At 63.6% G+C, this 57,671-nt stretch carries 54 protein-coding genes, 1 pseudogene and 1 other annotated feature (2 of these 56 running past the window's edge); of the genes and pseudogenes, 24 read left to right on the forward strand and 31 right to left on the reverse strand.

Annotated features, from left to right (window positions below; genetic code table 11):
- On the forward strand, positions 1-267 hold the 3' portion of the coding sequence (locus tag ASC61_RS01710) for a hypothetical protein (protein WP_056208452.1). It extends 249 nt beyond the left edge of the window; 267 of the gene's 516 nt are visible here — the last part of the coding sequence; its start codon lies beyond the left edge, outside the window; it ends in the stop codon at positions 265-267.
- Positions 268-434: 167 nt separating this feature from the next.
- On the opposite strand, the gene ASC61_RS01715 is transcribed toward ASC61_RS01710, so the two are convergent.
- The 4 genes from ASC61_RS01715 to ASC61_RS01730 form a co-directional block, all read right to left on the reverse strand.
- Positions 435-815, reverse strand: a complete 381-nt coding sequence (locus tag ASC61_RS01715) for a transcriptional regulator (RefSeq protein ID WP_200935371.1) — start codon at positions 813-815, stop codon at positions 435-437.
- Positions 816-1,426: 611 nt separating this feature from the next.
- Complete coding sequence (locus tag ASC61_RS01720; protein WP_082530387.1) at positions 1,427-2,635, reverse strand: MBL fold metallo-hydrolase; 1,209 nt, start codon at positions 2,633-2,635, stop codon at positions 1,427-1,429.
- A gap of 100 nt (positions 2,636-2,735) precedes the next feature.
- On the reverse strand, positions 2,736-4,112 hold the full coding sequence (locus tag ASC61_RS01725; RefSeq protein WP_162243627.1) for an NAD(P)-binding protein: 1,377 nt from the start codon (positions 4,110-4,112) through the stop codon (positions 2,736-2,738).
- A gap of 72 nt (positions 4,113-4,184) precedes the next feature.
- Positions 4,185-5,330 (reverse strand): acyl-CoA dehydrogenase family protein, encoded by a 1,146-nt coding sequence (locus ASC61_RS01730; protein WP_056208458.1) that lies wholly within the window; start codon positions 5,328-5,330, stop codon positions 4,185-4,187.
- A 271-nt stretch (positions 5,331-5,601) separates the two neighbouring features.
- Between ASC61_RS01730 and ASC61_RS01735 the strand changes: the two genes are divergently transcribed.
- Both ASC61_RS01735 and ASC61_RS01740 read left to right on the forward strand, forming a co-directional pair.
- Positions 5,602-6,216, forward strand: a complete 615-nt coding sequence (locus ASC61_RS01735) for a TetR/AcrR family transcriptional regulator (protein ID WP_056215164.1) — start codon at positions 5,602-5,604, stop codon at positions 6,214-6,216.
- Positions 6,217-6,323: 107 nt separating this feature from the next.
- Positions 6,324-7,673, forward strand: a complete 1,350-nt coding sequence (locus tag ASC61_RS01740) for a flavin monoamine oxidase family protein (protein ID WP_056208461.1) — start codon at positions 6,324-6,326, stop codon at positions 7,671-7,673.
- A 65-nt stretch (positions 7,674-7,738) separates the two neighbouring features.
- Here the strand turns inward: ASC61_RS01740 and ASC61_RS01745 are convergent, their stop codons facing one another.
- On the reverse strand, positions 7,739-9,202 hold the full coding sequence (locus ASC61_RS01745) for an APC family permease (RefSeq protein WP_056208465.1): 1,464 nt from the start codon (positions 9,200-9,202) through the stop codon (positions 7,739-7,741).
- Positions 9,203-9,444: 242 nt separating this feature from the next.
- Between ASC61_RS01745 and ASC61_RS01750 the strand changes: the two genes are divergently transcribed.
- The 3 genes from ASC61_RS01750 (at position 9,445) to ASC61_RS01760 (ending at position 12,095) form a co-directional block, all read left to right on the forward strand.
- On the forward strand, positions 9,445-10,086 hold the full coding sequence (locus tag ASC61_RS01750; RefSeq protein ID WP_162243628.1) for a TetR/AcrR family transcriptional regulator: 642 nt from the start codon (positions 9,445-9,447) through the stop codon (positions 10,084-10,086).
- 169 nt (positions 10,087-10,255) lie between these two features.
- On the forward strand, positions 10,256-10,672 hold the full coding sequence (locus ASC61_RS01755; protein WP_056208470.1) for an ester cyclase: 417 nt from the start codon (positions 10,256-10,258) through the stop codon (positions 10,670-10,672).
- Positions 10,673-10,721: 49 nt separating this feature from the next.
- Entirely contained in the window at positions 10,722-12,095 is a 1,374-nt protein-coding gene (locus tag ASC61_RS01760; RefSeq protein WP_056208473.1) for an LLM class flavin-dependent oxidoreductase, read from the forward strand.
- An 85-nt stretch (positions 12,096-12,180) separates the two neighbouring features.
- On the opposite strand, the gene ASC61_RS01765 is transcribed toward ASC61_RS01760, so the two are convergent.
- From ASC61_RS01765 to ASC61_RS01780, 4 genes are read right to left on the reverse strand one after another with little or no spacing between them, the layout of a single operon-like run.
- The gene (locus ASC61_RS01765; protein ID WP_200935372.1) at positions 12,181-12,531 is read right to left on the reverse strand and encodes a nitrile hydratase accessory protein; all 351 of its coding nucleotides are present in this window, start codon (positions 12,529-12,531) and stop codon (positions 12,181-12,183) included.
- A 56-nt stretch (positions 12,532-12,587) separates the two neighbouring features.
- Positions 12,588-13,187, reverse strand: a complete 600-nt coding sequence (gene nthA, locus ASC61_RS01770) for a nitrile hydratase subunit alpha (protein WP_056208480.1) — start codon at positions 13,185-13,187, stop codon at positions 12,588-12,590.
- Positions 13,184-13,891, reverse strand: a complete 708-nt coding sequence (nthB, locus tag ASC61_RS01775) for a nitrile hydratase subunit beta (protein ID WP_056208483.1) — start codon at positions 13,889-13,891, stop codon at positions 13,184-13,186. Before nthB ends, nthA begins: the two co-directional genes overlap by 4 nt.
- Positions 13,888-15,429, reverse strand: coding sequence for an amidase (locus ASC61_RS01780; RefSeq protein WP_056208486.1), 1,542 nt, complete (start codon positions 15,427-15,429; stop codon positions 13,888-13,890). The genes nthB and ASC61_RS01780 overlap by 4 nt, the downstream gene beginning before the upstream one ends.
- A 360-nt stretch (positions 15,430-15,789) precedes the next feature.
- Between ASC61_RS01780 and ASC61_RS01785 the strand changes: the two genes are divergently transcribed.
- The 3 genes from ASC61_RS01785 to ASC61_RS01795 are packed head-to-tail and all read left to right on the forward strand — an operon-like array spanning position 15,790 to position 19,600.
- A complete protein-coding gene (locus ASC61_RS01785) occupies positions 15,790-17,034 on the forward strand; it encodes a sugar ABC transporter substrate-binding protein (RefSeq protein ID WP_082530389.1) in 1,245 nt (414 codons plus the stop codon).
- Positions 17,031-18,578, forward strand: coding sequence for a sugar ABC transporter ATP-binding protein (locus tag ASC61_RS01790; protein ID WP_200935373.1), 1,548 nt, complete (start codon positions 17,031-17,033; stop codon positions 18,576-18,578). Before ASC61_RS01785 ends, ASC61_RS01790 begins: the two co-directional genes overlap by 4 nt.
- A 41-nt stretch (positions 18,579-18,619) precedes the next feature.
- Positions 18,620-19,600, forward strand: coding sequence for an ABC transporter permease (locus ASC61_RS01795; protein WP_162243629.1), 981 nt, complete (start codon positions 18,620-18,622; stop codon positions 19,598-19,600).
- 197 nt (positions 19,601-19,797) lie between these two features.
- Here the strand turns inward: ASC61_RS01795 and ASC61_RS01800 are convergent, their stop codons facing one another.
- From ASC61_RS01800 to ASC61_RS01830, 7 genes are all read right to left on the reverse strand, one after another.
- Positions 19,798-21,597, reverse strand: coding sequence for a flavin-containing monooxygenase (locus ASC61_RS01800; RefSeq protein ID WP_056208494.1), 1,800 nt, complete (start codon positions 21,595-21,597; stop codon positions 19,798-19,800).
- A 48-nt stretch (positions 21,598-21,645) separates the two neighbouring features.
- Complete coding sequence (locus ASC61_RS01805; protein WP_056208497.1) at positions 21,646-23,181, reverse strand: class I adenylate-forming enzyme family protein; 1,536 nt, start codon at positions 23,179-23,181, stop codon at positions 21,646-21,648.
- Positions 23,182-23,242: 61 nt separating this feature from the next.
- Positions 23,243-24,592 carry an NAD-dependent succinate-semialdehyde dehydrogenase gene (locus tag ASC61_RS01810; RefSeq protein WP_056208500.1) on the reverse strand — a complete coding sequence of 450 codons (1,350 nt, stop codon included), beginning with the start codon at positions 24,590-24,592 and terminating at the stop codon, positions 23,243-23,245.
- A gap of 116 nt (positions 24,593-24,708) precedes the next feature.
- Positions 24,709-25,863, reverse strand: a complete 1,155-nt coding sequence (locus tag ASC61_RS01815; RefSeq protein WP_056208503.1) for a flavin reductase — start codon at positions 25,861-25,863, stop codon at positions 24,709-24,711.
- 156 nt (positions 25,864-26,019) lie between these two features.
- Complete coding sequence (ccrA, locus tag ASC61_RS01820) at positions 26,020-27,297, reverse strand: crotonyl-CoA carboxylase/reductase (protein ID WP_056208506.1); 1,278 nt, start codon at positions 27,295-27,297, stop codon at positions 26,020-26,022.
- Between the two features lie 162 nt (positions 27,298-27,459).
- Positions 27,460-28,686, reverse strand: coding sequence for an MFS transporter (locus ASC61_RS01825; protein WP_056208508.1), 1,227 nt, complete (start codon positions 28,684-28,686; stop codon positions 27,460-27,462).
- 3 nt (positions 28,687-28,689) lie between these two features.
- Positions 28,690-29,547 carry an enoyl-CoA hydratase/isomerase family protein gene (locus tag ASC61_RS01830; protein WP_056208512.1) on the reverse strand — a complete coding sequence of 286 codons (858 nt, stop codon included), beginning with the start codon at positions 29,545-29,547 and terminating at the stop codon, positions 28,690-28,692.
- A gap of 116 nt (positions 29,548-29,663) precedes the next feature.
- On the opposite strand from ASC61_RS01830, the gene ASC61_RS01835 reads away from it, so the two are divergent.
- Positions 29,664-31,031, forward strand: coding sequence for a PucR family transcriptional regulator (locus ASC61_RS01835; protein WP_082530391.1), 1,368 nt, complete (start codon positions 29,664-29,666; stop codon positions 31,029-31,031).
- Between the two features lie 99 nt (positions 31,032-31,130).
- Here the strand turns inward: ASC61_RS01835 and ASC61_RS01840 are convergent, their stop codons facing one another.
- Both ASC61_RS01840 and ASC61_RS01845 read right to left on the reverse strand, forming a co-directional pair.
- Complete coding sequence (locus tag ASC61_RS01840) at positions 31,131-32,348, reverse strand: acetyl-CoA C-acetyltransferase (protein ID WP_056208518.1); 1,218 nt, start codon at positions 32,346-32,348, stop codon at positions 31,131-31,133.
- 114 nt (positions 32,349-32,462) lie between these two features.
- On the reverse strand, positions 32,463-32,837 hold the full coding sequence (locus tag ASC61_RS01845) for a MaoC family dehydratase (protein ID WP_200935375.1): 375 nt from the start codon (positions 32,835-32,837) through the stop codon (positions 32,463-32,465).
- A gap of 189 nt (positions 32,838-33,026) precedes the next feature.
- Here ASC61_RS01845 and ASC61_RS01850 point away from each other — a divergent pair, with 189 nt between their 5' ends.
- On the forward strand, positions 33,027-33,533 hold the full coding sequence (locus ASC61_RS01850) for a thioesterase family protein (protein ID WP_082530392.1): 507 nt from the start codon (positions 33,027-33,029) through the stop codon (positions 33,531-33,533).
- Positions 33,534-33,598: 65 nt separating this feature from the next.
- Positions 33,599-34,201, forward strand: a complete 603-nt coding sequence (locus ASC61_RS01855) for a TetR/AcrR family transcriptional regulator (protein ID WP_056208526.1) — start codon at positions 33,599-33,601, stop codon at positions 34,199-34,201.
- Positions 34,202-34,223: 22 nt separating this feature from the next.
- Here the strand turns inward: ASC61_RS01855 and ASC61_RS01860 are convergent, their stop codons facing one another.
- The 4 genes from ASC61_RS01860 to ASC61_RS20190 form a co-directional block, all read right to left on the reverse strand.
- Complete coding sequence (locus ASC61_RS01860; protein ID WP_056208529.1) at positions 34,224-34,673, reverse strand: MaoC family dehydratase; 450 nt, start codon at positions 34,671-34,673, stop codon at positions 34,224-34,226.
- Positions 34,670-35,425 (reverse strand): 3-oxoacyl-ACP reductase FabG, encoded by a 756-nt coding sequence (fabG, locus tag ASC61_RS01865; protein ID WP_056208530.1) that lies wholly within the window; start codon positions 35,423-35,425, stop codon positions 34,670-34,672. The genes ASC61_RS01860 and fabG overlap by 4 nt, the downstream gene beginning before the upstream one ends.
- A 146-nt stretch (positions 35,426-35,571) precedes the next feature.
- Positions 35,572-36,558 (reverse strand): NAD(P)H-dependent flavin oxidoreductase, encoded by a 987-nt coding sequence (locus ASC61_RS01870; protein WP_056208533.1) that lies wholly within the window; start codon positions 36,556-36,558, stop codon positions 35,572-35,574.
- Positions 36,555-36,686, reverse strand: coding sequence for a phenylacetaldoxime dehydratase family protein (locus ASC61_RS20190; RefSeq protein WP_162243630.1), 132 nt, complete (start codon positions 36,684-36,686; stop codon positions 36,555-36,557). The genes ASC61_RS01870 and ASC61_RS20190 overlap by 4 nt, the downstream gene beginning before the upstream one ends.
- A 258-nt stretch (positions 36,687-36,944) precedes the next feature.
- On the opposite strand from ASC61_RS20190, the gene ASC61_RS01875 reads away from it, so the two are divergent.
- Positions 36,945-38,063 (forward strand): class II histone deacetylase, encoded by a 1,119-nt coding sequence (locus tag ASC61_RS01875; RefSeq protein ID WP_056208537.1) that lies wholly within the window; start codon positions 36,945-36,947, stop codon positions 38,061-38,063.
- 130 nt (positions 38,064-38,193) lie between these two features.
- On the opposite strand, the gene ASC61_RS01880 is transcribed toward ASC61_RS01875, so the two are convergent.
- On the reverse strand, positions 38,194-38,547 hold the full coding sequence (locus ASC61_RS01880) for a winged helix-turn-helix transcriptional regulator (protein ID WP_056208540.1): 354 nt from the start codon (positions 38,545-38,547) through the stop codon (positions 38,194-38,196).
- 63 nt (positions 38,548-38,610) lie between these two features.
- Here ASC61_RS01880 and ASC61_RS01885 point away from each other — a divergent pair, with 63 nt between their 5' ends.
- Complete coding sequence (locus ASC61_RS01885) at positions 38,611-39,441, forward strand: NmrA family NAD(P)-binding protein (RefSeq protein ID WP_056208541.1); 831 nt, start codon at positions 38,611-38,613, stop codon at positions 39,439-39,441.
- A 267-nt stretch (positions 39,442-39,708) separates the two neighbouring features.
- Positions 39,709-40,998 carry a tyrosine-type recombinase/integrase gene (locus ASC61_RS01890; RefSeq protein ID WP_056208544.1) on the forward strand — a complete coding sequence of 430 codons (1,290 nt, stop codon included), beginning with the start codon at positions 39,709-39,711 and terminating at the stop codon, positions 40,996-40,998.
- A 295-nt stretch (positions 40,999-41,293) separates the two neighbouring features.
- On the opposite strand, the gene ASC61_RS19540 is transcribed toward ASC61_RS01890, so the two are convergent.
- The 3 genes from ASC61_RS19540 to ASC61_RS01900 form a co-directional block, all read right to left on the reverse strand.
- A complete protein-coding gene (locus ASC61_RS19540; protein WP_162243631.1) occupies positions 41,294-43,444 on the reverse strand; it encodes an FtsX-like permease family protein in 2,151 nt (716 codons plus the stop codon).
- Positions 43,445-43,512: 68 nt separating this feature from the next.
- Positions 43,513-44,172 carry an ABC transporter ATP-binding protein gene (locus ASC61_RS01895; protein WP_056208547.1) on the reverse strand — a complete coding sequence of 220 codons (660 nt, stop codon included), beginning with the start codon at positions 44,170-44,172 and terminating at the stop codon, positions 43,513-43,515.
- Positions 44,173-44,261: 89 nt separating this feature from the next.
- Complete coding sequence (locus ASC61_RS01900) at positions 44,262-44,642, reverse strand: hypothetical protein (protein WP_056208552.1); 381 nt, start codon at positions 44,640-44,642, stop codon at positions 44,262-44,264.
- Positions 44,643-44,967: 325 nt separating this feature from the next.
- Here ASC61_RS01900 and ASC61_RS19240 point away from each other — a divergent pair, with 325 nt between their 5' ends.
- From ASC61_RS19240 to ASC61_RS01920, 7 genes are all read left to right on the forward strand, one after another.
- Positions 44,968-45,333 carry a peptidase inhibitor family I36 protein gene (locus ASC61_RS19240; RefSeq protein ID WP_082530394.1) on the forward strand — a complete coding sequence of 122 codons (366 nt, stop codon included), beginning with the start codon at positions 44,968-44,970 and terminating at the stop codon, positions 45,331-45,333.
- A 31-nt stretch (positions 45,334-45,364) separates the two neighbouring features.
- Complete coding sequence (locus tag ASC61_RS01905) at positions 45,365-45,895, forward strand: RNA polymerase sigma factor (protein WP_056208555.1); 531 nt, start codon at positions 45,365-45,367, stop codon at positions 45,893-45,895.
- On the forward strand, positions 45,892-47,010 hold the full coding sequence (locus ASC61_RS19545) for a CU044_5270 family protein (protein ID WP_157439340.1): 1,119 nt from the start codon (positions 45,892-45,894) through the stop codon (positions 47,008-47,010). Before ASC61_RS01905 ends, ASC61_RS19545 begins: the two co-directional genes overlap by 4 nt.
- Before the next feature lie 154 nt (positions 47,011-47,164).
- On the forward strand, positions 47,165-47,482 hold the full coding sequence (locus ASC61_RS01910; RefSeq protein ID WP_056208559.1) for a hypothetical protein: 318 nt from the start codon (positions 47,165-47,167) through the stop codon (positions 47,480-47,482).
- Between the two features lie 80 nt (positions 47,483-47,562).
- Positions 47,563-47,718, forward strand: a complete 156-nt coding sequence (locus tag ASC61_RS19550) for a hypothetical protein (RefSeq protein ID WP_157439341.1) — start codon at positions 47,563-47,565, stop codon at positions 47,716-47,718.
- Positions 47,711-48,670 (forward strand): hypothetical protein, encoded by a 960-nt coding sequence (locus tag ASC61_RS01915; RefSeq protein ID WP_157439342.1) that lies wholly within the window; start codon positions 47,711-47,713, stop codon positions 48,668-48,670. Before ASC61_RS19550 ends, ASC61_RS01915 begins: the two co-directional genes overlap by 8 nt.
- 6 nt (positions 48,671-48,676) lie before the next feature.
- Positions 48,677-50,461 (forward strand): class I SAM-dependent methyltransferase, encoded by a 1,785-nt coding sequence (locus tag ASC61_RS01920; protein ID WP_082530395.1) that lies wholly within the window; start codon positions 48,677-48,679, stop codon positions 50,459-50,461.
- Positions 50,462-50,643: 182 nt separating this feature from the next.
- Here ASC61_RS01920 and ASC61_RS01925 read toward each other — a convergent pair.
- Positions 50,644-51,880 (reverse strand): annotated as a pseudogene (locus ASC61_RS01925) (IS3 family transposase).
- Positions 51,472-51,600, reverse strand: a sequence feature (AL1L pseudoknot). (Overlaps the previous pseudogene by 129 nt.)
- Positions 51,881-52,151: 271 nt before the next feature.
- Here ASC61_RS01925 and ASC61_RS20435 point away from each other — a divergent pair.
- Together ASC61_RS20435 and ASC61_RS01935 are read left to right on the forward strand one after the other, a co-directional pair.
- Positions 52,152-52,406, forward strand: a complete 255-nt coding sequence (locus tag ASC61_RS20435) for a helix-turn-helix domain-containing protein (protein WP_442854215.1) — start codon at positions 52,152-52,154, stop codon at positions 52,404-52,406.
- 40 nt (positions 52,407-52,446) lie between these two features.
- Positions 52,447-53,307, forward strand: coding sequence for a GIY-YIG nuclease family protein (locus tag ASC61_RS01935; protein ID WP_200935376.1), 861 nt, complete (start codon positions 52,447-52,449; stop codon positions 53,305-53,307).
- Between the two features lie 290 nt (positions 53,308-53,597).
- Here the strand turns inward: ASC61_RS01935 and ASC61_RS01940 are convergent, their stop codons facing one another.
- From ASC61_RS01940 to ASC61_RS01955, 4 genes are all read right to left on the reverse strand, one after another.
- Complete coding sequence (locus ASC61_RS01940) at positions 53,598-54,371, reverse strand: hypothetical protein (RefSeq protein WP_056208568.1); 774 nt, start codon at positions 54,369-54,371, stop codon at positions 53,598-53,600.
- Between the two features lie 23 nt (positions 54,372-54,394).
- Positions 54,395-55,873 carry a DUF5677 domain-containing protein gene (locus ASC61_RS01945; protein ID WP_056208571.1) on the reverse strand — a complete coding sequence of 493 codons (1,479 nt, stop codon included), beginning with the start codon at positions 55,871-55,873 and terminating at the stop codon, positions 54,395-54,397.
- Between the two features lie 104 nt (positions 55,874-55,977).
- Positions 55,978-57,432, reverse strand: coding sequence for a hypothetical protein (locus tag ASC61_RS01950; RefSeq protein WP_056208582.1), 1,455 nt, complete (start codon positions 57,430-57,432; stop codon positions 55,978-55,980).
- A 2-nt stretch (positions 57,433-57,434) separates the two neighbouring features.
- A protein-coding gene (locus ASC61_RS01955) for a M48 family metallopeptidase (protein ID WP_235503453.1) crosses the window boundary here: on the reverse strand, positions 57,435-57,671 show its 3' portion. It continues 480 nt past the right edge of the window; only the last 237 of its 717 coding nucleotides appear in the window; its start codon lies beyond the right edge, outside the window — the gene reads right to left on this strand; it ends in the stop codon at positions 57,435-57,437.

A 57,671-nucleotide genomic window follows, 5' to 3' on the forward strand; every position in this document is an offset into this window, starting at 1 on the left:
AGCGCGTCGGCCGACACGTTCTACAGCACGAACTGGAAGTCGGACAAAGGTCCGAATGCGTTGCGCTGTGACGGCGCACGCCACACCCAGACCCTCGTGCTCAAGCCGCAGCCGGGCTTCCATGCCGCTGTGCCCCGGCTCCACAAGGGCATGGCGCTGGTGCAGGTCTGCGTGTTCGACAACGCCACCGAGTTCGGCGAGGAAGGACCTGCCGACGGCGGGTTCGCGTTCTCGTACACCATGGAACGGGTCCGCAGCGGCCGGTGACTCACGGTCATATGCGAAACGGCTGGAACCAGATCTCCTCTGGTTCCAGCCGTTTCCTTGGTAGCGGGGACAGGATTTGAGCCTGCGACCTCTGGGCAATGGGCCCAGCGAGCTACAGCGCAGTCATTCGCGGCGGTATGACGTGCACCCGACCTCAGCAGTGGCGCCTATTTGATCTCGATGGAAACAGCGGACTCTGCGCTCTCGATCCGCGCCATGATCTCGCGCAGAGCGTTGATCTCCTTACGGAGAGCCTTCTTGCCCTGGGCGGTGATTGCGACCCAAGTACGAGGACGGCCCCCACGGGCTTCGCGGGTGAGCTTGACAAGTCCGGCTTCTTGAAGCACCGCTAGATGCCGCCCGAGGTTCCCGTCCGTGAGCGCCAGCTCGCGCTTCAGGAGTGCGAAGTCGGCTCGGCTGAGGCCGAGGAGTGAGGCCAGGATTCCGAGCCGTACGCGCTGGTGGACGTCGTCGTCGAGCTCGTGGATCGGGTGGTCGGTCATCGGCCTGCTCTCATAGTTCAGCGCTTTCCGTTCGAAGCGTGCCACAGGAGGATCCCGATTGCCGCGAGTTGCAGGGAGACGGCGTGCCGACACACACCGCCTAAGGCGCGTCCCACGCCCACCTCAAGGGTCACGGCGTACCAGGATTGAGGTCGAGACCAGGACGCACGAAGGTGACCTCCCATGCCACAAATGACGAAGACCCGGACCTGTTGGTCCGGGCCTTCCTTGGTAGCGGGGACAGATCAGTTCATCCGAACCGTCCTCGACGCTGGAAGCCTTCTGAGCGTGACGTTGATGGTTGCGGTGGCAGGTGCCACCCCGGTCACAGCGTATTGGGCACGACCGACAATGCTTTCCCACGCGTATCAACAGGAGTCTCCACGGACATCTGGCGACGGAAGATGGCGCTGTCCGATTCCACTTCAGCGCGCTGCCAGATCTGAGCACACTGCGCACACACGATCGTCACCCGCGGTCAGCTTCGCATCCCATGCGACGAGCCAGTCAGAGGACCATCGTCCGCACAGGGTCCGCACTTTGGCGTGATGACGCAGATGTATGTCTCTCGAGGACATCGGCCGAAGATCCTGCGATCGCGGGGTGACAATCTGAAACTGACTCACCGGTTCCTCCAGACTGTGACGGCGCTCGGGTCAGGCGGTCGTCGATTCCCCCGGCGCCAAAGCAATGACCCGCTGCGCGACACCGCGCGTCTCGGCGACGGCTTTCATGCTCGCCGTCGTCTGGGTGAAGTGCCCCCATGAGTCCGCGTGCACCGGGATGATGGTGGCGCCGGCAAGAACCTCGGTCGCGTCAGCCGCCGTCTCGTCGCTGAAGGTGATGTAGTGATCGCCGAGCATCTCGACGAACTTCGGTCCCCCCACGTTGAGCAGGGCGATCTCGATGTTCGGGAACCGATCCGAGACTTCACGAACGATGTCGACATCTGAGTTGTCGCCCGAGAAGTAGATGGTCTTCTCTCCGGGAGACTCAATGACGAACCCGATCACCGGGCCGATCGCCTGCCAGATGCCCTCCGGTCCGTGGTGCGCCGGCACCGCGGTGAAGGTCACGACCTGCCCGGTCGCGGACGTCACCTGACGCACGTCCCAGTCGACGAGCGCCTCGGCACCCGGCACGATGTCCGCCACCACGTCGGTGGTGAACACGTGCTGGATGCCCGCGCAGAACTCTCGACCGGAGAGGTCGAGGTTGTCGAAGTGCTCGTGGGACGCCAGCACGACGTCGATCGTCCCTAGCTCCTCGGGCTGCATCGCTGGCGACTCGGTTTTGACGATGGTGAAGCCCTCGTATCCCGTCAGGTCCGAGCCGTAGGCCTGAGGTTCGTCGAAGGTGGGGTCAGTGAGAATCCTGAGGCCGGCGTACTCGATCAGTGCCGTCGGCCCACCGATCAAGGTGATCGGGACCTCAGGTGCGGTGGTGGTTGTAGTCATGGATCCGCCGCCGGGAACGTGTGACTCGGTGACGTCCACGACACCGTGGATCACGTGGGTGACATTGCCGTCGCTGTCGAAGACCGGCTGGTTGACTGGCTTGAAGTACCGCGCCTGGAAAACGCCGCTCCCATCGGCGATGTCATAGCGCGTCACCGGCATCTCATGGCCGGCGCGCTCGTCGATGACCCGCTGCAACGCAGCCTCCATCGCCTGGCGACCTGCCCCCTCGGGGGCATCCGGATTGTCGGGAAAGACGTCGAACTGGTTGCGGCCGATGACCTCTTGTCGCGTCAACGTGTCGCCCAGTGTCGCGTCGGTGACGGCCACGATGTTCCAGTCCAAGTCGTAGACCAGGTAGTTCGCAGGGACCGCATTGAAGATCTGCTCAAAATCCACGTCACTCATGTCTACCTCCGGTATTCAGTGCTTGATGGTGCCGACTTGACCACGGTGCCCAGCACAGAACAGTGCGAAGGTCGCACCGAATCCGGGCAGGGTCCGAAGGTCATACGAGGTCCTTGGCCGGGCCTACGCGCTCCTCGATGTTCTTCATCGCCGGTGCAAGCCATTCGCGCGCCGTGTCCAGTGGACCGGCCACCTGGGGGTCACTCAGCCGCTCGCGCAGACCTCTCGCGGGGTTGAGTCGCGTCCGGCCGGACCAGGACCGGACGTCGGCGACCTCGCTGCGGCGCTGCGCACTCACGAGGTAGTCGCGGGTGAAGGACAGCAGGTCGTCGACGTCACCTGTGTAGACGACGGGAAGAGCCAGGTGCTCCTTGGTGGCGTCGTCCTCGACATTGGCCTCGACCACGGCCAGGATCGCGGCGCTCCAGCAGGCGAATCCCGGAGTGACGTATTGCAATGTGATCCGGTCAGGCTCGAACACGCGTCGCACGTCGAGCGTACGAAGGCCCGATGCCGTGCAGTCGACAAACACCTGGTCCGTCGGCAGGTCGATGCTGCCATCGACCAGGTCGACCCTGCCGTCGCGCACGCGGCGCACACGGCCGGCTCGCACGACGTTCGCGATGGTCCGCAAGCCCTCGACCTCGGTCTCGCTGATGGTGGCGCCGCGGAAGGCAGTCGGCACGACATCGCGATCCAGACGGAGAAAGATCCCCATCTCTTCCAGCTTGAGCGCCATCTCGGTGCCCGTCCGGGAGACTGCGGCAGCCTCGAGCCATGCGGCGTTGAATCGCGCGCGAGACTCCGCCAGGTCGAGGGGCTGGGTCCAGGCTCGATTGATTGACCAGACGTCCCTGGACCTGATCCAGGTGATGGAGTCCTGGTCGACGCCGTTCTCCAGCAGCCACGTGCAGGTGTCCATCGCTGTCTTGCCCGCACCGAGGACAGTGAATCCCGCCGGCGAGGTCCGCAGCTTGACCAAATCGTTGGGCGGAATGACCACTGCCCCGGGGTCGATGTCGAACGCCGGCTCGTGGGTGGAGGGGATCGTAGGCTCGATATAGGTCGCGTCGACGACCTTGCGACGAACGATGATCTCCACCTCTTCCCCGTCCAGCGACGAGGTCACCACGTGCTCGCCGGCCTCCGTCAACCGGTACTCGCTCATGGGCAGGAACCTGACCTGACCGGACGGCAAGAGCACCCGATCCATGACTTCGGCGAAGTAGCTGCAGATCTGGGCCGCCGACGACAGCTCGTACATCCCGGCGTTGTTGCCCAGCGCGTCAATCCGGTCCGCACCCAGATCCGTCGAGGACACGCCGTAACACGCGGCCGGCTGGTGCAACCGAACGAAAGGGTAGGCGTCGTGCCAGTGTCCACCCGGGCGGTGACGGCGGTCGACCATGATGACGTCCGCGGATGACTGCTCGATGAGCGCATCCACGAATGCCATCCCAGACGCGCCGGCGCCCACCACGAGATAGTCGGTTTCCAGCTTCATACTTTTCTGTCCCTACAGGAGATGTCGTTGTGAAAGGTGATCGGGCTAGAGGCCCAGGTCGCGGCCGATCAGTTCCTTCATGATCTCGTTCGAGCCCGCCCAGATTCGGGTCACTCGGGCGTCACGCCAGGCGCGGGCGACGCGGTACTCGTTCATGAAGCCATAGCCGCCGTGCAGCTGGACGCAGTGGTCCAGAACCTCCGACTGCGTCTGCGAGGTCCACCACTTCGCCTTGGCGGCGTCGATGGCGTTGAGCTCTCCCTCGGAATGCGCTCGCACGCACTGGTCGACAAACGCCTGAGCAACGTCGACCTGCGTGAACAACTGGGCAAGCAGGAACTTGTTGTGCTGGAAGGACCCCACGGATTGACCGAACGCCTTGCGCTCCTTGGTGTACTCGAGTGTCTCGAGCAGGATCTGCTTGGCGTGTGCCAGGTTGCCGACGGCCGAGCCCAGCCGCTCCTGCGGCAGGTGCTGCATCATGTGGATGAACCCACCGTCCACCTCGCCGATGACCTCATCGTCGGTGAGCCGCACATTCTCGAAGAACAGCTCAGCCGTGTCGGACTCGACCTGTCCGACCTTGTCGAGCTTGCGCCCACGGGAGAAGCCCTCCGCGCCGGCCTCGACAGCGAACAAGGTGATCCCACGCGCCTTCTTCTCCGGCGACGTTCGAGCCGCGACCACGATCAGATCGGCGGAGTAGCCGTTCGTGATGAACGTCTTCGAACCGTTCAGGACCCACGAGTCGCCGTCGCGGACAGCGGTCGTCTTCAAGGCTGCAAGGTCCGAGCCTCCACTCGGCTCTGTCATGCCGATGGCGCACCAGATCTCGCCGGACACCACCCCAGGCAGCCACCGCTTCCGCTGGGTGTCGGTCAACAGCGCAACAAGATAGGGCGCAACAGTGTCGGCGTGGATTCCCCAGCAGCTGTGCAGGGCTGCGTTGACCGCTGAGAACTCCTCGCCGACGACCGCGGTGAACCGGTAGTCGTCGACCCCGGCCCCGCCGAACTCCTCAGGGAGCTGCAGACCCAACAGGCCCTGGGCACCTGCTTCGAGCCACAGCTCACGCGGAAAGGCGTGGTCCTCGATGTACTGGTCGATGTTCGGGATGACCGATCGCTCCAGGAAGCCTCGCACGGACTTCCGGAAGTCCTCGTGGTCCTCGTTGTAGATGTCGCGCTTCATCTCTCGGCGGCCTCTCGTGCGTTCATGACTGGTGGCCGAGCGACTTCGTGGTTCGGGCGCACCGATGATTGACTGATGATCCACTTGGATCGGACGCACGCTCTACGGGGATTGCGCGAACTTTGCGGTTGCCGGTTCTCGTTATCGCCAAGCCGCGCCGGAACATGCGCCCGGGCCGCGCCGAAATCCGACTCAGCCCGATAGCGTCCGGATCCGGAATCGCGGCGTATGTAAGCATGGCCTGCATCCAACTCCTCTCCAGATGGTCGACATGGTCTACGTTTCAGCACCCGTCAGGCGCCAACAGATCGTCGCCGCAGCTCGGCGCGTCATGGCCCGAGACGGCGTGGCCGACGCGTCGTTGCGGTCCCTGGCAGCCGAGGCCGAGGTGCCGCTCGGCACGATGCAGCACGCCTTCAAGTCCAAGCGTGAGCTGCTGCAGGCCGTCGTCGACGACGTCAACGATGAGATCGCCGACGTCCTCGGCACCTCGACCACGAGCGACGGCGGCCTCGAGGAGGTCATCCGGCGCAATCTGACAACGTTCTGGTCGAGGCTGGTGACGGGTCACTCGGAGCTGCAGCTCATGCAGTACGAGCTCACGACGCATGCCTTGCGCTCAGCTGGACACGAGCGCCTGGCCAACTGGCAGTACCGGCGCTACAGCGAGAGCGTGGCTGACTGGTGCGAGGATGCGGCCGCACGGGCCGGCGAACAGTGCGCGGTCCCCTTCGAGCAGCTCGCGCGCCTCATCGTCGCGGGGCTGGATGGGCTGATCCTGCAACACCTGTGCGATCCCGACGACCGCAGATCCGCACAAGACCTCGAGGCGCTCATCACCATGGTCGTCTCCCTGGCGGACATCCAGCCGCCGCCCTCTGCCTGACAACCGCGCGGCGGCTTCGGCGCGTCCGTCCCCTTGCCACCGGGTGGACCGTCACGTACATTTCAAACTCAGTCATACGACTGACTTGAACGAGAATCGAGCGTGATATGAGCGAAGTTGACGTGGTCGTCGTCGGAGCGGGCCTGTCTGGTCTCGCGGCCGCCCGCAAGCTGGTGGCGGCAGGCAAGAGAGTTGTGGTGCTGGAAGCGCGCGATCGCGTCGGGGGCCGGACCATGGGCGGGACGCTGTCCAACGGCGTCGACGTCGAGCTTGGCGGGCAGTGGATCGGCGAGAGCCAAGACGTCGCCAAGGCTCTCATTGACGACCTCGGCCTCGAACTGCACGACACCTATGACACCGGCGACTCGTTGCTGTACGCGGACGGTCAAGCGCAGCGGTTCGACGACGCGTCGTGGGGGCTGCCGCCGGAGTCAGCAGCGGAGGTCAACCGCCTCTTTGGGCAGCTCGAGGCTCTCGCGACCACGGTGTCCGTCGACTCGCCCTGGAACACCCCGGGGGCCGAGGAGCTGGACCAGCAGACCCTAGATGCCTGGCTGGTGGCGAACACCGACGACGAGACTGCGCGGCGCTACTTTCGCGTGCTGGTCCCTGCGGTGTTCTCGGCCGAATCAGCGGAGCTGTCACTGCTGCACTTCCTGTTCTACGTCAGGTCCGGGACGAGCTTGGGCGTGCTGATCACCACCACGGGTGGCGCGCAGGAACAGCGCGTCGTCGGCGGAACCCACCGGATCTCCGAGCGGATGGCAGACGATCTGGGCGATCGGGTACGCCTGAACACCGTGGTCCGCACCATCAGCCAGGACGATGCCGGCGTCACCGTCGATTACGAAGGTGGATCGCTGACCGCCCAGCAGGTTGTCGTGGCAATCCCGCCGACACTGGCCGGACGCATCCGCTACCTCCCCGCCCTGCCGGTCTCCCGAGACGCCGTCACCCAGCAGATGCCGGCGGGCTCCGTCATCAAGTTCCAGGTCGGTTACGAGACCCCGTTCTGGCGCAAGGACGGCCTGAATGGTCTCGTGCAGAGCTTCGACCACGCGTTCAGCGTCGTGTTGGACAACAGCCCCGCCGACGCGTCATGCGGCGTCCTGGTCGGGTTCATCGAGGGCACCTTCGCCCGGAAAGCCGAGCAGATGAACGAGGACGAACGACGTTCACTCGTCGTCGACGCCTTGGTCGACTTCTTCGGACAGAAGGCTGCCGATCCCTTCGACGTCCTGCAGCAGGACTGGAACGCGGAGGAGTTCACGCGCGGTTGCTACGGCGGCCGACTCGGAGCCGGCGCCTGGACCGCCTACGGTCATGCCCTCGCCGCCCCTGTCGGCAGGATCCACTGGGCCGGTGCCGAGACCTCCACCGTCTGGAACGGCTACATGGACGGCGCGATCCGGTCCGGCTACCGCGTGGCCGACGAGATCTTGAGCCGTCAGTCGTAGTCCCACACGCCAGCGGGTGCCCGGTTCAGATAATCGGGCACCCGCTGTCACGTGTCGTCAGGCAATCACCCGAGATTGGCGGGCTCGACGTTGGCCGAACCCCGCTCACGGATTCGATGTAGCACTGCGCCGAGCACGAAGACCGCAGGCATGGCCCCGATCATCAGCGCGTTGGGCATGAAGTCCGTGTAGCCGCTGAGGTAGCTGAAGTTGCTCGCCATCAGATAGAGCGCACTCGCGAGCCCGATGAACCCCAACAGCGGGGCCACGATGACGCGCCCCACATGGTGGCCCCGACGGTCACGTCGGAAGAACATCACCACAGCGATGGCGCACAGCGCCTGCGCCGCCACGACGCCGATGATGCCCGATGCGTAAAGCCAGGTGCCGAGCTCAAGGTAGGGGTCAAGCCCCGCGACCATTGCGGTGATGACGACGACGAACGTGATCACGCTCAAAGTCATGCTCGCGTAGTGAGGAGACGCCATCCGAGGGTGCGTCCTCGACAGGACGCGCGGAAGCATGCCGCTACGGCCCAGCGAGAACAAGTACCGCGTGCAGGCGTTGTGGAAGGCGATGATCGTCGCCAGGAAGCTCGTCACGATGAGGAGCTGCAACGCGGTGACCAAAGCCTCTCCCACGTAGGTGTCGGCTTGCGCGAACACCATGTTCAGGAACCCATCGCCCTGCGCCTCCTTGAGCGCACCGTCAGTGCCGTATCCGTAGATGACGACCCAGAAGCTGAGAGCGTAAAAGATCGCGAGGAACCCGACTGCGATGTAGGTGGCCCGGGGAATCGTGCGCTCGGGATTCGCCGCTTCCTCTGAGTAGATGGCTGTTCCCTCGACGCCGATGTAGGCGCCGAAGGCAAGCAGGAACAGCGTGCCCGAACCAGCAGCGAAGAAGACGTTGTCCGGCGAGATCGGGGCGGCGCTGGCCGACTCGGGGCCACCCTGCACCATCACGGCAACGATGAGGATGACGATCACCGCGACCTCAAGGGTCACCAGCAGCATCAGCACCTTGGCGCCGACATCGACCTGGCAGTACCCGACAACGGCCACGATCGCCGCCGCGACCAACGAGCACACCTGCCACGACACGTCGATGCTGAAAACAGCGGCGATGGACGCGTGCGCAAACACACCGAAATAGCCGACGAACCCGATGACGCACACGCCATAGGCGGCCATCGTCATCATCGCGGCCCCGGCCCCGGCCGTCCCGCCCAGCCCCCGAGTCACATAGGCATAGAACGCGCCGGCCTCACGCACGTACTTGGACATCGCCGTGAATCCGGAGGCGAACAGCATCAGCACGATGCCGGTTGCCAGCATGACTCCCGGCGCGCCGATTCCGCCGACTCGCAGCGAGAAGGGCCCCGTGCTCAGAACCACGGTCAGCGGCGACGCTGCGGCGATCACGAAGAAGGCGATCTGGGCCGTGCCCAGCTTCCCGCCAGCCAGCCGGCCGGTCTCGCCGGATGCGTTACCTCCGGGTGCGGTTCCGATGTGAGGTTCGGTTGCCATGGTGCTCCTTGTGCTGTGCTCGCTACGACAACTGTGGCCTGGGCCACATCGATGATTGGACCGATGCTGCATCCGACCTCCCGCCAAGCACTACGGGATTTGCGCGAAGAATCCTGCGCGTGTTGTCGAAATCATCAACCACCGGAATGGCCGCGGACGCGGCTGCGCGTGAATCCCACGCGCTCCAAACCGTTCCCTACACTGCAGGTGTCACGCCGACCCAGCAGGGAGAGATCCAGCAGATGCCTTCACAGCATTCGGACGAGCTCGGCATGCGGGAGCGCAAGAAGAAGGAGTCCATGGCACGCCTGAGGACCGCCGCCAAAGAGCTGATGTGGGCACAGGGCTACGAGACGGTGACGACCAAGGCCATCGCGGCACGCGCCGACATGGGCGAGGCGACGCTGTTCCGGTACGTGCCGTCCAAGCTCGACCTGTTCCTGTCCGTCTACGGAGACGAGTTCGAGCAGGTGGTTGACCAGCGCATCCAAGCCCACGCCGACCTTCCGGACGACCAGCTCCGCGGAGCTGCGGCCCACCTCGACCAGGTCCTCGAGAGCTACGACCTCTTGGCATCGCTGTACACGCGCTATCCCGAGCTCGCGTTCACCTTCGTCAAGGAATCGTTCGGCACCTCGACCGGCATCGGTCGCAGCGGCTTGGAGTATGCCGACCGCTGGTTCGAGCTGTTGGAGTCGATCCTCGAGCACGGTCGAGCGACCGGCGCGCTCGACGTCGACGACGTCCCGCTCGTCGTGCAGAACTGCCACGCCATCTACGTGCACGAAGTGCTCCGGTCGCACGCCCGCGACCTTCCCGCCGCCGAGCTGCCGACCAGACTTCGCCAGCGGCTGACGCTTTCCCTGAGTCACCTCGCCCGCTGACCAGCGCGCCAGCAAGGTCGGCGTCGCTCCTCCGGCGCGTCGAGGACTTACGTTTTCGTCGAAAGAACCGAGATCGCTTCTCGAATCTTCCGTATCGGCAACCTCTCGAGACTGCGCACGATGGTGAACGCAGCCATTCGGGTGTGGACACGATCAGAAGGAGCGAACGATGACGGAGATGGCGAAGACGGCGGAACTGTTCTTCGATGCCTGTGAGACCGGCCAGGGTTGGGAGAAGTGCCAGTCGTACTGCCACTCCGACGCCACGTTCGCGAGTCAGGCGGCGTCTCTCGCGGCGATCGACACCGTCGAGGCCTACGCCGGATGGATGAGTGGCCTGTTCGGCCCGATCCCCGCCGGTCAGGCCGAGGTCATGACTTTCGCCGTGGACGAGGCCCGGAACAAGGTGGTTGTTTTCGGCGTCTTCCATGGCACCCACACGGCGGACGGAGGGCCCGTCCCTCCCACCGGAAAGACGATGGCGTCGGACTACGCCTACGACCTCATTTTCGAGGACGGAAAGATCCGCCACGTGACCAAGATCTGGAACGACGTCGCTGCGATGCAGCAGCTCGGCTGGACCTGACCCGCGGGGCCCCCGACAAAAACCACACTCACAGCTATCAGGAGCAGACATGGCCAAGCGGATCGGGCTGAACGCCTTCAACATGACAGCGGCGGGGCATCAGAGCTCCGGCATGTGGAGACATCCCGCCAGCCAGGCGCATCGCTACAAGGACCTCGACCACTGGCTCGACCTCGCCAAGACACTCGAGCGCGGACGCTTCGACGCGCTCTTCCTGGCAGACGTCCTGGGACCGTATGACGTCTACGGAGGCTCCGTGGACACGGCACTGCTCAACGGTATGCAGATCCCCGCGAACGATCCGTTCTCGTACATCTCCGGCATGGCTTCGGTCACCTCCAACCTGGGCTTTGCCGTCACGGGCTCGGCCACCTTCGAGCACCCGTACCCGTTCGCCCGGCGCATGAGCACGCTGGACCACCTCACCAAGGGACGCATGGGCTGGAACGTCGTCACGTCCTACCTCGCCAGCGCCTCGCGCAACTTTGGAACCGAGCCACTCGACCACGACGACCGGTACGAGCTCGCAGAGGAGTTCATGACGGTCGTGTACAAGCTCTGGGAGCAGTCGTGGGAGGACGACGCCGTCGAGCTGGACAAGGAGCGCGGGGTGTTCGTCAACCCCAGCAAGGTGCACCCCATCCACCACAAAGGACGCTTCTTCGACGTGCACGGCTTCAACATGGCCGAGCCCTCGCCGCAGCGGACTCCGACCATCTTCCAGGCCGGCGCCTCGTCGCGTGGACGCCAGTTCGCCGCCGAGCACGGTGAAGGGCTGTTCGTGAACGTGCTCAACTCCAACCTGAGCAAGGTGATCACCGACGACATCAGGACCCAGGCCGAGGCCGCCGGCCGGCAGCGTGACGACGTGAAGATCTTCACGATCCTGACGGCGGTCGTCGCAGACTCCGACGCAGAGGCCGAGCGCACGTACAAGGAGTACCAGCAGTACGCGTCGCCCGAAGGGGCGATGGCGCTGTTCGGCGGGTTCTCGGGCGTCGACCTTTCCCAGTTCGATCCGAACACTCCTCTTGAGGCGATGGACACCAACGCGATCCAGACGGTGCTCAACCTCTTCACCAAGCTCGACCCGTCACGCAAGTGGACGCCGGCAGACATCGCCAACCACATGAGCATCGGCGGCGTCGAGCCGGTGCTCGTCGGCAGCCCGGAGACGGTCGCCGACGAGATCGAGCGATGGATCGATGAGGGTGATCTCGACGGCATCAACCTGTCCTACGCCGTGACCCCGCATGACATCGAGGCTTTCGTCGACACTGTGGTGCCAGAGCTGCAGAAGCGGGGCCGGGTGTGGAAGGAGTACGAGGGCGAGACGCTGCGCGAGTACATCGCCGGACCGGGCAACACCCGGCTGTCCTCGACACACCCTGGCTCTCGGGTGGCCAGTGAGATGCCTGCCTGAGGCTGCGCACCGTACAACGAAAATGGCCGCTGGTGCTCGAGTTGCTCGAGCACCAGCGGCCCTTTCGTTCGCCCTCTTCCCGAGGTCAGACACCCGGGTCCACGGCGACGGGTTCGTAGTGGGGCTCGTGGTGGTTGCGGTTCGGCGGCGCGTCGAGCGCGTCGCGGACCCGCGCGTCGAGCGTCCCCCGGTCGACGAGGTCGTTGTTGCTCAGGACGGTCTCGACGGCGTTGACCCAGTGCTCGAAGTACGACCACGACTCGGCTGCGGCATCGTTCGCACTCTCCCAGTCCTTGATCGACGCGATGAGCGCGGCTTGGAAGTCCGACCACTCGTACTGTCCCGACGTGTGCGCGGCGACCGCCAGCGCGAAGGCACGGAGCTGCCACGGCTCGTCGAAGGCCATGTCGTCGGACGCCAGGGGAAGACTCCTCACGAGACCATCGACCTTGTCCCGCCGACCATCTGCCCCAGACTGCGAGACCGCGCCGGTCATGACGGCACCTGGACGGACCCGACACCGATCATGGCATCGCGACTCACCAGCGTGGCGAGCCGCTCCTCGTCCCAGCCCTCGGTGCCCTCGGGACGCTGGGGCAGCACCCAGTAGCGGATCTCCGAGCTCGAGTCCCAGATGCGGATCTCCCTGGACTCCTCGACGACATAGCCGAACTCGTCGGCCAGCAGCTTGCGCGGCTCGCGGATCATGCGGGACCGGTACTGAGGATCCTTGTACCAATTGGGCGGGGGGCCGAGCACGGGCCACGGATAGCAGGAGCACAGGGTGCAGACGATCGCGTGATGGACCTCCGGGGTGTCTTCGAGGACCACCATGTGCTCGCCCTGGCCGCCACCGATGCCGAGCTCCCGACATGCTGACGGCGCGTCCTCGAGCAGACGGGCCTTGAACTCGGAGTCGACCCAAGCCCTGGCCACGACACGAGCCCCGAGCTGCGGACCCACCTGGTTCTCGTAGATGTCGGCATAGTGGTCGATCATCTCGGCGGTCACCAGGCCCTGCTCGATCATCATCGACTCGAGCGCCTTGACTCGCGCGGCAAGCTCCTCTGGCGTACGTCCGGCATTGCTCATGCTCGTGCTCCTTCGTGGTGATCCATGAGTTCCAGATACGGCTCCCAGGCGTCGAACGTCGAGGACACGTTCCTCTCGGCATGGTCCTCACCCCAGAGCTCGGCACCGTCGAACTGCACGGTGTACAAGTGCTGAGGGTCCTCCCCCAGCTCGTTGCCCGACGTGTCGGGATAGACGAACGAGCCCCTGTAGGCGACGATCGATCCCGCCTTCCCGCGTACGTATCTGGCGAGGCGAGTGTGCCCGCGGGGAGCGAAGCTGCGCATACGGACCAGGTCCCCGACCTCGAAGCGCCTGGGCTCATCCGTCGGTCGTGTCGCCGGCGAGCCTCCAGCCACCACGGCGTCGACGAACTCGATCAGGGCCGGGTTCGGATCATGCTTCGGCATGCCCTTGTCCGGGTCGTCCAGGTATTCCTGCGTGCGGCGGTCGAGCTCGGCCGCGTCGATGTGACCCTTGAGAACTCCGTGACGTTCAAAGGTGGAGAGCCAGTGCTCGTAATACGTTGACGTCAGGTAGTGCACCGGATCCATCAGCTCGATGCCGTGCCTGAAGGAGTCGATGTTGAACCATCCACCGGCGAAGCAGCCCAGCTGCAGACCGAAGACGACCCGCTCCCAGTCCTCATGGAAGGCCGGCTCCGATGGCGTCGGGTTCACGGCACCGAACCCGTCAGTGCCGCCCAGGTCGAACACCCCGTTCATGTTGTCTCCTCATGTCCTGGGAGTCGCGGAAAGCCCCCGGCCTCGTCCTCCACTGCTCGCGCCACTCGGAGCACGGTGGCGTCATCGAATTGCTTGCCCACCACCATCATGCCCACCGGCAGGCCATCGACCATGCCAGCGGGAACCGAGCAGGCGGGGTGACCGGTGACGTCGAATGCCGACGTGTTGACCAGCTGTTCGCTCCCGACCGCCAGGACCTCGAGGACTGATGCGTCGCTGCCCGGCAGCGGACTCGCCGCGATCGGCGACGTGGGCATGACCAAGACGTCATAGCGACTGAGCGCCTCGTCGTAGGCAGCCGACAGCGTCCGCTCGAGGTTGCGAGCCATCGCGTAGTGACGCCCGAACGCGACATCGCGTGTGTGCCGCCCATTCAGCATCGCCATCTTGACCGAGGCGGGGAGCTGATCAGGCGACTCGCGCCACTGAGCACCGTAGAAGGCCAACATGTCCTCGTCGTAGCGACCCTTCCAGCCCGTTCCGAATGCGTTTCCCTCGACGAGCTGTGTCAGTCCCCCTTCGAACGCGATCACCGCGAAGAGCGCAGGGGCCATCCGGTGCCACGGAATCGACACCTCCTCGACGCTCACACCAGCCGAACGAAGGCTTTCGGCGCGGGCGCGCACGGCCTCGTCGACGCGAGGGTCCGAGTTGGCATGCCCGAAGCCTTCGGTCACGACTCCGACCCGCAGACCGCGCGCGCCTCGAGCCGATTCCGCGACGTAGTCCACTGGTTCCCACGTGCGTGGCTGCCGCGGATCGAGTCCGTCGGGTCCGGCGATGACGCCCAGCAGCTTTGCTGCGTCGGCGACCGTACGGGCCGTGGGCCCGAGATGGTCCAGGGAGTTCTCCACCGGCATGGCGCCTGTGTACGGGACCAGGCCCCATGTTGGCTTGTGCCCCACCAGCCCGAGCCACGCCGCGGGGATGCGAATCGAGCCGCCCTGGTCACCGGAGATCGCCAGATCGGCCTCTCCTGTCGCGACGAGGACGCCGCTCCCGCTGGACGACCCACCGGACGACCTGCTGGGATCCCAAGGGTTGCGCACGGGACCCGGGTTGCTCGTGTGCGAACCAGCCGACATGCAGAGGTCCTCGCACACCGTCTTGCCCGTGATGACAGCGCCGGCCGCGAGAAGCCTGGAGACGACTGTCGCGTCGTACGAGGGGGTGAAACCCTCAAGCGTCCGGGAGCCGTTCATCATGGGTACGCCCGCGACGCTCGTGTTGTCCTTGACCACGACGCGCTGCCCGGCGAGCGGCCCGTCTTCTCGTTCCTGGATCTCGGTCTTGACGTACCAGGCGCCCCACGGGTTCTCCGCCTCCGACGGGCGACTCCACGCCCGGTCTGGTGATTGCGGGGCGATCTCGTTGTGGGCGGCTTCCACGACGTCCCAAGCCTCGAGCGCTCCGTGAATGGCATCCCGGTACTGCGTCAGCTCGGACGGCGGGACCTTGAGTCCATAGCCCGCGGCGATGACCTCGAGCGACTGAAGATCGGGGCGATTGATCGGCATGGAATCTCACTTCGTCGACGAGAAGGGTGTCGCCAGCCCAGGACCCCTCAAAGATGTCACCTGGAAGTGACCTGAGTCACCCGACTGACTCATCGTTTCCCGGACCGCCGTCTGGTCGGTACGGGGATCCTCCAGACATTGATTCCACGACTTCGCGTTAACCCCAAAGCACTTCCGGACCGAGACAGTTCCTCACACATCTCGCCATAGGTACGCCCTGCCGCGGCCGGTTACGGACTTCCCAAGTCCGAGGTCACAAAGTCCTCGCCTTTCCCAACGACGGCGGACTGACGGTGTGGCCAAACTCACCACAACCACCAACGTGGCGAGTCGTCCGGCTCGCCAGAAGGAGTAACCACCATGGCAGCAATTCCCGGCAACATCGCCGGCCGTATCCGTCGGGGCACGGCAGGACGGCGTCGCGGTCATCGAGCAGGGCTCGTGCTCGTGAGCGCCAGCATGCTCGCCCTCGCTGCCTGCGGAGGATCCGCGGACGGCAAAGGCGGTACCTCCGATACTTCCTCGGCCGTCGTCGCGGAGGCCAAGGCCGCGGTGGCCAAGTACCGCGAAGGCACCGACAGGGCACTGCCGACCAGCGCCCCGAAGCCGGAGGCCGGCAAGAACGTGTGGTTGATCTCGTGCACGCAGGCGGGTGAGGGGTGTGCCACGCCCGCGGCAGGTGCCAAGGAGGCCGCCGCCGTCATCGGCTGGGACCTCACGATCGTCGACGGCAAGGGCCGCCCCGACGTGTTCGCCAATGGCGTCCGCTCCGCGATCGCCGACAAGGCCGATGGCCTCATCCTCGACGTCATCGACTGCGTGGCTGCGAAGAGCGCCCTGCAGGATGCGAAGAAGGCCGGCATCAAGATCTTCGCCTTCTACGCCTTCGACTGCAACGATCCGATCCTCAAGTCGAAGGACAAGCCGCTGTTCGACGCCCAGCTCAGCTTCGGCGACGACATGTCCTACATCGACTACTTCGAGAAGAAGCAGGCGCGCAGTGTCGCCGACTACGTCATCGCCAAGACCAATGGCAAGGCGAAGATCATCGAGTTCACCGAGGATGACATCCTGGTCGCCCAGCACCTCAACAAGGGCTTCGAGGATCGCATCAAGGAATGCGCCGGGTGCGAGATCGTGAAGAAGGTCCCGTTCAACCTCGATGACTTCGTCACCGGCAAGCTGGGTGGCAAGGCAGACGCCGCACTCACCCAGAACCCTGATGCCAATGTCCTCTACTCCCCGTACGACTCCGCGCTGACCGTCGGCATTGCTCAGGCAGTTGCGGCGTCGGGTCGCAACGACGACATCCTGGTGACGGGCAACGAGGGGCTCAGCCCCAACATCGGTTTCGTGCGAGGCAACAAGGGCCAGGACTTCATCGCAGGTGTCCCGTCACGGTGGGCTGGTTGGGCCGCCATCGACAGCATGAACCGGCTCCTGCAGGGCAAGCCCCAAGTCGATCAGGGCATGGGTTTCCAGACGATCGACGCCGAGGGGCCGTTCCCGAAGCAGACGACCTTCTACGACGGGAACATCGACAAGAACGGCATGCCCAAACAGGACTACGTCGCCAACTTCAAGAAGATCTGGGACGCATCTTGACCGAGAACACCGGTGGTGCGCAGGACGTCGTCCTGCGCACCACCGGGCTCAGCAAGACCTTCGCTGGGATCACCGTCCTCCGGGATGCCCACCTGGAGGTCACGCGGGGCGAGATCCACGCCCTGCTCGGGGGTAACGGTTCAGGCAAGTCGACGCTGATCAAGGTGCTCGCAGGCGTCTATGGTGCCGACGCCGGGGGCCGCATCGACGTCCAGGACATCTCGGCTCCAGCAGACGAATGGTCACCCACAGTTGCTCGCAGCGCGGGTTTGCACTTCGTGCACCAGGACCCGGCTGTGTTCGGCCCCCTGACGGTGGCAGAGAACCTTGCCATCGGCAGAGGGTTTGTCCAGTCCGTCGGCGGCCGTATCGACTGGCCGGCCAGCCGACGCCGGGCGGCGGAGGTCCTCGAACGGTTCTCCATCGATGTCTCGCCGAAGACGCTGGTGTCGAACCTGCGCCCTGCCGACCGCACCATGCTGTCGATCGCGAGGGCTCTGCAGGACCAGGAGGGGGCCCACGACGGCGTGCTCGTGCTGGACGAGCCGACTGCGTCACTGCCCGCGTGGGAGGTCGACATCTTGCTCGCCGCACTGCGCAAGTACGCCGCGGCTGGGCAGACCATCCTCTACGTCAGTCATCGCCTCCCCGAGATCCTCGAGCTGGCCGACCGGGTGACGGTCCTTCGGGACGGGGTTCAGGTTGCTACGCGGGACGTCGCCGGACTGGATGAGCGGACGCTGGTCGAGCTCATCGCCGGTCGCGACCTCGAGAGGGTCTTCCCAGAGCGCCCTGACACGGTGTCCGACGACGTCGTCCTTTCGGTGCGCGGATTGTCCGCCGGACCCTTGAAGGATGTCGACTTCGATCTTCATCGCGGCGAGGTGCTCGGCGTGGCTGGACTGCTCGGCTCAGGCCGCACGACCTTGCTGCGATCCCTCTTCGGAGATCGGCCCGCCGATTCCGGCGAGATGACCCTCCAAGGCACCAGATTCGCTCCCCGCCGCCCCTCCGCGGCGATGAAGGCCGGCATCGCCATGGTCCCCGAAGACCGCGGCAGCGAAGGCCTGTTCGGGTCGCTCTCGGTGCGGGAGAACCTGTCGGCCGCCACCGTTTCGCGCTATTGGTCGCGAGCCCGCCTCCAGCACGGCCGCGAACGCGGCGACGCTCGCGACTTGGTCACTGCCTACGGAGTGCGTCCCGCCAGCGACGTCCCGGTCGCAGGCACGCTCTCGGGCGGCAACCAGCAGAAGATCGTCATGGCGCGATGGCTGCGTCGCGAGCCCGTCGTGCTGCTGCTCGACGAGCCGACCCAAGGAGTCGACGTCCAGGCTCGCTCGGAGATCTACGAGCACATTCGTCGTGCAGTGGCGCGCGGGTCATCGGTGCTGCTCGTCACCTCTGACTTCGAGGAGCTGGCGCACCTGTCCGATCGGGTGGTGGTGCTGCGGGAGGGTCGTGTGGCCGCGGAGGCGCGTGGCGACGATCTCGACCCGCAACGACTGACCGAACTGTCCTACCTATCCAAGGAGATCTCCGCATGAGCACCGTGACCAACACAGAGCCTGAACAGAAGACAATCCCCATGTCCCCGCGGCGCGGCCGACCAGGGCTCTCGGTGATGCTCGAGAAGTACGCCTTGGCCGCGATGTTCATCGTCCTCTGCCTGGCCTTCTCGACGATGAGCTCGACAGCGGAGACCTTCCCAACACTGGCCAACATCAAGAACGTGCTGGGCAGCGAGTCCGTCATCGCGATCGCAGCGCTGGCCTCGATCCTCCCGCTCACCTGTGGTCAGTTCGACCTTTCGGTGGGCGCGATCATCGGCCTGTCCTCGATCGTGACGGCAAGCGCGGCTGCGACGCACGACCTGCCTGTGGTGGTCGCGGTCCTGGCCGGTGTCCTGGCCGGAGCGGTGGTGGGGGCGTTCAACGGCTGGCTCGTTGCCTACCGAGGGGTCAATGCCCTCATTGCCACGTTGGGCACGTCGACGCTCGTCGCCGGTCTCATCAGCCTGTACACCGACAACCAAATCATCAGTGTGGGCATCCCGGAAGGTCTGACAAACCTGGGATCGGGAGACCTTCTGGGCATTCCCCGTCCGGTGTACGCCATCGTCATCGTGGCGCTGTTCGTCTACTACCTGCTGCGTCACACCCCCTACGGACGCTACCTCTCGTCAGTGGGTGCCAGCCCAGCGTCAGCACGCCTGGTCGGACTGAACGTGCCTCGGATGATCCTGTCGAGCTTCGTGCTGTCCGGAGCGCTTTCTGGGATCGCGGGTGTCCTCCTGCTTGCACGCGCCGGCACCGCGAACCCTCAGGTCGGCCCCGGCTTCACCCTCGCCGCGTTGTCGGCGGCGTTCCTGGGGGCCACCGCGATCCGTCCCGGCACCTTCAACGTGCCCGGCACGCTGCTCGGCGTCCTGTTCGTCGCCATCAGTGTCAACGGGCTCGTGCTGGCCGGTGCCGCGGACTGGGTCGAGCCGACGTTCAACGGCGCCGCGCTGCTCGTCGCGGTCACGCTGTCGACGGCCATCGCCCGGCGGCGGACCGGGCAGAGCTGACCGCTCACCGAGGACCGCAGCGACGCTCTGGAGCGCTTACTCCAGGGCGTCGCTGTTTTCTGTGTGTGTACGAACAGGCACCGCAACAGGCCATGTGGGATGCGGGTGTCGCGAGCCGAGCCCGCGAAATGGTGCCGGCGACCCGCGTGAGGGAACGCGGGTCGCCGGAGCTTCCCTGAGTCGCTGAGGACAGCGAATTAGGCGTTGGCCTTCTCAGAGTTCCTTGGGGGGCGGCGGAACGACTCCGGGATGCACCCGTCGATGTCCGCCTTGATGAGCAGCGCCAGCAGTCTGGTCGCTGGACGGATCTGCAGGATGGCTCCACCGTTGATCCACAACCCACGCTGGCCGGTCTGACCCCACATCGTCGACCATTCGCCTTCCTCGTCCCAACGCGCGATCTCTCCCACGCGCTCGGCGACATCGGCACCGAACTGGTCGGCAACCTCGACCTTCCGGTTCTGGTATCCAGTGGCCAGGATGACGATGTCGGCGTCCAGGGTCGTGCCGTCGTCGAGATCGGCACCGACCTCCCCGAACTCGACGACGCGGTCGAAGGGCAGGATCTTGATCCCTCCGTCGATGATGACGTCGGAGGCGCCCTTGTTCAGGTAGAAGCCGCCTCCGGTGCGCTGGAACAGGTCCGGCCAACCCTGGCCCTCGAACCCGTCCCCAATCCGCATCCCGGCCGCTTCGAGGCCCTTCAGCAGCTCGCCGTCGAGGCTTTTCGCGAAGGCGTGATACTGCCGCAGTCCGGCTTCTCGGATCGGCTTGACCTGGGTCATCCCGTCTCGGAGGTCGACCAGCTCGGTCGGAATCGACGGGTCGAGGTGCTCGGCGTACACGAGGTTGGCGGTCTCCACCTGGTTCACCACCACGGGACCTCGCTGCACCATCGTGACCTCGACACCGTTCTCATACAGGTCGAGCGCGATGTCGTGGGCGCTGGTTGCCGTCCCGACGACTACCGCCTTCCGCACGTCGAGGTCCGCCGCCTTCGTATAGGCGGACGAGTGGATGACCTTCCCGCGGAATGTCGACAGTCCCGGAAGGGTGGGGACGGACGGGCGTCCGCCGATCCCTCCGGTCGCGAGGATGATGTGCTGTGGGTGAAGAACACGCTCGGTGCCATCCGCACGCCGAAGCGTCGCAGCCCAGGCGCCATCCTGGTCGTCGTACTCGGCGCCGAGGAACTCGGTCGAGCTCCACACGTTCAGGTCGAGGTAGCGCGCGTAGGTCTCCAGCCAGTCGCCCATGACGTCCTTGGGGAGGAACTCGGGATAGTGACTCGGGTAGGCCAGGAACGGAAAGGCGTTCATCTCCACGGTGTTGTGCAGGCAGAGGGAGTCATAGCGGAGGCGCCAGTTGTCGCCGACACGCTCGTTCTTGTCGATGATGAGAGCCGTGACCCCGACCTTCGCTAGATGAGCGGCTGCCACCAGTCCTGCTTGTCCGCCGCCGACGATCAGCACCTCCGGGTTGCCCTCGGCCCATTCGCGGCGTCGTCGATCGTGCTCCCCGAACGTCTGCCCGCGATAGGCGGGCACGAAGCCGTTGCCACGGGGGTGTCGCTCAGGACCGGGGACATCTCTGAGCTCCTCGAGACGCGTGTAGATGGCTCGCACCACAAAGCCATACGGCGACGTCGGGTCCGGTGTCGCATTGATGAGCGCCACCGCCCTGCCGGACTTCGTGTCGAAGTCGAAGATCGCCTCCACCACGGCGTCGTCGCCGTCGCCGATGACCTGCGGATCCGGCCACACCGTTGAGACCTCGAACCCGGACGGCTGGATCTCGTCTACGACGTTCAACAGCATCGACACGATGGCGTCCCTGCCGTGGAACTGGCGGAAGTCCCACGTCAACGCCCCGTTGTCGCGCAGGGCGGACTGCTCGGCGAGCAGTCCACGGAGCGCGTTCCCGTCCCGAGCCGTCAGTGCCTGCTGGAGATCGCGCGCCCATGTTGCAGCACCCTCAGTGATGGCGACCGTACTCATGTGGTTCCCCTCGATTGGTCATGCAGTGTGTCGTCCGAACGATGCTGCTCAGGTCCTGGCGGGCCTCGGCGGCCGCACGCCACCGTTGATCAAGTCCTGCTGGTTGATCTCGCGCTTGAGGATCTTGCCGGTCGACCCCTTGGGGAGAGCGTCACTCAGCTGGAAGACTCGCGGAACCTTGTACGCCGAAAGGCGTTCGCCGAGCCACTCACGCAGCTCGACCAGGTCCACAGACTGTTGCTGCCCAACTACGAGGACCGCGGCGACCTCTTCACCGAGGCGGTCGTCAGGGATGCCGATGACAGCACATTCCACGATGGCGGGGTGACTGTAGAGGACTTCCTCCACCTCGGTCGGGTACACGTTGTACCCGCCCCGGATGATCAGCTCCTTGAGCCGGCCGACGATCCACAGATCACCGTCGGCGTCCATGGTGCCCAGATCGCCCGTGAGGAACCACGGACCGCTGCGGACGCTGGCAGTCGCCTCCGGGCGGTTCCAGTATTCCCGCATCACACCCGGACCGTCCACTGCCACCTCTCCCACCTCGCCGAGGGGCACAGGCTGGTGGTCGCTGTCCAGGATGGCGATGCGGGTGCCGTGCACAGCGCGTCCCACGCTGCCTTCCTTGGCCGGATGCCGGACAGATCCACACGTCGCCGAGGCCGCTGTCTCCGTCAACCCGTATCCGTCGACCATGTGAGCGCCGAACTTCTCACGGAACGCGTCCTTCACCGCTGTGGGCAGCGGCGCACCTCCGCAGAGGCACAGCCGCAGCCCGGCGAGGTCGGCTGCGGTGTACGTCGTCTCGGTGTGCAGCATCTCGTTCCACATCGTCGGGACACCGGCGATCGCGGTCAGCCCGTGCGCGACGGCCAGATCGAGCATTGCGGCGGCCTCGAACCGCCGAAGCAGCGAGAGGCCGCCACCGACCCCGTGAATCGAACCCATGACCGAGACCTGGCCGAACACGTGGAACAGCGGCAGTGCCGTGCCCATACGATCGTCCGGCCCGACCTCCTGCACCAGCGCGCCGGCCTCCGCGGTGGCAAGCATGTTGCGATGAGTGAGAACTGCCCCCTTCGGCTGTCCCGTGGTGCCGGACGTGTAGAGGATCGCGGCTGCCTCGTTCTCGTCCAGGTCGGTGAATCCAAGACTGTGGTCGACATCGCCCGGCACGTCCTTGGCCACTGAGCCCGGCGCGAGGATCCACGTCGGTATCGAAAGTGTCGCCGCAGCGACGGTGAGCGCGTCGGATGTGTCGTGGTAGCCGATCGCGAGCACGCAGTCAGCATCAGCCAGGTAGTACTCGATCTCTGGGGCCGTACAGAGCGTGTTGACGGTCACCGCCGTGGCGCCGATCGACAGGATTCCGTAGTAGACGAAGACGAACTCCGCGGTCGACGGAACGACCATGAGGACTCTGTCACCGCGGTCGACGCCGCGGTGCCGGAGCCCGAGAGCTGCCCGCTCGACGTTTGCGCGGAGCTCGGCGTACGTCCACGCCTGGTCGCCCACGCGCAGCGCGATGTGCTCAGGAGTCGCTTCGGCGTACTTCCAGATGTTCTGCACCACATTTGTCATCGTGCTGGCCATTCCTTTGAGAGATGAGGATCCGACACCGCGGCGAGCGTTGCGCCCTACGTCAACGAACGGTCCGGATGAGCTTCTTGTTGACGAACTCATCGATGCCCAGCGATCCGAGCTCACGCCCGTAACCGGAACGCTTCACTCCCCCGAACGGCAGTTCCGCGCCAGTCGCGTAGACGCCGTTGATGATCACCATTCCGGCATCGATCTGCTCCGCCACCCGCCGAGCCTGCTCGGGATCGGTCGTGAACACGTACGAGCCCAGACCGTACGGGGTGTCATTCGCGACGGTGATGGCTTCTTCCTCGCTGCCGACCTTGAAGACCATGGCGACGGGGCCGAACAGCTCCTCCTGCGAGGCTTTCTCGCCCGCCGCGATACCCGTCAGGACGCTCGTCGGGTACCACGCGCCAACACGTTCGCCGGAAGCGGCGAGCTGAGCGCCGTCAGCGATCGCGTCCTGCACCTGCTGCTCGAGCCGGACAGCAGCACCCTCAGAGGACAGCGGGACCGCCGGAGCGCCGACCATGCGCTCGGTGAACTTCTGGACGAACTCGTCGTAGATGCTCTCGTGCACGATGACACGCTTTCCGGCGTTGCACGCCTGACCAGCGTTGGCAGCGATGCGAGCCTGCGCCGCGTCCTCGACCGTCGCATCCATGTCGTCCGTGCTGAGCACGATCACCGGGTCGGATCCGCCGAGCTCGAGCACGACCTTCTTCACGTGGCGGCCGGCGATCTCGGCGACGGCTGACCCTGCCCGCTCCGATCCGGTGAGCGAGACTCCCTGCACGCGCCGGTCGGCGATGATGGTCTCGACCTGCTCGTTGGTCGCGTAGACGTTGACGTACGCACCCTCCGGGAATCCCGCGTCCCGGAAGATGCCCTCCAGCAGGGCTGCGGACTCCGGACACTGTGGAGCGTGCTTCAGCAGCACGGTGTTGCCGGCCGCGAGGTGAGGTGCTGCGAATCGGGCGACCTGGTACGCCGGAAAGTTCCACGGCATGATGCCGAGGAGCACTCCGAGAGGCTCGCGCCGCAGGACGGCTGAGCCCTCGCCGTACAGCAGAGGCAGCTCCTGCTCGGCGAGGAACGTCGCGGCATGGTCCGCGTAGTAGGCATAGATCGAGGCGCTGAAGTCGATCTCGAACAGCGCCATCTCGACGGGCTTTCCCATCTCGCGGTTGATGATCGCTGCGAACTCGTCGCGGCGCTCGACGTGCAACGCTGCGACCTTGCGCAGCAGCTCTGCACGATCTTCGACCGCACCGTGGCGGCCCCACGAGCGGAAAGCCTGGTCCGCCGAGGTGATGGCCTGCGAGATCTCCTCGTCCGTGTGCGTCGTGTACTCCGAGACCAGCTCGCCGCTGCTCGGGTCGACTACTGCGTAGTGAACATCGCTCATGATGCCTGTGCTCCAAACTCATAGGACTCGATCCGTCTCCATGATCGAGAAGTCGTGAGACCGGCGACACAGCGCTGGCCCAAAGTTCGCGGCCGATGTTCTCGGATTTCGCAAGGTCAACGGTTGGCGATCGCCTGGGTCGCCGCCGCGGCGGTGGCGCAGAGTGCATCGACCCGGTCGTGCACCTCGGTAGACGTCACTCGCTCCCACCGCCCCCACATCGTCAGCATGTAGGCCACACGCCCGCTCGCATCGAACACCGGCGCACTCAGCGACCTCAGCTCCACGTCGTCGGGCTCCTCGAGCTGGTTGTAGCCGTCGAGAGCCTTGAAGAAGGCCTCTCGCATGGATGAGCTCGGCACCTCCGGATCGCCGGCATTGATCCGAGTGGCCACGAGCTCCAGCTGAGCTCCGGCCTGATGGCCGATGGCCACGGCGTACCCGCGGTCGCGCACGAGGTCTGGGACCTGGCGCAGGACGTCCATCTGTTCGTCGTTCAGCATGTCGGCCACCGACTCGACCCATTTCGCGCGCAGTGCGATGTCCCCCCACGCCGCGAAGCAGCTTCCGATCGGCGGTATGAACGGAAGTCGTTGGCCCACTCTCGTCGGCGCGACCGCGATGTCGGTCCGGCCTGCCGCCGCTGCGAGGACCAGCTCGTCCTTCACCAGCGCGATGGCGGTCACCTCGGTATCGAACTTGTCTGCCAACGCCTCCATGTGGGGACGGGCCAGATCGATCTCGGCCAGGTGTCCCAGCAGGTCGGTATCCCCCGAGGCAAGCGAAAGCGGGGTGAACGAGCCGTAGCCACCCCTGAAGAAGAGCAGAGGTTGGTCAGGGCTGCCGTGGTCGAGCCCCAGCACTCGTCCGACCACGATGTCATGGTCACCGCCCGGGTGGACCTGCTCGGTGACGCAGTCGATCCACACCACGGCACCGTCCATCACCGGGTTTCCGGCCGGGGACTCACGTAGTGCGAAGCCTGCGAACTTGTCGGTCTTCCTCATCGCGACTGCCCGGCAGAGATCCTCCTGACCGGCACCGAGCACGTTGATGCAGAACGAGTCTCCGCTCTCGCGAAGGGCTCGCCACGACGATGACGTCTTGCTCGGCAGGAACGCAACCAGCGGCGGGTCCATCGACACGGAGGTGAAGGACCCCACGGTCATCCCGATCGGCTCTCCTGCCGCGTCATTCGCCGTCACGACGACGACGCCGGTCGGGTACTGCCCCAGCACCTCTCGGAAGCGGGTCGGGTCAATGTGGTTCATGACGCTCCTCGGTACCTCGCACTCGCGTTTGTGGAGTGCACTTTGTTTGAGAGTAGACTCTCATAAATGGAGGATTGCGTCACTCCTGAACGACAAGAGGTTCGGGACGCACCCGACACAGGCACGTCCCGAACCTCACATGCTGCTTCCGCGGAACTACTTCCGTCCGACCGTCGGGTTCTCTGCGCCGACCAGGTGCACGGTGTTGCCGAAGACTTCCTCGCCTCGACCCATCTCCGCGTGCGACCGCGGGACGTCGTCGAAGCCGAGGACCCGACCCACGGCCGGATCGATCTTCCCGGCCCGAATGAGGTCGTTGTAGGCGTACGCCTGGGCGTCGTTCGTGCCGTGGGAGCCCTGCAGGCGCTTCTGGCGAGTCCAGTGATAGCGGAGATCCACCATGGCGTCGAAGCCGGTGGTTCCGGCGCAGATGACGACCATGCCACCGGGCTGGCACAGGAAGATCGACGTGGGAATGGTCGCTGCGCCCGGGTGCTCGAACACGATGGCGGGTTCCTCGCGACCTCCGGCGATGGCCCAGAAGTCCTTGCCGAACTGCCGCGCACCGGCGGTCCACGCCTTCTGGCCTTCGCTGTCGTCGACGAGCGGCGGGACGCCCCAGTGGTCGTACTTGCGGCGATCGAGATATCCCATGGCACCGAACTTCATGGCGTACTCACCGCGATCATCACCTGACACGACGGCGATGGCGCGACCGCCCGCCGCCTTGACCAGCTGGCTGGCCTGCGTGCCGAGGCCGCCGGAGCCGCCCCAGACCAGGACGAGGTCGTCCTCCTGGACCGTGTTGCCCTGCCAGCCCATCAGCATCCTGTACGCGGTGGTGCCAACGAGGGTCGGAGCGGCCGCCTCGGCCCAGGACAGATGATCAGCCTTCGGCATCAGCTGATGAGCCTGCACACGGGCGAACTGACCGAACGCGCCGTAGTTCGTGTCGTATCCCCAGATCTTGGCGCTCGGAGCGATCATCTGGTCCTTGCCTGCAGCGATCCACGGGTCGTCGGCGTCCCAGACCCCTGGATGCACCACGACCTCGTCACCCACGGTCCAGTCGTCCACACCTTCTCCGACCGCGTAGACAATTCCAGAGGCGTCCGACCCGCCGATGTGGAAGTCCTCGGGCTCTCCGCGCTTCTGGCGAGTCGCCACCTGGTCGACGGGGTAGCCCCTCGCAGCCCAGACGTTGTTGTAGTTGACGCCGGCCGCCATGACGGCGATCAGCACCTCACCTGGCCCGATGCGCGGCGTCTGCAGGATCTCGGGCACGAATGCCGTCGCCGGATCGCCGTAGCGGTCCTGCCGTACGACCTGGGCAGACATCTTCTCCGGAACGACGCCGACGGGGGGAAGCGTTCCGATGTCCACGGCCGATGCACCGGGCGTGCTGACTGGCTTGCGCTGGTCGTCCACCACCATGTTGAGCCTTTCTCATGTACGCCCTTGCCGGGCGCGTCCTGACATATGACCGTCCGAGTGTCAGGGGTCGTGAGCCGAGGTCTCGACAGGCAGGACGAGGACTTTGATCGGCCCGGTGTCGGATTTCCCAACCGCCGGGGCGCGACGACGACTCGTCGACGCTCAGGCGCCCGAGGATCTGCCGCGGTCGGCCGCGATCATCGCCGCAGCCCCCACGGCAGGGCCGATCGCCAGGACGACGAGTGCAACGCGCCAGGAGAAGTGCTCGACGACCTGCGGGACGACGGCCAACGTCACCATCGTCGTGATGTAGCCGAGGGCCAGCTGCAGTGAGATCGCGCCGCCGACGTAGTCGGCGTCGGCACTCTCCGCGACCATGGCAGAAAACTGGGCCGAGTCAGCAATGACCCAGAACCCCCAGAAGGCGCAGATCCCGATGATCAGTCCGAGCGGTGCGGAGGTGTAGATCCCCGCCAGGAGCAGGGCAGAGCCACCCGAACAGACGAGACTGATCAGGGCGGCTCGAGGCCTCCCCCATTTGTCCCCGATCACTCCACCGAGGAGACAGCCCGCAGCACCGGCACCGATGCAGAGGAACGCGAGCAGAGCGCCGAAGCTCTCCGCGTCGGAACGGGTGGCGACGGCCGGCAGCGCCAGGATGAATGCACCCACGCCGGCCCACATCGCGTACAGCTCCCACATGTGGCCGACATAGCCGATGTTGGCAAGCGCGACGTCCCGAGTACGGATTGATTTCAACCCCCCTCCGAGGCTGAACGGGCGACGCGGGAAGGGGTAGGGTCCCGAGCCTCTGATGAGCAGGACGACGAGACCACCGAGGATGGCCAGCACGCTGGTGGTCGCAATGACCAGCCGCCAGTCGAACCCGCCTGTCGCGGTCACCAGGTGTGGGAGGGCCGAACCCAGCGTGAGCGCGCCGATCATGACGCCCAAGGCCTTGCCGCGCCCGCGGAGGAACCAGGTCGACACCTCCTTGACCGCCGGCGGGTAGACCGCCGCCAGGAACACTCCGGTGGCGACACGTAGCGGCAGAGCCGAGCCCAGCCCGTCGCACACGAGAAGGCCCGCGTTGCACAGACCTGCGCCGAGCCCGCCGACGCACATCAGCGTCCGGCTGGGAACGGCGTCTGCGAGACCTGTGGTGGTCGACAGCAGCGCGCCCACGACGAATCCGAGCTGGACCGCGATCGTGAGGGCCGAGGTGCCACCGGCGCCTAGACCCCAGTCCACCTTCAGCTGAGGAACCACGAACGTTGCCGAGAACCAGGCACTCATCGACAGGAGGGTGCCAACGGCGATCAACGCCACCGCCGCCACAGGGCGACTGGTAATTGCGGGGCGCGGTACGGCGCTCATCGGCACCTGCATCAGTCAGCTCGACGTGCTGTCGGCCAGGTGCGACGCGAGAGCGGCATCGAGCCGATCCTGCAGACCGGTGGGGCTGTCGGGGTACACCGCAGGTCGCTTTCCCAAGAAGGCGGCAACGCCCTCCGAGCCATCGGGAAGCTCGCGGACAACACTGGCGAGTTTTGACTCAAGGGACAGTCCCACGTCGAGGCCATGACTCATCGTCGTCCTCAACCCTGTCTTGATGGCGCGGATGACCGATGGCGACACCTCCGCGACCTGCTTGGCGAGCCGGACTGCCTCGTCCACGGTGTCCTCGGGCTCGCACACCGTGGTGACGAACTGAGACGCAAGAGCGTCCTGGGCGTCAACAGGCTGAGCCGTCGCGAGCATCCTGAATGCCGTCGGGTAGGTGACGACGCTCAGCAGCCGGCTGAGCTGTCCGCCCACAGGGACCAACCCGATCTTGGCGCCGACGGCACAGAAGCGGGCGTTGCTCCCAGCCACTCGCAGGTCGCAGTTGAGCGCGAGGATGAAGCCGGCGGCGTACGCGTTGCCGTTGACAGCCGCGATCACCGGTGTGCCGAGCTCAGGCGGGGCCGTGAAAGCCGCGTTGGCGGCGGGGTCACCGGCGGTCTCCGGGTCGTCCATGACCTCCGCGAGATCATGTCCTGAGGAGAACGAGGTGGTACCAGCACCCGTCACGACGATGCATCGGACCGTCGCATCGGCGTCGGCCTCGTGCAGCAGCTCGAGAAGTCGAGCGGTCATCTTGCTGTCGAACGCGTTGCGCTTCGCGGCATTGTCGATGGTCAGGATGCGAACCGGGCCATCGTCGCGCGACAGGACGGTAGGTGCCGATGTCGGTGCGGTCGCAGTCATGCGGGTCCAAGAACTCTCTGGTCAGGCAGGGCCCCCGATGGGCGCTGGGTGGCGACGAGCCGGGTCACGTATGGCATACGCAGGGGCGAGGGCGATCCTGGACGCGGTAACATCACATGGCGATACTGACGCCCCTCGCCAGGCGATATCGCGTCGAAGTTCGAAGACTTTCCCGGCGAACTTCGCGGTTTCCTCAACGCCTGGCCCGCTCGATCGATGAAGGGGAGTGCGGGATGACCGACGAAACCCGCGTGGTCCGGCCGGCGGTCGAGCCGATCACAGCCGACGGCCGACGCTTGGTCGAGCGACTCCTTCATCGACGTCGCGATCTCGCCGAGCTCATCGTCGCGGACGTCAAGAACGAGATCGTTGACTACGGGACTCTCGGAGCGCTCACGATGTCTGGCGACGTCCTGGAGACGTCCCTGCTCACCGTGACCGACCTGCTGGAGAGCCTCCTCGACGACGAACCGGCGGGGTCGCGCCACCTCGCCAACATTCAACGCAGTGCATCCCGACGAGTCCACCAGGACGTCAGTCTCACCTCGTTGCTGCAGAGCTACCGGATCTGGGGTGCGAGGATCTGGCAGGCGGTGCTCGACGAGGCCGGCGAGGACCCAGTCATGCGTGAAGCAGCACTCGGCCTGGTGAGCCGGATCTTCTCGTACGTCGACATGGTGTCGATCACGCTTGCGCAGGTCTACACCGAGGAGTCAGCGGGCGCCTACCGTGCACGCGACGTGCTGCGGAGCGACCTGCTCGAGAGCCTGCTGCTGGGCCAGGTCCTGTCGGATCGCGCCAGGGTGGAGATCGCCCGCCTCAACCTCACCTCCGACAGCAAAGTCGTGGTTGCGGTCATCAAGCCAGGCGAGATCCCTCCTGAGCGGGTGCGAGCGGAGTCGATCAAGATCCTGCAGGCCTGTCGTCAGAGCATGACCAAGCAAACAAAGGTGCTGCTCGGCGTACGCGACGGCGACGTGATCTGTCTCGTTCGGATCGGCAACGCCGCCGAGCTGCAGCGCGTTCATGCGGCCGCCCACGAAGTCGCCGAGCAGAATCCTCAGTGGCGGGTCTCCCTCGGACGTCCCCACGATGGGGTGACGGGGATCCAGCGCTCTTTTCGGGAGGCGCAGGAAGCGGCTACTGTCGCTGCGTCCCTACGTCCGCGAGGGGAAGCTGTCCTCTTCTCCGAGGTCATACTCGATCGCATCCTCGTCCGGAGCGACTACGCCGAGGACCTGCTGGAGGAAGCTCTCGGCCCACTGCTGGCCTACGACGCCGAGCACAAGGCTGACCTCGTGCTGACCCTTCGCTCCTACATCGCCAACGACATGAACATGACGCGGACGGCCAAGGACTTGATGGTCAATCCCAACACCGTCGCCTACCGCATCAAACGAGTGGGCCAGCTAACCGATCAGGATCCGACCACGTCAACGGGCATTGTGACCCTGGCGGTGGCCCTGCGACTGTTGGGCAGCTGAGGCCCACCCCAGACGCCGAGCAGGGCACCCATGTCAGACACGGGTGCCCTGATGACACCGCGATGCGAGTGTCGTACTTCTCGTGTGGAGGTGGACCAGTCAGGAAAGGCGCTCGAGCACCATGGCCATCCCTTGGCCACCGCCCACGCACATCGTCTCGAGACCGAACTGCTTGTCGTGCCACTGGAGCGAGTTGATCAGTGTGCCGGTGATTCGTGCGCCGGTCATGCCGAAAGGATGGCCGACGGCGATCGCGCCACCGTTGACGTTGAGCTTGTCCTCGTCGATCTTCAGTTCCCGCGCCGAGGCGATGACCTGGGCGGCGAAGGCCTCGTTGATCTCGACGAGATCGATGTCGTCGATCGTCATGCCGGCCCGGGCCAGCGCGAGTCGCGACGCGTCGACCGGACCGAGACCCATGATCTCGGGGGAAAGCCCCGACACACCAGTGCTGACGATGCGGGCCAGCGGCGTCAGTCCGAGCGCCTTGGCCTTCGTGTCGGACATGATGACCATGGCAGCGGCACCGTCGTTGAGGGAGCAGCAGTTGCCGGCCGTGACCGACCCATCAGGCCGAAATACCGGCCGGAGCTCGGCGAGCGTCTCGGTCGTCACGCCACGCCGCGGTCCGTCATCGGCCGTGACGACGGTGCCGTCCGCCAGCGTGACGGGCGTGATCTCGCGGGCCCAGAAGCCCGAGTCGATTGCATCGACGGCGCGGTTCTGACTCCGGGCCGCGAACGCATCCTGCTCCGCGCGGGAGACGTTCTTGAACTGTGCCACATTCTCGGCGGTCAGGCCCATCGACATGTAGACGTCCGGCAGGAGCCCATGGTCGCGGGGTTCGCCCCAGGTCGGTCCACCGGCGGCCGACGCAGCGGTCCGCGCCTGCGCCTCGGCGAACACGGGGTTCTCCGAGCCAGCCGGGCCGTCGGCCCAGCCTTCCTGATATCGGCTGATCGTCTCCACTCCCCCGGAGATGTAGACGTCGCCCTCGCCGGCCTTGATCGCGTGCATGGCCATCCGGGTGGTCTGGACACTCGCCGAGCAGTAGCGGTTCACGGTGACGCCGGCGAGGTGGTCGAGACCTGCGAGAACACCCACGGTGCGCCCGATGTTGAACCCCGCCTCGCCTGACGGCTGTCCCACTCCCAGCATCAGGTCTTCGATGTCCGTCGGGTCCAGCTCCGGCACCTTGGCCAGCGCAGCATGGAGCATCTGCACGGTCAGGTCGTCCGGGCGGATGTCTTTCAGGGATCCCTTGAACGCGCGACCGATGGGTGATCGGGCGATCGAGACGATGACAGCTTCGGGCATGGTGGCTCCTTGGGAACGAGGTTAGCAAGCGCTCAGTAACTTACTCGTACTGTGCGCCCCCGCGTCCCGTTCGTCAACCAAGACCTCTTGAGACCTCGGTCACGACAGCCGGTTTCAGCCCATCGACATCGTGTAGCAGACGGCCGAGCCTTCGAGGACGACCGCTCCGTCGTCGCGGGTCACCGTGGTCTGCAGAGTCGTGATCGGCTTGTCCTGGCGCGCCTCAAGGACGACGGCCCGGGCCGTGATGACATCTCCGGGGCGTACCGGGGCGGTGAAGCTCCAGTTCACATTCAGGAACACGGTCCCCGGCCCAGGCAGCTTCTCCGCGACGAGCGCGTTCAGGAGAGCGCTGGTGACACCCCCCTGCACGACGATCTCGCCGAAGCGTGACGACTTCGCTGCCGCCTCGTCGTAGTGCAGCGGATTGCGGTCGCCACTGATCTGCGTGAAGAGCAGGATGTCGTTCTCCAGGACGAGCCGGCTCATCTCTGCAGACTGCCCGACGTACGGATTCGCACGAAGATTCTCAACACCCATCAGGAGCACCTCTCTCCAACCGCCCGACCTGCGGCCCCGCTCGACATCCTTGTGCGCCCTCACCCCTGAGACTATAGTGATAGTCCGCTCTCAAACAAAGTACTCTCGCACATTTCCTCCAGCAGGACGGTATGCCCCATGCGAAACACAGCAAAGCCGTCTTTCGACGAGGTCAACGCTCTCCCCTGCATAGCCGAAGGCCATGTCCAGGCTCGGTCCACCGATGGCAACGGGCACATGAACGTTCGTCACATCTATGCCCTCGGCGTGACTGGCGCTGACCTGTTGTCGGAACACGCCGGTATCGACGATGAGTATCGATCCGCCCGGCGGATGGGGACATTTGCCGCAGAGCACCACATCGGGTTCTTCGCCGAGATGCGTGAAGCCGACGCCTACTCGGTGCACCCTCTCTGGGTCGATCGATCCGAACGTGCTGGACACGTGATGGTCTTCGTTCTCAATCGGTCGACCCGCAAGCTGGCGTCGATTCTCGAGCTCATCGTCGTCAACATGGACCTGGGCGGCCGCGCATCCGTGCCGTTCCCGCCCGACGTCGCCACAAAGATCGATCGCGCCGCCGCAACCGCACAAGCGATTCCCTGGCCGCTCCCCACCAGCGGTGCCATGAGCGTCCGCCGCTGACCCAGTACGATCATGGCTGACTGAGCGCTCACTCCGGGTTGGTCCAGCGAAACAGAGGATGGCACATGACCGCAGGTGCAGAACCTTCCCGCACCGAGGCCACCCGCCATCGACTCCTGGAGGCCGCGACCCAAGCCTTTGCCGAGCGAGGCTTCCACGGCACGAAGACGCGAGACATCACGAACGCGGCCGGGACGAGCTCCGCGGCCCTCTACGTGCACCACAAGTCAAAGGAGGAGCTGCTCTTCCTGATCTCGAAGGCTGGCCACGAGACGACCTTGGCGATGATGCAGCAAGGCCGTCAAGCGTCAGACGATCCACGCGAGCAACTGCGCACCGTCGTCAAGGATTTCGTTGCCGATCACGCCAGGAACCATGGGCGAGCACGAATCGTCAACTACGAGATGGCTGCCCTCGATCCGGAGCACTTCGATGAGATCACGTCTCTTCGGCATCGCATCGACGTCGAGCTGATCGACCTGATCGCCTCGGGCATCAAGGCCAAAGCCTTCGACATCCCCGATCCCCGGATCGCCGCTTCCGCGATCCTGTCCCTCGGCATCGACCTTGCACGATGGTTCACCGATGACTTCAGGTTGGCGCCCGACGAGCTCGGCGAGGAATACGCTGAGCTCGCGCTGCGCATCGTCCGGGCACGCGCAGACTGACCGCGGTTCCGGACCGGCCGCTTCAGGCCAAGATGGAGACGGTCTCAACGACGCATACTGGCTTGTCGCCGCCCTCCCGCTCCAACGTGACCAACGCGTTGACCTTGTGACCAGATCCCATCGGCACGACCGAGAGCAGCTCAACCCCTGCGCGCACCTTGGAGTCCACGGACACGGGAGCCGGAAACCGAAGCTTCTCAGCGCCGTAGTTGACGCCCATCTTGATGCCCTTGACGTCGTAGATCTGCCAGATCAGCTGCGGAACGAGTGACAAGGTCAGGTAGCCATGTGCGATGGTCGTGCCGAAAGGACCCTTCGACGCCTCATCGGGATCGACGTGGATCCACTGGTGATCACCGGTCGCTTGGGCAAACGTGTTGATCTGGTCCTGAGTGATGACGTGCCAGTCTGAGTAACCCAGGTGGCTTCCGACTGCCTGCTCGAGCTCGCCGATGTTGTCGAACGTCCTCATGACACCGGACCTCCGGCGACATAGAGCACCTGGCCGGAGACGAATCCTGCTGCCTCGCTGGCGAAGAACGACACGGCATGCGCGATGTCCTCAGGACGCCCCGTCCGTGCGACCGGGATCTGAGCAGCCGCACCGGCCTTGAAGTCCTCGAATGTCATCCCCATGCGCTCTGCTGTTGCCGCGGTCATCTCGGTCTCGATGAATCCGGGAGCGATGGCATTGGCCGTCACGCCGAACTTGCCCAGCTCGTTGGCCAACGTCTTGGTGAAGCCCTGGATGCCGGCCTTTGCTGCCGCATAGTTCGCCTGGCCACGATTGCCCAGCGCTGACGTGCTCGACAGGTTGATGATCCGGCCGAAACCCGCCTCGGTCATGTGCTTCTGGACGGCTCGGCTCATCAGGAATGCACCCCGCAGATGCACGTTCATGACGGCATCCCAGTCGTCAACGCTCATCCGAAACAGCAGGTTGTCCCGGATGATCCCCGCGTTGTTGACGAGCACGGTTGGGGTGCCGAGCTCGGCAGCCACTCGATCGACGGCGTCTTGCACTGCCGCCTCATCGGCGACGTCGGCACCGATGGCGATCGACCGCCCGCCGGCCTCCGTGATGCCCTTGGCGACGACGGCGCAGACCGACTCGTCAAGATCAAGGACGGCGACGGCCATCCCGTCGCCGGCCAGCCTCCGGGCGACTTCGGCACCAATGCCGCGGGCGGCTCCGGTCACGATCGCAGTGCGGGTGTCATTCATACGGTCACTCCTGGGTCGGGAAATCAATGCTGAGAGCCAACGCACTATCACTTACTGAGCGCTTGCTAACTTCGCGGAATCTAGCTCTCCACGGTCGAGTCGGTCAAGTTCCCCGCTCGACGGTGGCAGCCCCGCGCAGGCTCGTGCTATCCGGGAGCGAGCCTCTGGAGAACCGCTTCAGCCTCCTGAACCATGTGCCGGACGATGGCACCGGCTGGCTCGACGGATCCAACGATCCCCACGGACTGTCCGGCGTAGAGAGCCATCGCCTCCAGGTCGCCGGCAAGGCCAGCCATTGGCGGAAAGAAGCTGTATCGGGGCACGTCCACGCCACCGGGGGCCGTGGCGATGATGTCGCCCTCCCCCGGGCGCGACCCAGGCATGGGCTCGCCGGCGGCCTGCCACTCATTGGTCGTGCTGTTGCCCAGCACCCGGTGAGGAGCCCGTGGCCAACCGATGTCGAACATCGTGCCGTAGACGGTGTCCTCTTCGCTCGCACTGACCACCCGTCGCTCGTAGACGTCGGCAATCGGCGCTTCCTCGCTCGCCAGAAAACGAGTCCCGACCCACGCGGCATCGGCGCCGAGCGCCAGCACGGCAGCCAGGCCGCGGCCGTCAGCAATCCCGCCCGCGGCCAAGACGGGCATGTCCCCTACCGCCGCTTTCACGGCAGGCACCAATGGGAGCGTCGCGACCCCGCCCCACACGTGGCCGCCGGCCTCCCACCCCTGCGCGACGACTGCATCCACGCCGAGCGCTGCGGCGCGGCGCGCTTCGGCGGCGCTGCCGACCGTGAGGATCGCGAGCGCCCCCGCAGCACGCACACGATCCAGGTACGGTTCGGGGTCGCCCCAGAAGAATGACACCACCTTCACGCCAGCGGCGAGAACCGCTGCCAGCTGCTCGTCGCGCCGCTCGTCGATGACCAGGTTGATGCCGAAGGGCCGATCCGTGAGCGCCTGAGTGCTCTGCACCGCTTCACGAATGCCGTCCGGTGTGAGCCAGGTGCCCTGGAGCATGCCCAACCCACCGGCATTCGAGACAGCCGCAACCAGCTCCGGCGACATTGCTATGGGCGCGGACACGACGGGAGCTTCGACGCCGACCAGACGAGTGAAGCTGGTCGAGATCATCGCGCGTCCCGCATCATGCCGGTCTCCGGGTGGCAGTTGACGTACTCGAAGGTCTGATCCTGACCATCGGGTACGCGTCGCGTGAGACTGCGGGGACAGGTGAGGTTGATATCGATGGCAGACTCCATGGTCGCCTCCTGGGATCGCGAGGTGTCGTCGGCAGGGCGCCGCGCGACGGCTGCTGAGGACGCTAGGGCTCGGTCCGCCTGACGAGGTATGGGATTTCGCAGGGGTTCCTCGATAAATCTTGCGATCTCCCTGTATCCGGTCCGAACCCGCTAGTCCCACCATCGATATAGGCAAGTGGTCCGCGTCACAGACGGGCCGAGGCCGTGAACTGATCTCTCGACAGTTCTGCTTCTCATCCTTGAAAGAAGGCACATCTGATGGCACGACGCACCGGTTTCGTATGGCACGAGAAGTACGCCTGGTTCAACCTCGGGCAGGATGCAGGCTTCGTCCACCCGGACGGCATGACGATCCAGCCCGACACGCACGTGTACGACCTGGAGGTCGTGCGCAGGTTCCGCAACCTGCTCGATGTGAGCGGCCTGCTCGATCAGCTCACCCGCGTCAACCCGCGGAATGCGAGCGACAAGGAGCTGGGCCGCGTCCACACCCAGGAGATGATCGACGCGACCAGAGAGCTGTCCGAATTGCCCATGGGCGGTGAGGTGGGAACTTTTGCTCCGATCCCCCGCGGTACGTTCGAGATCGCGTCGCTTGCCGCCGGTGGAGCGATCGCTGCCGTCGACGCCGTCCTGAACGGCGACGTCGACAACGCATACGCGCTGCTCCGTCCTGCCGGTCACCACGCCGAACCGGAGCAGTCCGTGGGCTTCTGCGTCTTCTCCAACGCGGCCATCGCCACGCGCCACCTCCTCGAGGAGCGCGGCGTGGGACGAGTGGCTCTCGTCGACTGGGATGTCCACCACGGCAACGGCACCCAGGCCGCGCTGTACGACGAGCCCCGCGCGTTGACCATCTCCATCCACCAGGACCGCCTCTTTCCCCCGGACAACGGCTTCGTGGAGCAGATCGGCTCAGGCGACGCCGAAGGAACAAACCTCAACATCCCGCTGCCTGCCGGCTGCGACGCTTCGGCATATCACGAGGTCTACGACAGAGTGGTCATCCCGGCCCTCCGGAAGTTCCGCCCCGACTTCATCATCATCCCGAGCGGCTTCGACGCCGGTCACATGGATCCCATGGGCCGGATGCAGATGCACTCCGAGGGCTATCGCGAGCTCACGCGCAAGCTGATGGCCGTCGCGGATGAGTTGTGCGGAGGACGACTGGTGTTCCTGCACGAGGGCGGCTACTCCCGTTGGACAGTGCCGTTCTACGGCCTCGCCGTCATGGAAGAGCTCTCGGGCATCGACACCGGCGTGGTCGACCCGTACCAGGGCTGGAACTCGACCGAGCATCTTGATCTGATGCCGCACCAGTCTGCTGCGATCGATGCCGCAGCGGTGAACCTCAAACGGGTTCCCGACCACGGCTGACACCTTCACGCCCGAGCCTGACGGCGCCGGGACGTGACGAAGGCCCCTGACCAGCATCTCTGGTGGTCAGGGGCCCTCTTTTTCTAGCCGGGACGGGATTCTCCTGCCCGATCTCGTGGTCAGGAGGCGTTCAGCGCCCTTCGGCAGCGAGGCCGGCCTCGAACACAGGGGCGGGAACTGCGTCGGCCCAATCGTTCATCGCGTCGAGCACGCTTTGGAGGCTCTGCCCGACGGGGGTCAACTCGTAGACGACTCGGGGCGGTATCTCCGCGAAGGCCGTCCGCGAAACGATTCCGGCGGCCTCGAAACGGCGCAGCCGCCTCGTCAGGGTGTGGGCGCTGATGCCCGGCAGGGCATCGATGAGCTCATTGAATCGATGGGAGCCGTGGAGGAGCTCGCGAATGATGAGCGTTGCCCAAGGGCCGTCCAGAAGGATGAGGAATCGCGCCACCCCGCACTCGGGCAGGTGGTTGTCGTATCTCACATTCTGCAGTCTAGCCCTTTAGTGCACTTGATGTAACCAGTGCACTATATGCACTAATGGATCATGACATTCATCGTGCATGGCGCCACCGGCGCCCAAGGATCCCCCGTTCTCACCGCCCTGCGAGCCGCCGGACACACCGCGACTGCCGCAGTCCGGGACATCACATCGATCGACGGCGCCGCTGTCGCGGTCGACTACGCCTCGGTCGATTCGCTGACGGCCGCGTACAAGGGCGCGTCCGGCGTGTTCGTGCATCTCCCGATCGACAGCACTGAGCAGCAGGCTCAGTACGCCCGCGCGATCGGCGAGGCAATCAGCAGAGCAAACCCAGCGCGAGTCGTCGTTTCCACCAGTGGCTACCCCGCTGTCCCAGGAACAGGTCCGAGCATCCTGCTCGAAGAGCTGGAGCGCCAGGACTGTTCATTCGCCGTGATCGAGCCGTGCCTGTTCCTGGAGAACCTGCTCCTGCCGATCGTCGTGGGCTCCGTTCGTGACGAGGGAGTGCTTCGCTACCCGCTACGGGCCGACTACCTGACCTCCTGGGTCTCCCACCTGGACGTTGCCGACGTCGCTGTCGCCCTGCTCACCGACACCAGCATCACCGGCCGCGTCGCCGTGGGCGCTCTGCCACCACTGCTCGGATCAGACCTCGCGGACGGGTTCGCGCGTCACTACGACAGGCCCGTCACGTTCGAGAGCCTCGAACCCGAAGCCTTCGGCGAGCAGATCCTCCCACTTTTCGGTGAGCAGGCAGCCCGCCCGGTCATCGACGCATACATCTGGCGCAAGGGCCTACCCGGAGAAGTCATCTCGGATGAGCACTCCGCACAGAAGCTGCTGGGCCTCACGCCTCGCTCCGTGGATCAGTGGCTCCGCGACATCGGCATCTGATCGCACGAACTCTCCATCCACGCGGACCGTGCAACATCACCGCCTGACATGACAAAGGCCCCTGACCGGCATTTCTGCTGGTCAGGGGCCTTCGAGTGGTAGCGGGGACAGGATTTGAAGCTGGCCACTCGGCTCCCTAGTTTGGCCTGTGGTTACAGAAGAAACCGGCCAAAACCGCACCCGCAAGACCGTGACAAGAATGGTCACCAGATCACAGGTTTGAACAGGTGGTGGGTCACGCGGAGGTCACGAACTAGGGGGAACATCGTGGGACGCAGCCAGACCGAGACCAAAGCCTTGCTCAAGGCTATCGAAAAACGACGCAAAGCCGGAAGGGCTAACTTCGGCACCATCGACCTCCTCCCAAGCGGCCGACTCCGAGCCCGCTTTCGCGGACCCGACGGCAAACGTCACAGCGCACCGCACACGTTCGACACCCTCGTCGACGCCGACCACTACCTGCTCACGATCCGCCAACAAATCACGACCGGCACCTGGCTGTCACCGGCCGAGCAACAACGCGCCGAGCGAGTGGCTGCCGTCTCAGGCACCAACGCCAACGCGTTGTTTGAGGACTATCTCGAGGAGGGCGATTTGAAGCAGGGCACGATCGACCTCTACCAGTACCAGTGGCACCGATTCATCGAACCCGGCATCGGCGCCCAAGCGGTCGCCGAGTTGACCGCCACCGACGTCGCGGACTGGCGAGCCCAACTGCCACCAGGCTCCCGTCAACGCGAACAGACCGAAGACCTCCTACGCGCCGTCCTCGGCCTCGCGATCGAACGACGCCTCATCAACTTCAACCCCGCCGCCCGCACCAGACGCAAACGCAAAGGCCGCAACACCCGCGCCAAAGCACGAGACACCATCCTGCTGACTCCAGCCGAAGTCGCAGCCCTGGCCAAAGCCATGCCACCCGAACGGTCCTTCGCCGTGCTGATCTCAGCCTGGTGCGGACTACGCCAAGGCGAAATGTTCGCCCTGCGCCGCAACGACCTCACCATCAAACACAACGACGACGGCCACATCAGTGCCACCACGGTGTCCGTCACCCGGTCCGTGGTCCGGTCCAAACAACCCGACGGCACGATCCTGGCGTTCGAGGACGACCCCAAATCCGACGCCGGGATCCGACGCGTCGCGATCCCACCCCACATCCTGGGCGACCTCGACGACCACCTCGACCGGTTCGCCCAGACCAGTGAGGACGGACTGGTATTCCCCAACACCAGCGGCGGATACCTCCACCCCAGCACCCTCTACGGCGAACAACCCGGCACCAAACGCCCCGACACCAGACGCACCAACCCCAGCAAAGGATCAGGCTTCTACCGCGCCCGAGCCGCCATCGGCCAACCCAACCTGACTTGGCATGCGTTGCGGCACCACGCCGTCACCCGCGCCGTCTACGCCGGAGCCACCCAAGCAGAACTCCTCGAACGCTACGGCCACTCCTCCATCGCCAGCTCCGCCATCTACCAACACGCCGACCAAGGACGCGACCACCAAATCGCCAACGCAATGTCCCAACTCGCCCTCCGCGAGCCCGATTGACCTAATGAGTGTCAGCCGAACAGAGCAATCGGGCCCCAGTCACGCTCGCAAGGGGTAGGCCATTTGGCCATCAAGACACGGAATGGTTGAAACCGGTTGGCGCTGACCGGGCCCCCACACCGATAGGCCGTCGAGCGTCGCGCCGAGTTTCACGACGTTAACTGGATCGCCGGCGTAGTCGATAGAAGCATCCCAAGCGACAAGGTTGGCGGTCTTGGCGATCGTCAGGGGAAGACACTCATCTTCTTCGATTCTCAGTTCCCAAGCCGAGCGCGCCCTAAACTTTCAACCGAGTTCACGCCACGATGCCGGAACTTCGCCCTATCGACCGTTGCGCGTCACGCCAAGTCGCCCAAACCACCAAGCTGCTCAAACCTAAGAGAGCGGCAACGATTGCTATGTATGGTCGTGCGCTGACGTACGCACGCCCGTCGATACTGGTAAATGTCCATGCGACAAGGGCACCAAGCATGAGGGAAGCCAGTCCGAGGCAAACAAAAGCTCCAACCGTCGCGATGGAGTGCGCCAGTAGCAACTGACTGCGCGGAGATCCGAGAATTCTGAGCCCGCGAAGTTGCCTACTGCGCCGTCGGGCTTCGGCAGCAATGAGGCCGGCGACGCCCAGGGCACCGATCACGAGCCCAATCGAAGCCGCCAATCCGATACACGCCAACTGCTTCGGAAATCGGGTGGTCGCGGGATTGTGATAGTCCAAAGGCCCCAAATCGAACTGCGGAAGTGGCGTAACCGAACCTATGCGCGCCATCGACGCGACCAGTTGTGGTGAGCGGACAACAACGTAGAAGGTCGACGACAATTCTGCTCCCGCAGGCGGCGCATGTTCAGCCCCGACAAGAATGGCACCGTGAAACTCCTGAGGAACGTTCCGGGCATGGAGCGGACGTAGAACACCCACCTCAGAAACCTTGGTGCCATCTCCCAAGGTCAGTGAATCGGGAACCTTTTCGGCCGGCTGATCACCGATCACAATCTGCTGGGGATGGCCTGTACATCCCACAAGTTCATTGCTTGAAATGCCTTCCACGTCTGCGCAGGACCCGTAGACCACTGGAAACCCCCCTTTTGATTCCGAGAGGCTTACCAATTTGGCGGTGGGAACCGTCTTGAGAATCCGACCCCTCGTCAATTGATCCGCCAGGTCGTTAACAGTGAACGGTATGTGGGACTGGCGCGAGATCCGCGCATTCCAGTCATCTGAGTTGCCACCTTGAAGAATCGACATGAATGACAGCGACCCCAAGTAGAGAATTACGCACACCCCCAAAAGGCTTCCCACATCAAGCGCCGAGCGGTGGGTCACCATGAGTTTGCTTCCAACCAGCGTCCCCGCAGAGCGTGCTCTTTTCGCCCAGGCGTCTGAGACCATTCGAACGACGGCCGGCGCGACCAAGACAAATCCCAATCCTGTCAGACCGATGCCAGCCCAGATCGTGAAACCAACGTTTGGGCCAACAGCCCGGACAAGCAGTGAAGTCGCGCAGAGAAGCGCAATTCCGGTCGTCAAGACCGCAACCCTGAGTCCCATCGGTAGCCAGCGTCGTCGAGGGCGACGAGGTCCCATTTCTTTCGACGCGAACGCGAACGCACAAACTGTAAGAAGTGACACCGCAATTGTCGCGATCGTCTGTTTCCACGCTGGAAGGGAAACGTCATCCGCGAAGAATCCAAAATTGCTTCCCGGGATGGCAGTGACCCGGTTGACGACGATGTTGAAGAGGACGCACCCGACTACTGACGCCGGAACGCTAATCAGACCCCCAGCCATTGCGGCGATGGTCCATGTGGACCTTCTCGAAAGCCCCACACGATGGAGAACGATCGAAGTTTTCCGTCGCGAAGGAGCTGACAACCGCGTGACGATCCATAGAAGTAGTGCGCTTGGCAGCACGATGGTGACTGCAGCGATCAAAGCGACGACAGCATTCAACCGTCCGTTCCCATCGTCAAAGACTTGGTTCGGCCCCGCCGTGATCCCAAATCCGTCAACGGGATATTGGAGTGGAAGACCAGACGCGACTTGTTCAACACTGCGCAATTCGTGGGGCTCGACGAGACCGACGTCGCGGATTGTGGCAGAGATCCGTTTCCCTCGATAAATGTCCGCAACTATGTCGTTCGACTGAATCAACCGCTTCAGAGCGGGCGAGACCGCGACGGTGCCTCTTGCTGGCAGCTTTCGCAAGCCGAGGTCCGAAACGTCTCCGTTCCCGGCGAAATAGGTTCGCGTGATCTGGTGACCCTCCCACCGACGCCCCAGGTCTACGTTCGGGTCGAATGTCCGCAAACCAGGCTGGTTCTGACTACGCTCCGACAAGTCGATGCGGGGTGTGAGTAGATCCGTACGCCGCTCTTGTGCCTGCGTCACCTGCGGCACAGCTAGCGCGACCAATGCGCCGAAGGTGATCAGCGCGGCTCCGAGTGCCAAAACGACGGCTCCCCATCGGCCATCACGTCCGACCACTGATCTGAGCGCGAGCCATCCATACGCTCGCATCACAATCGGTGGTCCCTGAGGGGTGACCGAAGCTGACCATCAGAAAGAGTCAGGACCCGGTCGCAACCGGCCGCAACTGCGTCGTCATGTGTCACGACGATTACTGCAGACCCGCTCGCTCGCGCCAACCCAATTAGTAAGGACATCGCATTCCGGGAGGCTTCGCCGTCGAGTGACGTGGTTGGCTCGTCAGCAAGGACTCCAAGCGGGCGGTGAATGATCGCCCGAGCGATGGCAGCGCGCTGCAATTGTCCACCGGAGACTTCCTCAGGAAGCCTCTCGGCGATCGCGTCAATCTCCAACTGCTCAAGAACCGGACGTACCATTTCACGGGAGTCGGTCGTCGAGCCAATAGCTGAGCGACCGAAACGTAGTGGGAGAGAAACGTTCTCCTCGATTGTCAAGTCAGGTAGCAGCTCGTCGCCCTGGAAGACCAACCCCAGTTTGGCAAGACGGATAGCCGACCGTCGCCGATCTCCGACGCGGGTGATGGAATCGCCACCGATCGAGACATCTCCGCTTGTTGGGACGAGAAGGCCAGCCAACACCGCCAGAAGGGTGGTCTTCCCGCTGCCGCTCGGGCCCATCAGGCCCACGACCTCACCCGACGAGACAGTGAGGCTAGCGCCGTCCAACACCAAGGTGTCACCGCGGCTCACGGTGACACCTTGGGCAGAGATCGCTAGCTCAGCCAACTTTGACACGCTAACTCCCAACTTGACGACTGGACTCTGGCGCCGGACGTGGCCTAGGAGACCCCAGTCTTCGACGAGCAGTCATCGGGAAGGTTGTTCCACTGTTCGCAAGCCTTCAGCGAAACGTTCCTGCCCTCGGCAAAGGACTGGTTGTTGTCCTTCTGTACGTTCTCCTGGTTTCCCGGAACAAACCAGGTCGTGGATCCGTAGCCGGTCACACTCCAATGCAGGTAGTCGTTTCCGTCCACCTCTTTGGCCGAGAAGACCTCCCCGTAGGCCGTGAACTTTGCCTGAACGTCGCGATCCCCTGAGTTCCAGAACCAGCCGATGTTTACCTCGGCATTCGCTGGTGCCGCGAGAGCCAAACTGGCCCCTAGGGCTAGTCCGGCCCCGATTGCGAGACTGCCGACCGAGCCTGCGATGGACTTCTTCACAGTTCCTCCTACTTGATGTCGTTGAACGGAGTGATTCGTACCTATACATCAGGTTCGAACCGCGAAAATGACAGCCTCACGCATTCTTTTTTTCCGCGTTCAGGAGTACTTCTGGGGGCGCGCAACAAAAGGCCGCGCTGGCTGAACTGGGTCTGTGAATCCTTCTGTGTGGCCGTCTAGATGGCAGCGCGTCGATCGAAGTGACCCACTTGGTTCCGTCGGAGTATTCGGCGTCCCGCCGAAGTCTTCGGCGTCCCGGAAACCTAGCCGTCCTTACGGCAGTGAGACGTTGGTAAGCCGAGTGGCCTGACCGGGATCTGGTGTCATGAAGACATCAAGAACCGTTAGGTCAGCATCCGTTCTCGCCGCGACTGCAACACTTGTCGTAGCTCCGATCTCATCCGCCGATGCCGCCGCTGGAGAGTGCCCCAGTGGCTACATGTGCGTGTGGAGCCAAACCGGCTACTCCGGCACGATGAAGAAGATTTCCGCCACAGGGTCGTACAAGTCAATTGGCCTGGCGACCGTTGAGTCGTACTACAACAACCGCTCGAAGCGGACATGGCTTCATGAAAAGGTCGACGGCTCAGGTGACTACGTGTGTTTGAATCCTGGTGCGCGCGCGAGCTCCCTTTCAGGCTGGCAGGACAACGCCAAGGCGGTCTACCTAGCAACGATCACAAACTGCTGACGCGGCGCAAGCCGGGGGGTAGCATCGCCGGGTGGGCGAAGATGAGTTCACTGCCCTATTCGAGCAGATGAGTGGCCGCATCTTCTCATTTGCCGCTCGGCGGCTCTCCGCCCAAGCTGCCGACGACACGGTCGGTCAAACGTTCGAGACTGTTTGGGCCAAACGCGACGAATGTCCCGACGACCCTGACGCAAGAATCGGTTGGGTCTTTACCATCGGACGCTTCAAAATCCTCCAAGAGGCCGAGCGCCAACGGCGAAAGCATCACGACAACAGGTTCGTCGACGACTATTCGGCGAGGCCCGCGCCACAACCAGACATCGCAGAAGCCGTAACGGAGACGGCGCTCGGTCGCTGGATCTACCAGCAGTTGAGCGCCGTCGAGCGAGAACTCTTTGACGTCGCCTTCATGCTGGACGTGACGAGGGAACAGGCTTCGGCAATGCTTGCCATCTCGGTTGGGACGTTCAACACCCGGGTGTCTCGACTTCGAAGTCGTATCACGACTCTGCAGAATGCTGCGGAGACCGCTGAGCTGAATTTGGGAGGGAACACCGCATGAGTAATGGTGAACCCACCCTGCCTGCAGACGACGAGCTGGAACTCCTGCGTGGGCAAGCGCGCTCGCTCGGGATGCCCTCCCAGATCGACCCGGAGAATATCGGGGTCACACTTCCATCGGCAAAGAACATGCTCGAGCGCGCCAAAGCAGCTGATACGGCCGACGAGCAAGAGGTCCCGGCGCTTCATCGTAAGAAGAACCGACGGCTTGTGGTCAGGGCTCTCGCCGCTGCAGCGGCGGTTGCGGGTATAGCGACGATCGTTGCCAGCCCATGGCAGCAACACGCCGCGGATGCCTCGACTCCGCCGGTGTTGGACTATGCATTCGCCAACGCACAGAACATCGCCTACGCGCCGGGAAAGGATGCTCGCGCAGAACTGAACAAGTTGGCCGAGACCGCTTCACAGCAAACGAAGGTACCGGGCTCCGGATCAATTCAGTATCTGCTGACCGACAACTGGTTCGCCGAACTTGAAGACTCGAAGGAGGCCGAGCTCATCCCCAAGCGTCGAGAAACTTGGCTCCGAGCTGACGGATCACTTCGTGCCCGCGAAACATCCGGGACCCCGCTGTCACCCGACGGCAGGGGCCTGACCAAACGTCCCGTAGCGCGAACTTCGGACGTCACCGACGAGACGTATCCGGCCGACGACCTATATCCACAGTTTGTTGCCAAACTCGGCACCGACGTCCAGAAAGTTCGCGACGCGCTGATGCGAAAGGCCGAATGCGAAGATCGCAGCCGTGGGCCCAGTCGTGCTGCCTGCTTGTACCAAGAGATCACTGGACTCTACGCAAGCTACGTCGTCCCGCCGACGATAGCCGCGACGTTTTGGAGAATCCTCGCCGACGAACCAACCATGCGATCACTCGGCTCAGTCAAGGATCGCGCAGGCCGCGCCGGCATAGGAATTTCGTTCATTCCCGCCGACTCACCCCAATTTCGTAGGGTGCTCATCATCAGCTCCGAGACAGGGCAACTTATCGGGACCGAGGACATCTTGATTAAGAAGGATCCCGACCTCAAGTTGGAGTCGCCCGCTATCTACAGCTTCACTGCGATCCTGGATACGCGATACACGCGCGTGTTCGGCCCGGATCGCGCTGATTCGTAGGTCGGTCCACTGTTCACAATCGCAACTCCAGAAAAAGTTGCCGTGGCTCAGTAAGAATGCAGCCTCAATTGGGACTTACATGTAGGTCCACAATCAGAGATCCGCGGAGCGTTGCGCGCCGACCGGGTGTCCCGACGCCGAAGCGAGGCGAGCCATGTATTTCAAAGTCGGCCCAACGGAGTCCGGGGCCAGTTCCTGGTGGCTCTACAGCGGCAATCACGAGATGGTCGCGTGGGCCGGCGAAACCTTCGCGAGCTCCTCGAACGCTTCTCGCGCCGCCAACAGCTTCAAAGTCGGCGCCTCGAGCGCTCGCTACGAAATCTACGAAGACGCCGGCTCGAAATGGCGCTGGAGGGCTTGGCGCTCGAGTGACAAGGTCGCCGCATCCGGTGAGAGCTTCACCGGCCAGTACGAGGCGCAGCGGGCCGCGGACAACGTCCGCGACAACGCAGGGAGTGCCACAGGGCCTTGAGCGGCCCGACACATGCCGGGGGCGAATGAAACATCTCGCCAGCACCGTATCGGCCTGGCAGACAGCGATAGGAGCAAAAGATGGCCAAGCCCGGACATGACGGAAAGTACCCCGGCCAGATCAGCACCGACGGCGACTGGATTTGGGTCGGCTCGGACTGGGAACGCACCGACGTCAACCAAAAGCTCCGCAAAGTGAACAATGCGCCCGATTCCACTCGGAAACAAAATGACTGACACGACGCCGAAACCCGACGTGGAGATCCCACCAACAGATTCTGAGACCTCCCGGTGGGTGACGGCCGCAACCGAAGTCCGCGCAACCGCCAAATGGCTTGCGACCGCTATCGCTGCCATCGCCAGCGTGGTATTCGGCGCGGGCCCATTGATCAGCAATGCCACAGACGCAACAGACTGGGGCGGGCTTCGCTGGACCATCGTCCTGGTCTCAGCGGCCGTCGGCATCCTCGGTGCGACCGCAATCGTCAGCAGCTTGGTCATGTCGATGATGCCCGTGGAGGTGACTCTCGACAGTTTGCCCGACGAGCTCGTCGCCCGAGTCAACGAAGACCCCGATGCCTACCTCCCTGGCGACGCAACGAACATCGCTGATTTTCGAGCCCGACTCGTCAGCTATGCGAAGGGGACGGCGGAGCTTGAGGCAAGGGCAAGACGCGCAACGCCCAAGGCCGAGGAGACAAGGTACGAGGCGCTCGCGAAGATCCAATCAGAGAAGTTTGAGCTGTATCAGCGGGGGCGCGCGGAGCTCTTCAACCAGGCGAAATTCATGATCGAATCGAACCGCCTCACTGGTAGGGACGCCGCCAAGAAGTTCGCCCTCCCAGCAGTCGCAGTCGTGGTGGCGACAACCGTCTTCACCTTCGTGACCCACACCCCCGCGAAGGAAGACTCCCCCTCCACCGCACCCAAGCCACAGGGAGCACTACTTGTACCGGCGGACGGATCTCAATCGCTATGGAACGAACTGCAGCTGTCCCGATGCCAGCTAGACAAGAACGAAGAGGGCGTTCCCGTGCTACTGCTTGGCACGTCCGGTGAGGACACGCTCAACTACAACGTCCAGACGCTCGGTACGCCCGCCGGATGCGGCCGCTACTCCTTCACCGTCTCAGACGAGATCGTTGACGTAGTAGTGCCGACACCGCTCAAGGTCAAAGGTGCCGAGTAGACCTTGATGAGTAGACCCTTCGGCGAAGCCTCCTCGGCAATTGTAGATATTTGCGTTATCGTCCCGAAGGACGACGAGTTCGTTGCGCATCTGGCCGTCTTCGGAGTGGGATCGGAAATCGATGATTTGCCCACTCTGCGAGGCGAGCGATACCCCTATGCGCTGACTGCCATTGGCGAGCTGCGAGTTGCGTTGGTCTGTATTCGAGACCAGGGAAATACTGCTTCTGCTCTGGCCACGAGCCACGTCCTGAACTCGCTGCACCCGACAAACCTGTACTTGAGTGGCACCGCTCTCGGCAATCCGCGTCGCTCCGACCTCGGCTCCCTTCGAATCAGCGACCACATTGATCACGCCAATCAGTGGGTCGAAGGATCGAATGGCCGGCTTCCCCGCTTCGATCACTACGAGCCACCCAGTACAACGCGCAAAGATCTAGGGTCGTTCATTTCCGACCATCGCGATGGCCGACGATTCAGCAACCTAATCACCCCATTTCTTCAAGCAATGCAACCCGACAACTGGGAGGACCTCCTAAGGAAGATCAACCCAAGCCCCGAGATGACACACATGGTTACAGATAACACCCTCGTGAAGGACATAGACCACGATGGGGGCGCGAGCAGGGCCACCTTGTGGCAGCACGAAGAGCGTGCGTCGGCCTACGATATGGAGTGCGGCGGCTTCGGTCGGGAGATGCAGCACGAGAGCGGACTCGCGTGGGCTGTCGTGCGCTCAGTCTCCGACTTTGGTTTCGACAAGTCGAACGCCGAGTCGGGCATGCGCACGGCGTCAGCTCTCCTGGCGGCTACCTTCATCCGCGAATTCATCGCGAGTGGAATCAGCAAGAGTCACCCACGCGCATTGCGACCGGCCCAGACAACGTCACCCAAGCTCAGCCCGCAACAGCACTACAGTCAGCACTCTGCTTCGGACTATTTCGCCAATCGGCTGTCTGACGAGTTCGGATTCTCGCTGCCAGTCTCGCTTTTGAGTAGGGAACTTTCACTAGGCGACGTTGCCATCCACCTCTCGGCTCAAGGACTTGATCGCGACGAAGCGAACCGCTTTCTCGAGGTGCTGCGCGTGGAGTATTTCGAGTCCAAATACCTCGAGTACGACTACAGCCTCGATATCCGTGGGTATTTCGGAGACTACTGGTACCAAGAGATTCGCGAAATGCTCGCGTGGTACGGGTACGAGAATCTGGTTGGTCGCTCGCTCCTCGACGTGGGTTGCGGCAACGGCCTCGAGATCGGACCCCTCGTCGAGGTGTGCTCGCCGAGCGACGTCACTGGGGTAGATCTGAGCCGACAAATGCTCGCGCGCGCCCGTGAACGCCATCCGGAAATGACCACAATTGCCTGCTCCGCAGACGCGCTAAATGGGATCGAGTCCGACTCGGTCGACGCGTATATGTCGCTTAGAACGTACATGTCCAGATTCTTTGACGTGCCCGCTGCGCTGCGGGAGGCCTATAGGGTACTCAAGCCAGGTGGTCTGCTTCTTATCTCGATCGCCAACGGCTATCTGGACTACTCGGCTGACGGCGCGCCACACGTGGTCACTGGGCTCAAAGAGGTGGGCGGATCCAGCTTTGTGAGCGCGGATCGGCCGTTTGAGCTCCTCACCCGCTACCACCGTCAAATTCGAAGTCTTGGCTTTGAGCGGTTGCACGTGCTGTCGAAATTGACGGACGTGTATATCGGTGCGCTCAAACCTGGAGCGTCAGACGCTCGACGCACGGATAGCCCCGGGTGGAGCAACAACGGACTTTCCGTTGAACACTGATTCAGATGTCTAGCGTCAGGGGTTCGAACCATCATCTATCTGCGCAGCTGAGTAAGCACGCTCTCGGCTAAACCACAGCGCAGAAGCGGCATCCTGTCGGGCGATCATGGGTGGGTCACCCGCACAACGAGGTCGATGGATACTGAACCGCCCCGGCATTTCCGGAGGCACGGTTTTGTGGCTCAGCCGGTCGGCGTGAGCTGGTTTCTTGCAGCGTAGTGAACTTCCTCGGCCTGGACGGGTGTGAGGTCGTCGATCGACTCGTGTGGCCTGTCGTGGTTGAACCAGTCGACCCAGTTCAGGGTCTCGATCTCGACGTGCTCAACACCCCTCCATGGGCCCTCGGGTCGGATGAGCTCGGACTTGTAGAGGCCGATCTGGGACTCGGCCAGCGCGTTGTCGTAGGCGTCGCCAACGGATCCGACCGAAGGGTCGACGCCGGCTTCGACGAGTCGCTCGGTGAACGCGAACGACACGTATTGAGATCCGGCGTCGGTGTGATGGACCAGCCCGGTCAGGTCGGTGACTCCGGCCTGGGAGCGGGTCCAGATCGCGTGCTCGAGGGTGTCGAGCACCAGGTCGGTCGTCATCCGGGTCGCCGCGCGCCAGCCCACGATCCGACGACTGAATACGTCGATGATGAACGCGACGTAGACCGTCCCGGACCAGGTCGCGACATAGGTGAAGTCCGCGACCCACAACTGGTTCGGCCGCGAGGCGAAGAATTGCCGGTCGACCAGATCGGACGGCCGCTCGGTGCCATCGCTTGGGAAGTGCCGGATCTTCTTGCGTCTGAGCGCGCCGACCCAGCCCTGCTCGGCATAGAGCCGCTCGATCGTGCACCGGGCCACCTCATGCCCCTGGGCTCGCAGATGCAGCCACATCTTGCGGGCACCGAACCGGGCGAACAGCTTCTGACGGGTCCGCTCGGCGATGATCAACTCCACGATCTGGCCGTCACGCAGCTGTCGCTTCGACGGCCGCCGGCCGGCGTTGTCGTAGTAGGTGCTCGGGGCGATCTTCATGCCGTGCTCGGTCAGCACGGCACAGATCGGCTCGACCCCGAACTCGTCCTTGTGGGCGGTGACGAACTCCGTCAGAACCGGCGTGGGCGGTCGAGCTCCGCCGCGAAAAAAGCCGACGCCGACTTCAAGATCTCGTTCGCTCGACGCAGCTCGGCGACTTCCTTCTTCAACTCTTTGATCTCAGCGATGTCTTCAGAGGTCTTGCCCGGCCGAACACCCCCATCGATCTCCGCCCGGCGGACCCACTTGCGCAACGACTCAGGCGACGTGATCCGAGCTTGGCCGCGATCGACTTGATCGCCGCGTACTCCGACTCGTAGTCGCCCCTGGACTCCAACACCATGCTGACCGCGCGCTCCCTGAGCTGCTGCGGATACTTCGACGGACGTGCCATGAGAATCATCCTTCCAACGAAAGGACTCTCCAGACATCCCGGGGCGGTTCATACCGCTTTGGTCGCAGTGTGTAGCGGGAAACAGGATCCGCACCTAACCCACGAGCCTACAACCCCGATGCGTCTGCGAAGAATCGCTGAAATTGAGCCGAATTTGACGACCGAACCGTCACCTCACCTTCCCAGCAGGCGCGCATGGAGGCGTAATTGAGGTCACGAATGCGAAACGGCTGGAACCAGATTCCCTCTGGTTCCAGCCGTTTCCTTGGTAGTGCTGACCTCTGTAAAGTTCAACACCCGAAGCTCGGCAAATCTGCCTTCCGCTCGGTTCGGGCCGCATCCGAAAGTTCATGGCAAAAACCGCATCACTGAACGACTTCGCGCGCAGATTGTCGAGCGCTACAAGCAGGGCGATGTCGGTACTCTGCAAGTCGCTGAGGAATTCGGCGTCAGCAAGTCGAGCGTGCTCAACATCCTGAAACGGGAAGGTATTGCGATCCGAAAGCAGGGTCATCGCCTCACCTAAGCCGGACTCAGCTGTCGCCTCGCGACGCTAAGTTGGCCAGGTGAACTCTCCTCCGTCGATCAGTGGCGATCTATCGCTCGGGCACATCCTTGAAACCGCGGGTCTGACCGATTTCACCGAAGTACTTGCCATCCGCCACACGTCCCTTTCGCACGGCATCCCGGATGTCAATCACACGACACCCGCAGCTGTGCTCACGTACACGCGGGACCAGGACGCCGACCCCCGGGTGTTCCCGGTGAACCCACCGAAGATCTGGCTCGTGTTTATGGCAGATGGCACTCACGATGGGGCACACCGCGCCCGGTTCTACGGAGCGTATGAGAACTCGGGTGAGGCTCTCGACGAGCGAACGGAGACCAATCGCCGCTTCGATCTCAGCGCCATGCCACTGCTTGAGGCGTTGCAGAACCGACTGGTCGTCGACTGGACAACTCCTATCCGCTGGCATCGTCGGGGTGTTCTCGCCGCAGAGTTCCGCGTCCTCGAGATCGCGGATCCGCAGGTCATTCCGTTCCCAGGGTTCGACAACGTGCGCCTTACATACAGCGAACTTCGGCGCATGATCGATGATCCTCACTACTCCCGCTGGCACAGCGCGCTCAGCGCCGTGAAAGGCATCTACCTCATCGCCGACTCCAGCAACGGCATGCAGTACGTGGGCAAGGCCGACGGAGCGCAGGGAATCTTCGGGCGGTGGAAGGCGTACGCGGGTGATGGGCACGGCGGCAATGTGGCTCTGAAAGATCTGGACAACCTCGACCTGACTCACCGCGAGCACTTCGTCTTCAGCATCCTGCGCGTCTTCGGGCCTGAAGCGACGCAGAAACAGATCCTCAACGCAGAGGCTCACTTCAAAGACGCTCTGCTTAGCCGCGACTACGGGTACAACGAAAACTGACGAAGCCCAAGCCGCTCGCGGTGATTGCATCCGGACTGCCGCTGAACGAAGTCATCGAGAAGCTCACCGAATTGCAGGCGAAGTACCCGAACAGCGAGGTCCGGCGAGGCCGCGCCAATCGCTGGGAGCTATGGCCGACATCGGAAGATTGATCCCGGCGAGTTGGGGTCCGAAGGCATGCTGAAAGTCCGCCTCTGAGTGAAAGACCGGACGTCGCGCGCGTAGCTCATCGATGACTGTTTGCGCGCTGAGTTGGTTCGCTATGTTCGGGTCGGGCATGGACTGCTCACCTATTCAGTGTCATCGTCGGACGAGTCCGTCAGATCGGCGTCGATATTCAGGACGTTCGCCGTTCCCTCCATTTGCGCGAGCAACACTGCAGCGTTCTCGGCCATCCGGCGGGCCGACGTCCAGCGCAGGTCGATCGATTCCCCGCCTACACCCAGTGACGCCGAGGACGAGATAGAGAACGTGATTGCGCCGCCCTGCGAGAGATGCGCGACAAGCTCCTTGTGGATACGACGACTCGTCCGCTGTCTCGATCGATCCGTCTTGGCGTTGCGATAGTTGCTGCCTCGACTTCTGAGGTTGACCGACTCCCCTATGTATATGGAGGGCTGGGAATCGTCACCCAGTGGCTCGAAGTCGAAGCGGTACAGACCTGGCACTCGCGGAAGCGCCGGGAACTTCGGAATGCCTGCCGTATCGAGCGTGACCTTGCCGGCCCTTCGCCAAGAGAATGTGACGCTGGCGTCGACTGTCTCAAAGATGGGCAATGAGGACTCATCGAACGCGCCTCCATGAGAGCCGGAGTCGACTGAGCCACGCTGACCGTCAGGACTGACGGTGAACCCAAGTTTGCGTAGATGCCGCCGCGCCGTCTGTGACTGAAACCTTGGCCGATCTGGCTGCAGGGCGATGGCCAGCGCTTGTTTGACTGGCCATCGGGCACCCTCGACCTCTACCCAATGCGTCTGGATGTTGCCCGGGGTATGGCCTCGAAGGCGCGCGCGGATGTCCTCGGCCTCGAGATCAAAGGTCCTGCCGTCAATGACGAACCGCATGGAACCACCTTGGGTCGGGGGGACTAGGGACGCACGTCAATGCCCTCTTCGTAGTCATCGACAAGCGACTCGAGCATGTCGAGCGCCATTTCCACTACAGCTGGGCCGAGCCTCATCATGGGATCGTCGTTGACCTTTCGGTGCCACCGATGCAGTGGATTCCTGCATTGAGTGAGAACGTACTGGTCAATTGCGGTCCACTCCCCATGGACGTTTGCACTGGCGGGAGCGAACACCAATCGGTACTCGTTCAGCAGCCCCACTTGATCGGCCATTCGTCGTGTGTCGACACCGGCGAAGTTTCCTTCGATGCTGATGTCCTGAAACTCTTCCAGCAGGTCGTTGTTGACCAGTGCATCTAAATACTCGATTTGGCCATCGAGTTCTTGAGGCGGATCGTCCATGCCATCTCGGTACTCTTCGAGGTGGAGTTTGAGCAGCTTTAGCCTGCCCCTGCCGTAGTCCTTAAAGCGACCGAACAGTTCAGCATCGTCCTTGAGGATCAACCACTTCACCACAATGCGAGACTCCAGAAGCCCGCGCAGCGTGGATGAACCGTGCTCCATCGTCCACAGCCCAGGAAACTGGACCATGATGCCGAGCGCTCGAACCTGGCGGTAGACAAGGCCCGTCAGAACTTCGTGTCGATCGGGAATGTAGAGATCAGGATCCGAGGTGTTCGCCTTCGCGACGAATCTCTCTGTCAGATCGTCGAGACGCTGCTGCCATATGTCGCGGGCGGATTTGATCTGCGACGAGTGTTCGGTGGTTGCATCTCCGTCGGTCGTATCCTCGATGGGCTCAGCTTCACACTCGTAGAGCTTCCAGTTCTGACGCCAGAATGACTTGGCCCAAAGCAAGCCGGGCGCCTCCGCCTCACCGGGTTCGCTTGAGAGGTTCAGCATGGTCATGGCCGAGGCTCGGATACTCGGTTCAATCCTCTGCCGCTCCTCTTCGGTGATCCCATCTGGGTACCTCGGAAGGATGTCACCCCATTCAGCACCGATGCTTGGAGGGAGCATCAATTTGTCTGCTTGGAGATATGCCCTCAGAATCATCGCCTTGGCCTTGGTCGCCGTGGAGGTTTGCCCATGACGGCTGGACTCGATCACGCTCCGCAGGAATACCTCAGGCACGTCGGCGCTGACGACCCGAGCGTTGCCAGACCAGCCGTCAAGAATCCACTGGCCGGGCACTTCCTCATATTTCTGAAGGCCTCGAACTAGCTCCCAGGGAAATGCCCGCTCGTAAAGGCCATCCGCCTTCAGCGCTGCGATGACGTCCGTTCGGACATGGTCGGGGACTAGATCGAAAGAGCTCAATTGCCCTGTCAGTACAGAGAGGTCTTCTGGCGCACTCTCGGACTCGTCGAGGATCTCGGTAATGCGGTCAAGGACCTCGCTGGCAGTGAACATCCCTGGCTTGTCGCCGTACTTCGTGATCAGTGAACAAATCCAGAGCATGTCGGGAAATGTGTCTCTTAGCCAGGGCACCAACTGCATATTCGGCAGTGTCCGCATCGGTGGCTTGAGGACCTTCCCGGTTCTTTGATGGTCCTTGAGCCGGCTGTTTCTCCTTTTTTGCTTTGCCCGTTTCTGACTCATCATCAAGCCTTCGACGCCGAAGGCTTGTTGTCATTGCGGGCATCGATCACAACGATGGCAGGATTGTCAGTCAATTTCAGTTCCTTCAGCACTCGCTGGACCTTGGCTTCATCCGACTTCGTGTAGCAGATGATGACCTTGAGCGACTGACTCGTCTTGTTCGCCTTTTCGTAGATCTCGACCTGCTTCTCGAGATTTCGCTTGAGAGCCGAATTGCTTGCGAGCTTGAATTCGATGAGCGACTTGTCGCCGGCACCGAAACTCACTTTGAAGTCGACGGGGCCTCGGCCATTGTTCGGTTCTCGGTTGACATCGAAGTCGGTGCTGCACCACATGACACCGAAGAAAAGTTGGACCTCGTCCTCACGCGAGAACGGCTTGCCGTTGCGATTGATCAGCTTGTAGCCGTCTTGATTCTCGACGTAATCCTTGAACAGGCCGACTCGAGCCCTCGCCTCATCGAGGCTTGACCACGGCTTCTCATAGAAGTCGGACTTGGCTTCGAGGTCGGCTACTACCCGCTTCAGCTGTTCAACTAGAACGGCGCGGGTATCTTCAACCTTCTCGGCACTGACCGCGACAGCGCTCTCCCCCGAGTCTTCCTTCTCCTTGATGTAGTAATCAATCAAGTCGGGAAACGCCATGATCGTCCTTCGGGCGGCCTCCGCTCGTTCCTTCGCGGTCGGTTTCTTGCCAAGTTGCTTCCTGAAGTAGTTGTCGATCTGTGCGCGCAGCTCACCGTCGGGGATTGCTTCCGGAAGTTTCTCGAATCCCTTGATCATGTCCGAGTGGCTGATCCAGGTGTCATCTCTAGTCAGGATGTCCGCTGGCGTCAGAATCAGGAAGTCGTCGTTGAGCTTCGGTAGCAGGTACTTGCGGGTTTCCCATGTCTCAGTGTCGTAGTTGAACCGTGCCCGAGTGACAGCAAAAGTCTCCGTCTGATCCTCTGACAAGCGGGTTCGCGCGAACTCTTGGGTGTACTCCAGAAGGAACTCTTTGATGAGGTTCGTAGTGAAATCGCTGATGTTATCTCGGCCGACGCCCGGCTTTATAAGCGCGAGCTTCTCCAAGTGGCTGCTCGACGTGATGCTCTCAGATCCGAAGTTGCCCAACACGTGGCCGAGGGAGTCGTGTAGCGACTTGGCGAACACCGGGCCTAGCCCACTTCCGCCATTGCCTAGCAACGTGAAGCCGAACCAGTTCTGTTTCACCTCCTTAAAACGGTAGAGGCTGTTGATCAGATTGGGATCGAGTTGGATGTCAGCCTTGCTACGCAGAAATTTGAGGTATCGAAGAATCTCGGCGTGTAGTTCCTGGTACTCCGGCTTCTCGCTATTGAAGAGGAGGAACGGGTCCACGAACAGCGGGAGGTCGGAGACGATGCTCAGGTCGAACGCGCCGTACTCCTCCAAAACCTCCTCGGACACCCCGAAATGCTGGGAGAAGTACAGATCCACAACTACTCCCCCGCCCCATCCGTCCAGAACTCGTGGGCCAGCGGCGCACCGTTAAGTTGATCTCGCCGACTCCGCCAGTTCGGCAGATACCCATCCATCAACTTGGTGAAGCGCTCCCCGTGATTGCGCTCCAGGTGGTGTGTCATCTCGTGGACGACGATGTACTCCAAGGATTCGGGGTGCTTTTTCGCCAGCTCAGCGTTGAACCAGATGTGCCCGGTTTCGCGGTTGCACGAACC

Source organism: Aeromicrobium sp. Root344, assembly GCF_001425755.1.
Classification (GTDB): Bacteria; Actinomycetota; Actinomycetes; order Propionibacteriales; family Nocardioidaceae; genus Aeromicrobium.

Coding starts and splice junctions, on each gene's coding strand:
- ASC61_RS01720 (WP_082530387.1), bottom strand. CDS start 2,635: ATGAGTGACGTGGATTTTGAGCAGATCTTCAATGCGGTCCCTGCGAAC.
- ASC61_RS01730 (WP_056208458.1), bottom strand. CDS start 5,330: ATGAAGCGCGACATCTACAACGAGGACCACGAGGACTTCCGGAAGTCC.
- ASC61_RS01735 (WP_056215164.1), top strand. CDS start 5,602: ATGGTCTACGTTTCAGCACCCGTCAGGCGCCAACAGATCGTCGCCGCA.
- ASC61_RS01740 (WP_056208461.1), top strand. CDS start 6,324: ATGAGCGAAGTTGACGTGGTCGTCGTCGGAGCGGGCCTGTCTGGTCTC.
- ASC61_RS01745 (WP_056208465.1), bottom strand. CDS start 9,202: ATGGCAACCGAACCTCACATCGGAACCGCACCCGGAGGTAACGCATCC.
- ASC61_RS01750 (WP_162243628.1), top strand. CDS start 9,445: ATGCCTTCACAGCATTCGGACGAGCTCGGCATGCGGGAGCGCAAGAAG.
- ASC61_RS01755 (WP_056208470.1), top strand. CDS start 10,256: ATGACGGAGATGGCGAAGACGGCGGAACTGTTCTTCGATGCCTGTGAG.
- ASC61_RS01760 (WP_056208473.1), top strand. CDS start 10,722: ATGGCCAAGCGGATCGGGCTGAACGCCTTCAACATGACAGCGGCGGGG.
- nthA (WP_056208480.1), bottom strand. CDS start 13,187: ATGAGCAATGCCGGACGTACGCCAGAGGAGCTTGCCGCGCGAGTCAAG.
- nthB (WP_056208483.1), bottom strand. CDS start 13,891: ATGAACGGGGTGTTCGACCTGGGCGGCACTGACGGGTTCGGTGCCGTG.
- ASC61_RS01780 (WP_056208486.1), bottom strand. CDS start 15,429: ATGCCGATCAATCGCCCCGATCTTCAGTCGCTCGAGGTCATCGCCGCG.
- ASC61_RS01785 (WP_082530389.1), top strand. CDS start 15,790: ATGGCAGCAATTCCCGGCAACATCGCCGGCCGTATCCGTCGGGGCACG.
- ASC61_RS01795 (WP_162243629.1), top strand. CDS start 18,620: ATGTCCCCGCGGCGCGGCCGACCAGGGCTCTCGGTGATGCTCGAGAAG.
- ASC61_RS01800 (WP_056208494.1), bottom strand. CDS start 21,597: ATGAGTACGGTCGCCATCACTGAGGGTGCTGCAACATGGGCGCGCGAT.
- ASC61_RS01805 (WP_056208497.1), bottom strand. CDS start 23,181: ATGACAAATGTGGTGCAGAACATCTGGAAGTACGCCGAAGCGACTCCT.
- ASC61_RS01810 (WP_056208500.1), bottom strand. CDS start 24,592: ATGAGCGATGTTCACTACGCAGTAGTCGACCCGAGCAGCGGCGAGCTG.
- ASC61_RS01815 (WP_056208503.1), bottom strand. CDS start 25,863: ATGAACCACATTGACCCGACCCGCTTCCGAGAGGTGCTGGGGCAGTAC.
- ccrA (WP_056208506.1), bottom strand. CDS start 27,297: ATGGTGGTGGACGACCAGCGCAAGCCAGTCAGCACGCCCGGTGCATCG.
- ASC61_RS01825 (WP_056208508.1), bottom strand. CDS start 28,686: ATGCAGGTGCCGATGAGCGCCGTACCGCGCCCCGCAATTACCAGTCGC.
- ASC61_RS01830 (WP_056208512.1), bottom strand. CDS start 29,547: ATGACTGCGACCGCACCGACATCGGCACCTACCGTCCTGTCGCGCGAC.
- ASC61_RS01835 (WP_082530391.1), top strand. CDS start 29,664: ATGGCGATACTGACGCCCCTCGCCAGGCGATATCGCGTCGAAGTTCGA.
- ASC61_RS01840 (WP_056208518.1), bottom strand. CDS start 32,348: ATGCCCGAAGCTGTCATCGTCTCGATCGCCCGATCACCCATCGGTCGC.
- ASC61_RS01845 (WP_200935375.1), bottom strand. CDS start 32,837: ATGAGCCGGCTCGTCCTGGAGAACGACATCCTGCTCTTCACGCAGATC.
- ASC61_RS01850 (WP_082530392.1), top strand. CDS start 33,027: ATGCGAAACACAGCAAAGCCGTCTTTCGACGAGGTCAACGCTCTCCCC.
- ASC61_RS01855 (WP_056208526.1), top strand. CDS start 33,599: ATGACCGCAGGTGCAGAACCTTCCCGCACCGAGGCCACCCGCCATCGA.
- ASC61_RS01860 (WP_056208529.1), bottom strand. CDS start 34,673: ATGAGGACGTTCGACAACATCGGCGAGCTCGAGCAGGCAGTCGGAAGC.
- fabG (WP_056208530.1), bottom strand. CDS start 35,425: ATGAATGACACCCGCACTGCGATCGTGACCGGAGCCGCCCGCGGCATT.
- ASC61_RS01870 (WP_056208533.1), bottom strand. CDS start 36,558: ATGATCTCGACCAGCTTCACTCGTCTGGTCGGCGTCGAAGCTCCCGTC.
- ASC61_RS20190 (WP_162243630.1), bottom strand. CDS start 36,686: ATGGAGTCTGCCATCGATATCAACCTCACCTGTCCCCGCAGTCTCACG.
- ASC61_RS01875 (WP_056208537.1), top strand. CDS start 36,945: ATGGCACGACGCACCGGTTTCGTATGGCACGAGAAGTACGCCTGGTTC.
- ASC61_RS01885 (WP_056208541.1), top strand. CDS start 38,611: ATGACATTCATCGTGCATGGCGCCACCGGCGCCCAAGGATCCCCCGTT.
- ASC61_RS19240 (WP_082530394.1), top strand. CDS start 44,968: ATGAAGACATCAAGAACCGTTAGGTCAGCATCCGTTCTCGCCGCGACT.
- ASC61_RS19545 (WP_157439340.1), top strand. CDS start 45,892: ATGAGTAATGGTGAACCCACCCTGCCTGCAGACGACGAGCTGGAACTC.
- ASC61_RS01910 (WP_056208559.1), top strand. CDS start 47,165: ATGTATTTCAAAGTCGGCCCAACGGAGTCCGGGGCCAGTTCCTGGTGG.
- ASC61_RS19550 (WP_157439341.1), top strand. CDS start 47,563: ATGGCCAAGCCCGGACATGACGGAAAGTACCCCGGCCAGATCAGCACC.
- ASC61_RS01915 (WP_157439342.1), top strand. CDS start 47,711: ATGACTGACACGACGCCGAAACCCGACGTGGAGATCCCACCAACAGAT.
- ASC61_RS01920 (WP_082530395.1), top strand. CDS start 48,677: ATGAGTAGACCCTTCGGCGAAGCCTCCTCGGCAATTGTAGATATTTGC.
- ASC61_RS01940 (WP_056208568.1), bottom strand. CDS start 54,371: ATGCGGTTCGTCATTGACGGCAGGACCTTTGATCTCGAGGCCGAGGAC.
- ASC61_RS01945 (WP_056208571.1), bottom strand. CDS start 55,873: ATGCAGTTGGTGCCCTGGCTAAGAGACACATTTCCCGACATGCTCTGG.